A 44,789-nucleotide genomic window follows, 5' to 3' on the forward strand; every position below is an offset into this window, starting at 1 on the left:
CGTGATGATCGCCGCAAGCTCCGCCTTGCGGGCATTCAACAGCTCGCGGAACGCGAAGAGCACGTTCTGGCGCTTGGCCATGGAGTAGCCACTCCACTGCAGGAACCCGCGCTGAGCCGAGGCGATCGCGGCCTCGATGTCGGTGCCCTCGGCCAGCGCGACGCGCGCGGTGATCCGGCCCGTCGCCGGGTTGAAGACGGGTGCGGTGCGACCACCGGCGGATGCTCGGGCGATGCCGTCGATCCAGTGGCCGACCGTGGGGACGTCGGTGGCGTTGATCATGACTGTCCTTCCGGATGCGAGGATGGTCCGTCGAGCGATCCCGGATGCACCAGGGACGCAGCGACATCGATGGCGGACGCCACGTCGATGTCGGAGGAGTACAGTAGCGTCCGGCCGACCGTGAGGCCTCGGACGCCGGGGAGCGACAGCGCATCCTCCCAGGAGGAGAAGGTGTCATCGGGATCCGCGCCCGCATCGCCGCCCAGCAACAGCACCGGCAGCGTCGTGGCGGCGAGCACGCGTTCCATCTCGTCGACGACCGGCAGCTTCAGCCACGTGCGAGCGCTGCTCGTACCGAGACCACTGGCGATCGCGATCGACAGCATCACCGCTTCCGGGGACAGGTCGTTGACGATGCGGCCGTCGACGCGCCTGCTGAGGAAGGGCTCCAACATGATCGGCAGCTCTGCACGGGCTGCTGCCGTCACCGCTTGCGCCGTCGAGGCGAGTGTCGGCGCCGTCGCCTCATCTTCGAGGTTGATCCGTACGAGGGCCTTGGCGAAGTCGATGCCGGAGTCTCCCAGCCCCGGCACGTCATACCCGGTGTATCGGTCGTCCATCTCGAACGACGCTCCGCGGAGGCCGCCACGGTTCATCGAGCCGACGACGATCTTGTCGTCGAGCAGGCCGAGGACGGCGAGGTCATCGATGATGTCGGGCGTGCCGAGCACTCCATCCACACCCGGATGGCGCAGCGCGGTCGCCAATCGATCCAGCAGCACATAGCGGTCTGCCATCGCATACGGCGACCCGCCCACGGCCAAGGCCCCTCTGGCGGGGTGGTCGGCCGCGATGATGAACAGCCGGCCATCTCCGCGGATGATCTCGCGGCGGCGCCTGCCGGCGAGGGCATCACGGATCGTGCGCGGCGACTCCGCGCGAACCGTCCGCAGTCGGCGGAAGTCGTCCTCGGTCAGAGCGTTCATGTCATGCATCTCCGTTCACGACCTCCGCGACCTCGCGTTCCGTGGGCATCGCCGTGGAGCATTCCCGGCGACCCGCGACGATGCCGCCGGCCGCGTTCGCATATGCGAGAGTCTTCTGGAGTTCCCATCCCTCCAGCAGTCCGTGGCACAGAGCACCACCGAACGCGTCGCCCGCACCGAGCCCGTTGACGACCTCGACGGGCGTCGCGGCGATCTCCACCTCACCGGACCGCGTCTTGGCGAGCACTCCGCGGGGTCCCTGCTTGACGATCGCCAGCTCGATCCCGCGTTCGATCAGTGCGGCCGCGGCGCGGTGCGGATCGGTCTCTCCGACCGCCACTTCGCACTCCTCGAGATTGCCCACGGCGACAGTGGCGAACGCGAGGGCTCGCTGGACCTGGGCGCGTGCATCCTCCGGCGACTTCCAGAACATGGGCCGGTAGTCCAAATCGAACACCGTGTGCGCACGTCGCTCGCGGGACGCGAGAAGCTCGAGATGCGTCTGCCTGCTGGGGGCCTCACTCAGACCCGTCGCCGTGAACCACACCAGCGACGCATCGCGGACGACGTCCTCGTCGACGTCTCCCGGGCGGATCTGCAGGTCGGGCGCGGAGGGCTCGCGATAGAAGTACAGCGGGAAGTGGTCCGGCGGGAAGATCTCGCAGAACGTGATGGGGGTCTTGAAGGTTGGATCCGTCGCCACGAAGCGGTTCTGCACCCCGAGCCTCTCGAGCTCGGCCTGCAGATATTCACCGAGCGGGTCGTCTCCCACGCGCGAGAGCAACGCTGTCGGGTGCCCATACCGTGCTGCGGCGACCGCGACGTTGGCGGCACTTCCGCCGAGGAATTTCCCGAAGCTGCTGACTTCTCCGAGGCCCACCCCGTCCTGCAGCGGGTAGAGGTCGACGCCCAGGCGACCGATGGTCAGGATCTCGGGCAGGGTTCGATCACCGCTCATGGACCCTCCTCTCGCTTTCCTATATGTATTGACATTAGCACTTTGTGATACAACCTCGTCTACACATCCATCGTGCGTCGGAGGGTGAGGATGTCCCCGCCCGCCAGCGAGGCGTCCCCCGTGCGCACCCCGCGCTCCAGGACCTGCCCGGTGAGGTCGACACGGTTCCACTCTCCGGCAGACACGAGCCGGAGGTCGCGCTCATCCTCCAGGTAGTTGACGAATCGCAACTCCGCCTCAGAGGCGACGCGCCGCGCCGACTCCAGAACGGTGTCGCCGGTGAGGTCAAAAGACAGCGTCGGCTGCGGCAGCGTCCCGAAGGCGCCACCCGTCCCCCGCATCACGAGCGGATCGTGCCGGAACAGATCAGCACTTCGGACGACGGCCGCATCGTCCGCGCCGACCATGATCGCGAGGTCCGTGTGCACCGCGACGCCCAGGTATTGGGCGCCCGGTACCGGGACCTCAGACCCTGCGGGTTCGTCGCGCAGCGGATGGACGTTCACGCTCATCATGCCCACCGAGCGCGAGAGCGTCACCGCGAGAGCGTCGGGCGCGCCTGCGGTCGAGACGACCTCGTACTCTGACAGTTTCTGGACCAGGACGGCGGTCGAGCCTGCGCAGGCGAAGCGGTAGGCGGGATAGGTCGGAAGGGGGAACTCGCCCCATCCTCCCTCGGCTTCGCGGCCACGCACCGTCGTGCCGTATTGCCCCGCGCTCTGAGAGAACTCGAGGTCGGTACCGCCGGTGGGCACCAGCACTCGCAACCGGTGATCGGCAGCGGTGTTGACGTAGTCGATCGCAACCCGAAGGAAGCGTTCGCCCTCGCGAAGCTCGATCGTCGTCTCGGTCACCAGTGGCACCGTCGCCGGGCTACGGCGACGATCGCCGTCGAGTCGCTCGGGCAGGTCATAGACCCGGCGGATGCGGATACGACCGCGGAGCGGTCCGCGCTCCAGGACGGAGATCTCGACCGCAGACGGAGCCGTGATCGCGGACGCCGCATCGACGGGTCCGTAGTTGTAGGAGTCGCCGCAGTCGCCCTCATCGATCAGGGCGAGGGCACCGTCGATGGACGAGCCGTCCGCACCACTGATCCGTACCGTCCCATCTTCGTTCACCGTCGCCGTGAGAGCGGCGTTGAACAGCGTACGGTCGTGGACCTGAATCGGGTCGACGGGTGCCGGCGCATCGGCCTTGCCGACCGCGGTCGCGGCGAGCCCCGCGACGTCGACTGCGAGGAGCGCACCTCGGCGGGGGTCAGCGATGGTCTCCACACGCCAGATCATGTCTCCGGTGGCATCCGCCGCAACCCGCTCCTCCAGCTCTGCGACGAACGCAGTGAGATCCCAGACCCCCACGGGGCTCTCCGCCACCCGGAAGCGCAGCGACCGCTCGCCCCATTCGTACCCGTTGATCTGCTGACCGAACAGCTCGCGCCCGTGGATACGACGCAGGAGTCTTGGCAGATCCGCTGTGGACATCTGCTCGTCGCCGAGGACGGTCGGCATCGGGTCGAGCAGTTGCACGCCCGGCGAGAGCGCCTCGGCGTCGACGTCATGCAGGGTCACTTCCACCTGCGCCCGACGCGCGAAGCCGGAGGGGTTGAACACCACGTGTTGTTCAGGCGACACTGCCACCGAGAGATCACGGAGCACACTGTCGATGACGCCGCGCGCGATGTGCCCGGCGGTGTGGATGCGAGTACCGACCTGTTCAGCCGTCGCATCGACGCCGCAGCCGGTCACCGAATCGTGGGCCGTGCTCTCGACGAGCCGGTACCACGCCGTGTCGAAAAAGGCCCGGTGATCCCGCGTGCCGTAGACCAGGTCGAGCCGCTCCGCCACCGTCAGCGCCTGCTCCGATCGCGCCATCTCACGCTTGAGGTTGGTGCGGATGGAGAACACGCCAGGAAGCAGGTTCCCGCGTGCGTGCGAGCGCATCTCTCCGTGCACCTGCGGAAGGGCGGCGAGGGTCCTGTCGTCGGTCGCATACCGCGAGAGGTGCTCATCCAGTGTCGCGATCGACAGAAGGGGACCTTGTGCCGCCGAGCCGTAGGCGGTCACGACGTCGACGAGGTCCTCCGGCGGAGCGGAGTGATCGGTGCCGAGCATCGCGAGCACAGGATCTCCCTGATACCAGGACTCGCTACGGGATGCGTAGTCCGGCGCGAGGTGCGGCAGCTGGCCCGGCAGCGCGAACATGTCGAGTCCGTTGCCGTACCCGTCGAACAGATACTCGCACCGGACGGCATCGCCGTTGGGCGCGACCCAGGCGAAGGCGTGCGTGGACACGTCGGCCGGGACGCCGCGCCAGAGGGCGCTGTGGCGGATGCCGAAACCGGCCAGGATCTGTGGCATCTGCGCCGCATGCCCGAACATGTCCGGGAGGTACCCGACCGGCATGATCCGCCCGAGCTGCGCGCTCGCCGCTCGCCCGAGTTCGAGGTTGCGGATGATGGTTTCCCCGTCGCATCCGAACTCGTCGAGCAGGATGAGGAAGGGCCCGATGCTGAGCTGTCCCCGCTCGACGAGCGCGACGACGCGATCGCGATTCTCCTGGCGCATCTCGAGATAGTCCTCGATCGCCGCCGCCTGTCCGTCGAGCGTGAACCGATACGCGGGATGGGACTCGAGAGTCTCGATCAGCCGATCCAGCATGTGCACCAGCCGCAGCCGGAAGACATCATGCGGCTCGTACCACTCGCGGTCCCAATGGGTGTGGGGAACGACGACGATCTCGGTGCTCACGTGCGGGGACTCCTGTATCTCGGGGGCATCGGTGGTCATGCGCACAACGCGGCGATCCGCCTGTCGGGGTGCAGCAGGTAGTACGGGCCGGCAGCGGGATCGGCTTCGAAGACCGACAGGTCGTCGCGGACGGAACGCCGGCGCCCTTCGCCGTCGACGAGGATCGTCCCGTCGGCGTCGGTCGCGATCACATCGCCCTCGATGCGGACGAGCACGGGGGCGGTGAAGACATCCGGCACCGTGAGACCGTCTTCCACCCTCACTCCGCCCATGATCGCGGTACGCCCCGCGGCGACGCCGGCGAGGATCGCATCGGGGGACGCGTCCTCCGCCGCGACCCAGGTCGTCGGCGTTCCCGGGCCGACGCCCTGGTCGCGTATGTGGAAGTCGGCCCCGCCCAGCAGAACAGCGTCTCGGTCCCATCGGGCGTGGAACGCGAGCGGTGAGGTGGCGATGAGCTCGTGATACCACGTCGAGTGCCAGAGTTCGATCGCCCGGGGTGCCCGTGACAGAGGGTGCAGCCACGAGCAGTCCCCCGAGATCGGATGATTCACGCTGAGCACGCCACCGCGACTGTCGACTTCATCGACCCAGTCCTGCGCAGGGAGCCGGAAATCGATCCATCCGATGTCCCCGAACGCGTTCGCGTGACCGCGGTGGGTGGTGACCTCCTGCCCCGGGAGCAGCGTGATGTCCTGCTGTGCTCCGATCACGGGCAGGTGCGGGTGATGGCTGATGGTGTTGTGGTCGGTCACTGCGAGGAAGTCGAGCCCTGCGCGCGCGGCGAGCGCAGCCAGTCCTGAGATGCTCTCGCGGCCGTCGGAGTGGAGGGTGTGGGCATGGAAGTCCCCGGCAAACCAGCGCAGGCCCTCAGGAGCCGGCAGGTTCCTCGTACTGCCGCGCGCGCTCCCGGTCGTCGGCGACGCCGTCGGGCCGTGGTCGATCATCGACTCTGCGGGACGGAGGATCTCGACGATGACGTCGGCGCCGGCGTCGCTCAGGCGGTGGATCCCGAGGATCACGTTCCATTCGCCTTCCTCCGGACGTCCCGGCAGATATCCGGGCGTCGCATCGTCGGTCCGGATCACGAAGGCGCGCCGCGCACCACCCGACCATCCCCGCCATCCGGCAGCGCCTTCGCAACCGAGATCGATCACCGCCTTCTCGGTGTCGTACGAGATGCGCACCTCCAGCGTGTCCGTGCCGGACGGCACATCGAACGGCACCCGGACGTAGCGGTCCTCGTTCTGGAGCTCGTGAGTCAGGCGGACGGTGGTGCGGATGATGCTCATCAGCCGATGCGCTCGGTCGTCTCTGCGTCGAACAGCAGACTGCGATTGAGCTGCGGCACGATCCATCCACGATCGCCGGGAGTGGGTTCGTGCTCCTCGGGGACGACGACCTGAAGTTTGTGCTCGCCGGCGCTCACCAGCAGAAGGGTCGTGGCACCGAGGGTCTCGGTGACCACCACCTCGGCGGGGATGCCTTCGTCGACCGGCTCGGTCGACCAACGGAGATACTCGGGACGGATGCCCCAGCTGACGGCCTGCCCCTCGCGCACCGATGCTTCGGCCTCGACCGGGACCGGGACCTCGGTTTCGCCGATCCGGATGCGCCCGGCGGTGACCACGGTCTCGACCAGATTCATGGGAACTGATCCGATGAAGCCCGCGACGAACATGTTGTTCGGGCGATGGAAGATCTCTCGCGGAGTGCCGAGCTGCTGCAGCTTCCCCGCCTTCATCACGGCGATGCGATCGGCGAGCGCGAGCGCCTCCGCCTGGTCGTGGGTGACGAACACCGTCGTCACACCGAGGTCGCGCTGCAACTCTTTGAGGAAGGTCCGCGCCTCCAGCCGCAGCCGGGCGTCGAGGTTCGACAACGGCTCATCGAGCAGGAGCACATCGGGGCGCGTCGCGACAGCCCTGGCCAGAGCGACTCGCTGCTGCTGGCCACCGGAGAGCTGTCCTGGGCGCCGCTCGATGAGGCCGTCGAGCGACAGGCCGTTCGCCACGGATTCGGCTGTCGTGCGTCGCTCGGACTTTCCGACTCGCCGGATGCGCAGCGGGTAGGCGATGTTGTCACCCACGTCCATGTGCGGGAACAGCGCATAGTCCTGGAAGACCATCGCCACTCCGCGCTCTCCTGGTTCGGCGTTGGTGACATCCTTCTCGCCGATGATGAGCCTGCCCGAGGTGATGCTCTCAAGCCCCGCGATGGAGCGCAGCAGGGTGGTCTTTCCGCACCCGGAGGGACCGAGCAGCGCGAAGAACTCACCGTCCGCGATCTCGACGTCGATGCTGTCGACGCCTCTCACTCCCCCGGGGTACTCCTTGACGAGCTCTGTTGCGATGATGGTGGCCATCAGGACTTGATCCCTCCGTGGAAGCGGAAGCCGTAGCGGCGGTTGACGAAGAAGTAGATGAGCAGGACCGGGACCGAGAAGACCAGCGAGAACGCGGAGATCAGGCGGAGATCGGCTTGACCGCTCTCGGTGTAGAAGGTGTACATGAGCACAGCGGCCGGCTGCATGTCCGGGGTGCGCAGGAGCAGGAAGGGCACGAGGAAGTTGCCCCACACCTGAACGATCGTCCAGATCGCGATGAAGGCGAGACCGGGTCGCGCGATCGGGGCCACGATGTCCTTCAGGATCCGGAAGGGCCCGGCACCGTACAGCCGGGCCGATTCCTCATACGACTTGGGGATCGAATCCATGAAGTCCTTGAGGATGAAGATCACCGTCGGCAGAATGCCGCCGGCGAGCACCAGGATGACCCCGACGTGCGTGTTGATCAGCTGCAGTTGATTGATCAACTGGAATGTCGGCACCATCGCCGCCGTCCCGGTCACGATCGACGACAGCAGCAACAGGGCGTACAGGATGCCGTCGCGACCGGGGATGTTGATCCTGCTCATCGCATACGAGGCGAGGGCTCCGAGCACGATGACGAGTGCCATCGTGCCGAGGCCCAGGATCAGCGAGTTGACGATCGAACCCATCGCGTAGGGGTTCTCGATCAGCCGCGCGAAATTCTCCAGCGTCCACTCCGGCCACGACAGCGTGAGCGACGGCGTCGCGTCGAACGGGGCGAGGATGAGCCACACCATGGGAAGGGCGAAGAAGAGCGACACGATGACGAGCGCGAGGGTGAAGAGCACCCGGGAGACGAAATGGATCACCGCCCGGTCACGAGCCACTGTCTTGACCGTCGCCATCATGAGCGCACCTTCTTTCCGCTCTTGCCTCTCGAGACGCGCGTGTACATCAGCGCGATCACCAGGTTGATCAGGAGCATGATCAGCGAGATCGCAGCTCCAAGGCCCAATTGCCCGCCGGGGATGGCGGTCTGGTAGATGTACACCGACAGGATGTCCGTCGCCCCGTTCGGTCCACCGGCGGTGAGCAGGTACGGGGTGAACGTGTTGAAGGTCCACAGCGTGATGAGCAGCGTGTTGGTGAGCAGGTGCCCCCTGATATTGGGCAGGATGACGTCGCGCAGCTGCTGCCAGGTGTTGGCACCGACCATCCGGGCGCTCTCGAGCTGTGAGGGCGGCACGGCGCTGATCGCCGAGGAGAACAGCTGCATCGAGAATGCCGTCCCGACCCAGATGTTGAAGATGATGATGCACTCCATGGGGTGCTCGATCAGCCAGGCGGCGCCTTCGGTTCCGAGCAGGGCGTTCAGTGTGCCGGTGCGCCGGTCCAACAACGCCAGCCACAGGAACGAGGCGACGGATGCCGGGATCACCCATGCCGCGAGCACGAGGGTCTCGATGAACGTCTTGACGCCCGGGCGCACGTTGCGCACCATCCACGCGAGCGCGAACCCGAGCACGGTCTGGCCGATGATGCCCGAGACCAGCACGAACACGAGCGTGAGCCACAGCGAGTTCCAGAACCGGGGGTCGTTCAGAGCCGCCGAGAAGTTGGCCAGACCGACGAACTCGGGATTCGCGGCCGCGAAGCCGGTGAGCCGATAGTTGGTCATCCCGAGGTAGACGGTCCAGATCGCCGGGAAGAGGAGGAACAGGCCGATCAGGAGGAGACCGGGCGCCGCGAACAGGGTCGCCCTCGCACGTCCGAGACCGGCGACATCGTCCGCCCGGCGCCGGCGGGGGGCGTGGACGCTCCCCGCCGGCATCGTCGCTTGCGTCATGGTCACTTCGAGATCGCGTCCGGACCCACGACGCCTTCGAGACCGCGGACGTACGTCTTCATGGCGTCCTCCACCGACGTACCGGTCGCGACGTCGAGCGTGGCCTGCTGCAGGAGCACCGAGACCTGCGGGTAGGCCGCGAGGCCGGGGCGGTATGCCGTGATCGGCAGCACCTCCTCACTGACGAACATCAGCATCGGGTCGGTGGAGAGCAGCTTCTCGTTCACGTCATCGCGCGGCGAGATCGACAGGGTGCCCGCGGCACGTGCCTCGAAAGCCTCAGGGGAGTTCATGAACGCGAGCAGCTCCCACGCGAGCTCCGGATGCTTCGAGTTCGGGTTGAGCACGCGTCCCGTGCCGCCCGACATCGAGACGAAGTCCTGACCGTCGATCCCCTCACCCGGTTCCATCGCGGGGATCTTCGCGTAGCCGACCACGTTGTCGCGGTCCGCCATCGGCGCAGTACCGACTCCCTCTGCCGGGTTGATCACAGAACGCCAGAAGTAGTCGCCCTCGAGCAGGATGCCGATCTTGCCCTCGGCGAAGAGCTGGAATGAGGTGTCGCGCCCCGACGCTTCCTGCTGAAGCACGGGGTCACCGAGTCCCTCATCGACGTAGATGGTCTCGTAGAGCCCGAGTGCCTTCTCGAGACCGTCGCTGGCACCGATCCACTTCTCGTCCTCGTAGACCTGCTCGCCGGTGCCCACGAGTACCGGCAGCAGACCCTGCATCGTCGTCGCCTCGCCCATCGCCGTGCCGGCGTTGAGCTGGATCGGCGTCACGCCGTCGAGCTTCTTGAGTGCCCGAGACGCGTCGAGGATGTCCTCCCAGCTCTCCGGCGCCCATTCCTCATCCAGACCGGCCTGAGCGAACAGCTCCTTGTTGTAGTAGAGCACCCGGCCGTCTGCGCCCTGAGGGACGCCATAGCGCTCGCCGTCGAATGAGAGGGCGTTCTGCACGGCATCCGGGATCTGGGCCCAGCCGTCCCAGTCGTCGACCGCGTCGCCGCCGACGGTCGCGAGAGGCTCGATGTAACCGGCCTCAGCGAACTCGCCGACCCAGATGCCGTCCATGCCGATGATGTCGGCGCCCTTGCCGGACTGCAGGTCCAGCGCGATCTTCGTCTTGTAGTCCTCGTCGTCCACGCCCTGCGGCTCGAACTCGACGGTGACATCCTTGCCGTCATCGGCCATGGCCTCCTCGAACCCGGGGATGACGTAGTCGGCGATCCAATCAGCCTCGGCACTGTTCTTGCCGCCTGTGATGGAGTTGGTGGTGAGGGTGAGAGTGACGGGGCCCGACTCCTCTTCCTGCTCGGGCTCCGACCCTGCGGAGCATCCAGCCAGGACGACCGCACCGGCAGTGGTGAGGGCGAACGCCGCGATCGCGCGGCGCTTTGCGTACGTGAGCATTTCTGACCTTTCTGTGTGGCTGACCGCCGAGCGGATGCCGCTCGGTCGGGGACTGCTGCTGGCGACTGCTTCTGACTACTGGGCGGCTTCGGCGCTCGATTCGAGCGTGAAGCCCTTCGAGTGCGCGAGCGAACGAATCATCCGCTGCCCGACCTGTACGTCGGCGATCGACTCCGCGACGCTCGCCCCCTCGGGGCTCTCGCCCCGGACGAGGGCCGCCAACGCATACAGTTCGTTCTCGAAAGCCTCTTGCTGCATCCACCGCGATTCGCTCACACGGATGCCCAGTACGGGATGGTTCTCGGTCACCCTCAGAACCGTCGGAAGGTTCGTGACGTACGGCACGCCGAAGATCAGTTCGATGGTTCCGCCCTCGTGGTGGAAGGTGACGCTCTCCTGATAGTCCGGGTAGGCATCGATGTAATGCCAGTCCACGGTCCACGGGGTCTGTTCACGGGCAAGCGTTCCGCGAAGATGCACCGATCCGGGCATCGTGGGCCCCCAGTGCTGCGCGAAGGACACCTCTCCGAGACCCCCCACCAGGAAGCGGAGCAGACCGATGTCGTGCACGACCGACCCCAGCACGACGTTGGTGTAGAGCGTGCGCAGATCGGGATGAAGCCCGGCACCGACCGCACCGTCGACCGTCTTCGACGTCGACGCCTGGAGCGACCGGATCGTCTCGGCGGAGATGTCGTGCGTCCGTGCCGCCAGGCGGGCGAACTCCAGTTGAGAACCGTCGAGCGGATGCATCACCACGACGCTGACCGCCCTCAGGGTGACACCGGCGAGCAGCTCTTTCGCGCGCTGCGAGGCCGCGTCGTACTCCTTCATATAGCCCACCCGCACCCAGTCGCGAAGGTCGATGCCGGACTCCACCTCATGGGCGGCGAGCGCATTCAACTCGGCGAGTGAGTAGGCAAGGGGCTTCTCCGCAAGCACGCGAACGCCGGCCCGCACCAGACTCAGCGTGTCGCCGGCGTGTGAGCCGGTGGTGGCGAGGATGGCGGCGTCGATCTCGAGGCCTTCCTCGATCGCGGCGATCAGCGACTCGATCGAGGAGAACAGTCTGGTCTGGTCCACGCCGTATCGAGCCGCCATGTCTGCCGCCCGCTCGCGCGAGAGGTCGACGAGGGCCGTGATCTCGAATGCCTCGGCATTCCGGCGGAGCAGCGGGAGATGCACGCTCTGGCTGATCGCCCCGAGACCGATGACAGCGACGCGGACGACACTCACGCGAACCACTTCCGAAGGGCTTCGCGGTTCGCGATCTGGTCGCGCTTGGCTCGTTCGACATCCTCCGTCGACCGCGGCACCACGTCCTGCTCGATGATGAGCCACCCGCTGTATCCGCTGCCGACGATCTCGTCGACCAGTTCGTCGACGACGAGATCGCCCTGACCGAGCGGCACGAAGACGCGCTTCTCCCACACCGACCGCATCGGATCGTCGGCACGCAGCGCCTCTTGAAGGATGTTCGTGCGCGCGTCCTTCAGGTGGAGGTGGTTGATCCGGTCACGCCAGCGACGAAAGTCCGGCAGCGGATCGCCGCCACCGATGAGGAGGTGCCCGGAGTCGAAGGTGAGACCCACGTCCGTCGACGCGATCAGCGCGTCGATCTCCTCCGGAGTCTCGACATGCGTGCAGGCGTGGTGATGGAAAGTGGGTTCGAGATCCCTCGCGCGCACCCTGGCGGTCGCGACATTGATGCGGTCGGCGAAGCGGGCCCAGTCATCTCCGACGAGCGTCAGTTCGGGAGCACCGCCCGGGCGCGCTTTGCGCTCTGCACTGCCCGAGTCGGCCAGGGTCGGCAACGGCGCGAGGGCGGGACCCGTCTCCGCAGCGGTGACGAACACATCGAGGATGTCATCGAGGCCAGCCAGGGCGCTCTCGAAGTCTTCCTGCGTGCCCGCGAACGGGAGATCGACCCATCCGCCTGCGAGTTCCAGGTGGTGCCGCTGCATCCGGTCGACGAGCTCATCACCACGGCCGAGAAGACCGACCGGACCGAGATCGATCCCCTGGTAACCTGCTTCGCTGATCCAGCGGGCGAGTTCCTCCCCCTCGGGCAGAGCGACCAGATCCGGCCGCGCCAACTCGAAGACGCCATAACTCACGGGTGCATTCGCGATGCGGATCACTCGGCTTCCCTTCCTCGTCGAACGGGGTGGACCACGGTCCGCTGGGAATGTTAGCAGGTAACGACATATGCATCAATGGTGTCGCCGCCTATGTACGTACAAACGGACTTGTTCCGCGATCCGCCGCATCGCCGGGGTCCGCAGACGGTATGTCTCTTCGCCGGGCAGCGCGGAATCACAGCGCCGGACCTCCATCGCGAGGGCTCGTATGATTGTCGCTACAATGTGACTCCCTCAGAGAAAGCGGAGCAGCAGATGGCCGACGTCGTCACCCCGTGGCCGAACGATCTCTTCGCAGACATCGACCGCACCGGGCCCGTGCCGCTCTATTTTCAGGTCTCGACGAGGCTTCAGAGCGCGATCCAGTCCGGCGCGATCCCGGCGGGCGCACGTCTTGAGAATGAGATATCGATCGCCGAGCAACTCGGACTTTCGAGGCCGACCATTCGCCGGGCGATCCAGGAGCTGGTCGATAAAGGCCTTCTGGTGCGGCGCCGGGGTATCGGCACCCAGGTGGTGCAGGGTTCTGTCACGCGCCAGGTCGAGTTGACCAGCCTTTACGAGGACCTTCAAAGCGCACACCACGAGCCCGGCACGCAGGTTCTCTCGCTGGAAGTCGTCGAGGCGTCGGATGAGGTGGCGGCGGCCCTGGGCCTGGACGCGGGCACCGAAGTGCTGCACCTGCGGCGGCGGCGCAGCACGGACGGCGTTCCGGTCGCGGTACTCGGGAACTATCTGCCTCGGGCCTTCGCGGACATCTCCTCGGAGCAGCTCGAGTCCCGTGGTCTCTATCAGATCCTCCGCGCCCGTGGTGTCGCCATCCGGGTGGCCAAGCAGAAGATCGGTGCGCGCCGCGCGGAAGGCGATGAACCCGAGCTGCTGGAGATCGAGGCCGGTGGTCCGGTCCTGACGATGGAGCGGGTGTCATTCGATCAGTCCGGAGCGGCCATCGAGTTCGGTCTTCACTGCTACCGCCCCGACCTCTACCGATTCGAGACGACTCTCGTCGCGAAATGACATCTCTCACTCGGCTCGACATCGAACCGCTGCGGTAACGGATGGGAAGCCCCTGGGCTGAGGCTCGCCCTGTCCATAGACTGAGCCGATGGAGATCATCTGGCTCATCGGGATCGTCGTCGGCCTGATCGCCGTCGTCGCGATCCTCGCCGCCGCGCTCCGAGGAATGCGACCGAAGATCCCCGAGGCGCAGACGTTCACGCCGACCCCCGTGATGAGCTCGTCACCCACCGCGACGTCGAACGCATCCCCCGCCGGGATGTCACCGCAGGTCATCGCGGAGATCGACCGAATGATCGCCTCCGGCCAGCGGCTGGCAGCCATCAAGTTGTTCCGGGCGCACTCGAAGGTCGGCCTGAAAGAGGCGAAGGACAGGATCGACCACTGGTCCATCAGCACCACCGCCCGGCACGCGGCAGCCACCTCGCACACGTCGCCGGCGTACTCTCCCTCTCCCACGACGCGTTCGACGAGCTCGACGAGCTCGATCCGCTCGACCCTCCCCGCACCGATCGTCGGCGAGATCGACAGGCTCATGGCCGGCGGTTCCCCGATCGCGGCGATCAAGCTCGTGCGCGAGCACACCGGGCTCGGCCTCAAGGAATCGAAGGAGATCATCGACTCCTGGCCCGCCGGTCGTTCGCGGTGACGCCCGCGCCCGAGACGAGCAGCGCTCAGTCGAGGAAGATGTCAGGGAAGAGCCGGTCATCCGGCGTGCCGGGCACGGCGGCGTAACCCGAGAAGTCGGTGACTCCGGATGCCTCCAGCACGTCCTCGACGATGAGGCTCTGCCCGGTGTACTCCGTCGCCCTCTCGAGCAGCACCGCGTACGCGGCATCGGCGTAGATGTCGGGTGTGCGACTCGCGGCCATCACCCTGTCGCCGCCGAGCAGGTTCTGCACCGCAGCCGTAGCTATGGTCGTTCGGGGCCACAGTGTGTTCGCCGCGATCCCGTCGCTCGCGAACTCGGCGGCGAGCCCGAGCGTCGCCATCGTCATGCCGAACTTCGCCAGCGTGTAGCCGGTGTGCGCCCCCAGCCACTTCGGTGTGGGGTTCAACGGCGGCGAGAGCGAGAGGATGTGCGGGTTCTCGGCCTCGCGCAACATGGGCACCGCCGCCCGCGACAGCATGAAGGTTCCGCGCACGTTGACGTCTTGCATGAGGTCGTACTTCTTGGCTCCGAGGTCGAGGGAGCGCGACAGATCGATCACGCTGGCGTTGTTGATCACGATGTCGATGCCGCCGAACTCGCCCTGCGTCTTCAGCACCGCCTCGGTGATGTCGTCGTCATCGCGCACGTCGCCGACGATCGGCAGGGCGTTCCCTCCCGCCGAGCGGACCCGCTCTGCCGCCGAGTGCACCGTGCCTTCGAGCTTGGGATGCGGGGTGTCGGTCTTGGCGAGCATGGCGATGTTGGCGCCATCCGCCGCCGCCCGCAGGGCGATCGCGAGGCCGATCCCGCGGCTGCCGCCCGACATCAGGATCGTCTTGCCTGCCAGAGTGCTCATCGGTCTCCTTCGTCGTGGCTCATCATCTCGCGGGTCATTTCGGGGCCATCCGGATCGCGCCGTCGAGGCGGATCGTCTCTGCGTTGAGGTAGTCGTTCTCGACGATGTGCTCGACGAGCGCGGCATATTCGTCGGGGCGTCCGAGGCGCGACGGGTGCGGCACCTGCTGGCCGAGCGATTCCTGAGCGGCCTGCGGCAGGCCCATGAGCATCGGGGTCTCCATGATGCCCGGGGCGATGGTGCACACACGGATGCCGTGCCGGGCGAGCTCACGCGCGATCGGCAGTGTCATCGCATGCACGCCGCCCTTCGACGCGGAATACGCGGGCTGACCGATCTGCCCGTCGAATGCGGCCACGGAGGCGGTGTTGACGATGACGCCCCTGCCGCCGTCGACCGGCTCGTTCTTCGCGATCACGGCGGACGCCTGCGAGGTCACGTTGAACGTCCCGACGAGATTGATCCGGATGATGCGCTCGAAATCGGCGAGCACCGCGGGGTTGCCGTCACGGTCGAGCACCTTCGCCGGCGGCGCGATGCCGGCGCAGTTGACGACGAACCGCAGCGGGGCGGCGGCGTTCGCCTGGGCGACCGCTTCGCGCACCTCTTCGACGCTGGTGACATCCGCGGGGGCGAACACGCCGTCGATCTCCGCTGCGAGCGCGGCGCCGTCGGAGGAGACGAGATCGACGATGGTGACGTGCGCGCCGGCTGCGGCGAGCCGTCGCGCCGTCGCAAGGCCGAGTCCGGATGCTCCGCCGGTGATGAGCGCGCCCTGCCCCGTGATCTGCATGCTGTTCTCCTTCGAACGTTGTCGTGCGACTGCGTCTCAGCCTACGTGGTTCTCCGTTCCACCACGATGTCCGCCGCATTCGACAGCGAGCCTACGACACACCTCTCTCAGGCCCACTCCCTCCGACGGTCGGCGCCCGCCCGCTCCAGACACGGCAGGATGGAGAGCATGACGATCCCCGCCGAGCCGATCACCGTTCCCGACAAGGTCGTCGATCTGGCCCGCGGTGCCGATCTCGTCTGCGTCTGGCGCAACGACTACGGCGGTCTCACGTTCCGAGCCACCGGGTCGGGCGAGCCGTTCTACATCAAATGGGGACCGCGGAATGCGGAATCCGCGTTCCGCGACGAGGCGGAGCGGATGCGGTGGGCCGGGCGCTGGCTGAACGTCCCGCGCGTGCTCGACAGCGGGGAGAACGACACGCACGAGTGGATCGTCACGGCCGCGATCGACGGTCTCAGCGCCGTCGACTCGCGCTGGGAGGCGGAGCCGGCGACGGCCGTCCGCGCGGTCGGCGAAGCGCTGCGGGCGATGCACGACACCCTTCCGGTCGCGGAGTGCCCGTGGGACTGGAGCGTGCCGTCGCGCATCGCCAACGCCGCGCAGCGCGGCATCGAGGTGCCAGCTGCCCTGCGTGACTCTCCGAGCGTCGACCGGCTGGTCGTCTGCCACGCCGACGCCTGCATGCCGAACACCCTGATCGGTCCGGACGGTCGCTGGGTCGCGCACGTCGACCTCGCCCTGCTGGGCACCGCCGACCGCTGGGCCGACATCGCCGTCGCCTCGATGAGCACCGAGTGGAACTACGGCCCGGGGTGGGAGGATGCTCTCATCGAGGCATACGGAGTCGAACCCGACCGGGAACGGCTCGCCTACTACCGCGACCTCTGGAACGCGACCTGAGGTCAGGGCAGGTGCCGTGCCGACACAGGGTCAGCGCTCCTTCCTGTCTGCGGCGTGAGGTCACGCCCGCTCGTCGACGAACCTGCTGAAGAGCGTGTCCAGATCGGGATCGACGCGCTGCAGTTCCGGGTGGGTGTCGTGCCACTCGATGATCTCGTCCGCCGCGCGGTGCAGCGCGACGGTCGGGTTGAACTCAGGGACCACGCGGCGGATCTTCGTGTTGTCGAAGACGACCGAGTGTGCCATGTCGCCGGTGAGCTGTCCCGAGCGTTCCGGTGCAGCCGATTCGATCGCGGCGCTGGTGGCGTAGCGGAGCCGGGGTTCCGCGCCAGCCGCTCGGCCGAGGATCGAATAGATCTCGTTCCACGTGTAGACGAAGTCGCTCGTGATCTGGAACGTGTCGCCGTAGGCGAGCGGATTGCCGAGAAGCCCGACGAACCCGACAGCGAAGTCACTGGCATGCGTAAGGGTCCACAGCGACGTCCCGTCACCGTGCACGATGATCTCCTCGTTTCTGCGGATTCGGTCGATAGCGGTCCAACCCCCGAATGCGGGGATCGTCCATTTGTCGTACGTATGGGATGGGCGCAGCACCGTCACCGGGAACGCCCGGTCGCGATAAACCTCGGCGAGGAGCTCCTCACACGCGATCTTGTCCCTCGAGTACTGCCAGAACGGGTTGCGCAACGGCGTGGATTCGGTGATCGGCAGGCGGGCGACCGGCTTCTGATAGGCAGACGCCGAGCTGATGAAGACGTACTGTCCCGTGCGCCCCTCGAAACGATCGATGTCGCGCTGCACCTGGTCGGGCGTGAATGCCACCATGTCTGCGACGACGTCGAACTCACGACCGGCGAGAGCAGCATCCACTGCAGCGGCATCTGCGATGTCGGCCGTCAGCACCTCGACGCCGTCCGCGGGCGCACGGCGAGACCGCCCGCGGTTCAGCAGAGTCACCTCCATGCCGCGCTCGGCTGCAAGCGCGCTCGCTGCCGAGGAGATGATCCCCGTCCCGCCGATGAACAACACCCTCGTCGCACTCATGCAAGCACCTTATCCAGGTATCCGCGAACCCGAGGCTCGCGCGGCGACACTGCGTTCTCTCATGCGTTCGTGGGCCCGACCGAACCGACGACGCCGGTGACCGCTCGAGGCGATCACCGGCGTCCGGCTGTTGCGGTATCGAGGCGCGGTCAGCTGGGTCGAACCACGCGATGCGCGGCGTAGGCGCCGGCACCCAGAACCAGCAGGGCAAGGCCGACCAGCGGCATCCATCCTGCGTCGTAGCCTGTCAGCGCCAGCGCATCCGCCACGCCTCCGGATGCCGACGGCTTCGCCGGAGCAGCCGGACTCGCCGGATTCTCCGGGTCCGCAGGAGCGGACGGGGTGTCGGGGTTCGCCGGGTCCGTCGGGTCCGTGGGGTCGGTGGGGTCCGTCGGGCCCGTCGGGTCCGTCGGGTCCGTCGGGTCCGTCGGGTCCGTCGGGTCCGTCGGGTCCGTCGGGTCCGTCGGGTCGACGACCCGGTAGCGGAGGACGACCATACGGTGGTTTCCTGCCTTGTCGAACGCATCGATCGTGAACGTCCAGTCCCCGAGCGCACCGGTGGGGAGCGGGCGTCCCGACGTGAAGCCCGACACGCAGGTGTCCACACCCGACAACGTGTCAGAACAGGAGAACGCGAACGGCAGGTGAGAATCCTGGGGCACCTCGATCACGGCCAGGGCATCGGGCTGGACGATCGAGTCGACCGCGATGGTGGGCTTGACGTCATCGAAGCTCACCTCGATCGACTGCGGCTCGCTCTGGTTTCCCGCCTCATCGACAGCCCAGAACTCGAGAGTCTGCGTGCCCGGTTCGAGATCGTAGCTCCCGGCATCCCCCGGCAGTTCAGTGACGACGCCGTCGCGCCTGATGCTGATGGACTGCACTCCCGAGAGATCGTCGGTCGCTGAGAAGGCGACGCTCCCGCGGTTGGTCCAGCCGCCGGTCGGCGCGCTCCAGTCGCTGATGACCTCGGGGGCGGTGGTGTCCTTCGGCTCCGTCGGCTCGGAGGCGACGACGGTGTAGGTGATCGTCTTCGTGGTCGTGTTCCCGGCGATGTCCTTGGCCTCGACGCTCACGGTGTGCTCACCCAGCGTCGAGGTGTCGACCGACCAGCCGCTCGACCGAGCCGAGAGGCACTTCTCCACGCCGGAGTGGGCGTCCGTGCAGGAGTAGACGAATGGAACGATGGTGTTCTGCAGCACCTCGATGCGCCCGGCGTCGTCGACCACGCCGAATGGTTCTGTGGCGATCTCCGGCTTGAGGTTGTCGAAGCCGGCGACGATCGTCTGATGCTCACTCTCATTGCCGGCGTTGTCGACCGCCCAGAACTCGAGAGTCTGGCGACCGAGATCGAGGTCGAATGCGCCGTGCGGTCCGTACCACGTCGTGGTGACGTTGCCTCGCTGGATCCGTACGGACTTGACGCCCGAGAGGTCGTCAACAGCCGTGAACTGCACCCTCGCCTGGGTCGACCACCCGTGAGGTGCCGGATTCCAGTTGCTCGTGATGTCGGGAGCCGTCGTGTCCGCGATGTCAGCGGAGGAGGTCTCGGCGGGTGCATCGATTGCGGCCGGAGCCTCGGCGGCAGCGGGGGCCCGGTCGACAGGTGGTGTCGCCGGCTCGATGGGAGCGGCGGGTGCCGGCGGCGCCGCGGTCGCTGCCGCGGGCTCCGCGGGTGCGACAGGAACGGGCGGCTCCGTCGGCGCTGGGGCCGGCTCGACGCTTGCGACGGGTGCGGGCGGCTCCGCGGGCTGCGTGGCCACATCGACGGGAGCCTGTGCCAGGGTCTCCTCGTTCGTCGGCGGTGCGGTATCCGCACTGGCGGCCGAGGCGGCGGCCAGCGGGATGGCCATCAGCACGGCGACGGCGCCGGCAGCCAGTCCGGCGTTCAGACGTTTTCTCATGTTGTTTCCTTCTGGGACGTGGGCGACTCAGGAAACGTTATGAGCGCAGGGAGATGCTCAGGGCCCGCTTTCGCGGGGTGCAATGTTGCGTTAACGTCCGTCCCTGCGAGGGATCGCAGCCGCGGCCCGATCAGGTCCAGACGAATCGGAATGCGCCCGTTGCGACGGCGGCGGCGATCGCGACCGCCATGATCACGACGCCGGCGGCGAGCGCGACCGCGTCGCGCGCATGCAGCCGTGACGGTCGCGCCCAGGTGCGTGGGATGCCGGAGCCGAACCCGCGTGCCTCCATCGCCATCGCCAGCTTCGTGCCGCGCCGCACCGCGAACACGAGCAGGACGAACGCCATGGAGAAGAACCGTCGGATGACACCACGATCTCCGACGCCACGCGCACGACGAGCCAGCGCCATCGTGCGCCAGTCGTCGAGGAAGAGTCCCAGCATCCGCGTGCCGGCAAGCACGCCCAAGACGAAGCGGCTCGGCAGGCGCGCGACCTGAGCGAGTGCATCGCCGAGTTCGGTTGGGTCGGTGCGGCCGAACAGGATCACTGTGGGCAGCCCGAGCGCGATGACGCGGATGCCGACAGCGATCGCGAGCGCGATGGAGCCGTCGCTGATGGTGGCGAAACCGAGCGTCCAGTGCACGGTGCCTTCAGGCTCGGCATAGAGCAGCATGCTCAGGCCCGCGATCGGCGCGAAGAACACCAGGGGCAACAGGCGGCGGGCCACCGTGATCGGGCTCAGGCCAGTGAGGGGGATGCAGAGCAGCTGCAGGGCGATGGCGACGACCGCGCTGACCGGATCGATCGACGCGAAGAGCGGGACCGAGAGCAGCACGGCGAGCACGATCTTCGTCACCGGGTTCACCCCGTCGAGCCAGGCGGGCGGCGGTTCGGCGGAGTCGCGCACGCCTGCGGTGGTGTCGAGCGCGCCGGTCACCGTCGATCCGCCTTCCCGTTCGACGCCGCACCCGCAGCGAGCGGCGCCTCGAGCACGATCTGCTGACCGCCGAGATGGCGGACGACTCCCTCATCGTGCGTGACCGCGATCACGGTGCGGCCGGCTGCGATCTCGGCCTGCAGCAGTCCCACCAGCCCGATCCAGCCGCGACGGTCCTGTCCGAAGGTGGGCTCGTCCAGCACGATGACCTCGGGGGCTGCCGCGAGCACGGTGGCCACCGACAGTCGCCGCTTCTGGCCACCGCTGAGCGTGAACGGATTCGCGAGCGCCAGCGACGTCAGCTGCAGACGCTCCAGGAGTGCGTCGACGACCTCATCGATGCGCGCTTCCGACCACCGCAGCGCCCGCGGGCCGATCGCGAGTTCTTCGCGCACTGTTCGTGCGAGGAACTGGTGCTCCGGCTCCTGGAACACCGTGCCGATGCGGGTCAGCAGCTCCTTCGAACTCCATCTGTAGGGCCGTCGTCCCGACCGGCCGACGAGATCGGAGGCCGCGGCCACCTCGCCGCGGAGCTCCGGAATGAGACCTGCGAGCGTCAGCGCGAGGGTCGACTTGCCCGCCCCATTCGGTCCGGTGACGAGCGTGGCCGCGCCGCGGGGTATGCGCACCTCGAGCGAGTCCTGCACGGGGGTGCGTCCATCGCGCGAGATCGACAGTCCGTCGGCAGCCAGCGCCGCGGGCACGGCGGTCGCATCAACGGTCCCGAGTGCGGGAAGGTCGATCCGATGGTGCGGCACCCACACCCCGGCCTCCGCCAGGGCGTCGCCGAGGCGGCCGAACACCTCGTCCGGAGTGCCGTCGGCGAGCACGCCGCCTCCCGCGGCGAGCACGATCACCCGGGTGAGCAGGTCCGTCCACACCTCGGTGCGATGCTCCACGACGACGAGCGTCGCCCCGGTGGCATCCAGCACACGCTCGACGCTGTCTCGCACCTCCTGCACGCCGGCAGGGTCGAGGTTCGCGGTCGGCTCGTCGAGCAGCAGCAGACCGGGACGCATCGCCAGCACGCCGGCCAGTGCCAGCCGCTGCTTCTGTCCCCCGGAGAGGGCTTTGGTGGGCCGGGACTGCGGAACATCGAGCCCGACCGCCCGGAGCGCGTCGGAGACCCGGGCGGGGATGTCTGCGGCCGGCACGCCGAGGTTCTCGCACCCGAACGCGACATCGTCGCCGACTTTCGACAGCACGACGCCCGCCTCCGGATCCTGCAGGACGAGCCCGACCCGACCACGCTGGGACTCGGGCGCGGCGCCGTCGACGAACAGCGACCCCGTGCGCACGCCCTCGTCGGCGTCACCGAGGACGCCGGCGAGGCCCGCCAACAGCGTCGACTTCCCGGCGCCCGACGCCCCGAGCAGAAGCACACGCTCGCCGGGCTCGATCGTGAACGTCAGGTCACTGACAGCGGGCAGCCGCCGCCCGGCATAGCGCCATCCCCACCCGGTCGCGGTCACGCGAACAGGAGCGGGCACGGTCAGACCTCCCGGCGTGCTTCCCTGCCGGCGGCGAACCGGCTCAGCGCCCCAGTCGCGGCGAGTGCACGAACGAGCAACCAGCCGACGACGCCGGCGAGAATCGCGCCGGAGATGACCACCGCGATGAGGTAGATCGTGTTGAACTCCATCGACTTCAGGATGTTCGGCGAAGACCCGTAGAAGAGCTCGAACACCCAGGCCGCGACGGCAGCGCCGATGCCGGCGAGCGCGGCGACCACGACGCCGAACCGACGGTACAGGAACATCGCGAAGATCAGCTCGGCGCCGAGCCCTTGCACGAGACCGGAGAGGACGGTCGACACGCCCCAGACATTGCCGATCAGCATCGAGATGATCGCGGCGACCAGCTCGACGACGAGGGCAGCGCCGGGCTTTCGGATTACGAGCCCGCCGATGACTCCGCCGATGAGCCAGATGCCGACGGCGATCCCGCCGAAACCGGGGGTGACGCCATCCGCCGCGGCGAACCAGGCGCCGCCGACGACATTCCAGCCCCAGAAGAGGAGACCGATCGCGACGCCGAGCACGGCGGCGACGACGATGTCGACGACTCGCCAGCGCATGGTGCGCGACGGCGCGACAGTGCTGTCGCCGATCGATGCGGATGCAGACGTGGTTGTATTCATCAGAACTCCTCCCTGCGCTGGCATGACCCAGATCAGGTTCGACGGTCGAAGCGCGATTCGCTCCCTCTCAGCCCGGCTCGCCGGACTCCCGTGGTTGTACTGACGATCATACCGATCCCGGTCGGAGCGCGGGCGGACCGCTGCGGCTGAGCCCGCATCGCCCACGCACGCGGGCGACACTCGGGATCGCACAGTGCCGGGCGACGCCGATCCTTCGGTGGATTCGGTAGCGTATGCGGGGTGACCCCTCGAGACGCGAGCCCGGATGCGGGCGCGGATGCGGCGCCTGCTTCGGCATCGCACGACGCCTCCGCAGCGACCGCTGTCACGGGAGCCACGGCGCCGACACTCACGACCGGGCCGCGCGTTCGCGATGACCTGAGCACGATAGGCCTCGTATCGGGAGATCCGGGCGAGGTTCACACGCGCGAGGAAGCCAGGTGGGCCGACGAGACCATCGGTGCCACGGCGCTCACCTGGATCGACGTGCCCGGCGTCGCGAGTCGCACCGGAGTCGCAACGTTCGAGGGACGACGTGACGACGAAGACGGGGCGAGCCTGCTGAAGGGGGCACGGCTTCGCAGTGGCTTCACCCGCCCCGGAGTGCTGGTGCCGCTCGGCATCCTCGTGGGCTTCGCCGGCGCCTACAGCGGTGCCACACTGCTCTGGCCCCTTCACGAGGTCGCGCCGACCATCGAGGCGATCGCCTTCGAGACGATCCCGGCACCGGCCGCTGTTGTCACCTGGCCGGCTTCCGGTAGCGCGGCCATCGGCGTCCAGGGATTCGGCAGCATCGCATCCACGACGGAGGCCGCCGGGATCGCCAGCATCACCAAGGTGGTCTCGGTGCTGATGGTGCTCGACCGGCTCCCGCTCGCCGTCGGAGAGCAGGGACCGGAGTACTCGTTCACGCGCCAGGACAGCCAGGACTATTGGGCATATCGCCGCGCGAACCAGTCATCTCTGGATGTGCCGGTCGGTGGCACGCTGACCGAGTACCAGATGCTGCAGGGAACGCTCCTGGGTTCCGCGAACAACTACATCGATCGCCTCGTCAGGGAGATCTGGGGGTCCGAGCGGGCATTCGCCGCCGCAGCGGAGATCTGGTTGCGTGATCGCGGCCTCGAGGGGATCACGGTCGCCACTCCCTCGGGATTCGACGAACGCAACCGGGCCACCCCGGAGGCTTTGGTGATGCTCGCCGAACGCGCGATGCAGAATCCGGTCTTCGCAGAGATCGTCGGCACGGCATCCGTCGACCTCCCCGGCGCCGGCACCGTGAACAACACCAACGGGATGATGGCGGATGCCGGGGTGGTCGGCATCAAGACGGGCACGCTGGAGTTCTGGAACCTGCTCACAGCGAAAGACGTCACCGTCGGCGACACCACCGTCCATCTGTATGCGGCCGTGCTGGGCCAGGATGGCGATGAGGAGCGCCTCGCCGCCACCCGTTCGCTGTTCGCCGAGACCGAGGCCGCCCTTCAGGCGCAACCGCCCGTCGTTCCTGCGGGGACCGTCGTGGGCGAGGTGGAGACGGTCTGGGGCACCAGCGTCGAGATCGTGACGGATGCCGATGCGGATGTCGTGCTCTGGAATTCCAGCAGCGCCGAGGCGACGACCGTGTTCGACCTCGGTGACAGGCGAGAGTCCGGCGACACCGTCGGCACGCTCACGACCGTGGGTCCGCTCAATACCGTCGAGACGGAGCTCACGCTCGCCGATGACGTGCACGGGCCGAGCCCCTGGTGGCGCCTCACGCATCCGCTGGAGCTGTTCGGAATCAGCGAAGACGAAGACTGACACACACGAAGACGCCCCACCCCGCGCGAGCGGGGTGGGCGTCTTCGTGATGGCGCTCAGGCGCGGGGCGCCGCGTCCGGACCCTTGTGAGCAGCGATCGAGGCATCGACCGATTCCGCGGAATCGGCCTGGGTCTCGTCGTCCGCGTCGCCCGTCACGACGACGGGGACGGCTGCGGTGAGGGCCTCCTCGGCGTCGATGTCGGTCGCCGCCTGCTCGAACTGCGACTGGTACAGGCGCCAGTAAGCGCCCTGCGCCGCAATCAGCTCGTCGTGCGTGCCCTTCTCCACGATGTCGCCGTGCTCCATCACCAGGATGAGGTCAGCGTCGCGGATGGTCGACAGACGATGAGCGATGACGAAGGACGTCCGCCCCTGGCGGAGCGCCGCCATCGCGTGCTGCAGCAGCAGCTCGGTACGCGTGTCGACGGCCGACGTCGCCTCATCGAGGATGAGGATCGACGGCTGTGCGACGAACGCGCGCGCGATCGTGATGAGCTGACGTTCACCGGCCGAAACGTTGGACGCATCCTCGTCGAGGACCGTGTCGTAGCCCTCGGGGAGGGCGTGCACGAACCGGTCGACGTAGGTCGCCTTCGCGGCCTCGAGGACTTCGTCATCCGACGCCGTGGAGCGACCGTACCGGATGTTCTCGCGGATGCTGCCGGCGAAGAGCCACGGGTCCTGAAGCACCATGCCGGTGCGGGAGCGCAGCTCATCCCGGGTGATCTCGGCGATGTCCTGACCGTCGAGCAGGATCCGGCCGCCGCTGAGCTCGTAGAAGCGCATGATCAGGTTGACCAGCGTGGTCTTGCCCGCCCCGGTCGGACCGACGATGGCGACGGTCTGCCCCGGCTCGACGCGGAAGGACAGGTCCTGGATGAGCGGTCGCTCCGGCGTGTACGAGAACGTGACGTTCTCGAACTCGATGACGCCCTTGCCGTCGGGAAGTCCTGGAGAGCCGTCGTCATCCGCCTCCTGCTCGTCCTCGTCCAGCAACTGGAAGACACGCTCTGCCGATGCGGTGCCGGACTGGACGACAGCAGCCATTCCACCGAGCTCCGACAGCGGTTGCGTGAACTGCTGCGAGTACTGGATGAACGCCTGCACGTCGCCCAGACGCAGCTGACCGCTCGCGACCATGAGGCCGCCGAGCACCGCGATGCCGACATAGCTGAGACTTCCGACGAACATCATCGCCGGCATGATGATGCCGGAGAGGAACTGCGCCTTGAAGCTCGCCTGGAACAGTTCCTCGTTCTCGACCTGGAACCTCTCCAGCGCATCCTGCTCGCGCCCGAACACCTTCACCAGCGCGTGACCGGAGAACGCCTCTTCGACGCGGGCGTTCAGTCGGCCCACCTTGCGCCACTGGGTGCCGAACGCCTTCTGCGAACGCGGGCCGATGATGCCGAAGATCACACCCATGAGGGGCAGCGTGACCAGAGCCACGAGCGCGAGCTGCCACGAGATCGAGAACATCATGAACAGCACGCCGATCACGGTGAGCACTGCGGTGAGTGCTCCCGAGAGGGACTGCTGCATCGTCTGGGTGATGTTGTCGATGTCGTTGGTGACGCGTGAGATCAGCTCGCCGCGCTGCACCTTGTCGAAGTACGACAGGGGCAGGCGGTTGATCTTCGCCTCGACCGACTCACGCAGGCGCCACATCGTGCGCACCATGATGACGTTGATGACGTATCCCTGGATCCACGTCAGGAAGGCGGCCGCGACGTAGATCGCGAGCACGGCGGCGATGATCCACCGGAGTGCGTCGAAGTCGACGCCGTCACCGACCCGGAAGTCTCCGAGCGCCCCGACCTGGTTGGCGAAGTCGGCCTGACCGGCATCGTCGAGCGCTTCGACCACGACGTCCTGCGGCGTGCCGGCAGGGAAACCGGGGAAGTCACCGTTGGGCTGTCCGAGCTGGACGGAGATGAATCCGCGGTAGACGATGTTCGTCGCCTCGGCGAGCACCTTGGGAGCCGCGACCGTGAGGACGACACCGAGCGCACCGAGCACCGACACGAAGATGAACCACGCCGCCGACGGCTTCAGCAGCCCGATCATGCGCGAGAAGCTCGCACCGAAATTGTCGGCCTTGCCCGGCGCGACGCTGTCCCAGTCGCCGGAGTTCTGGCGGGCCTGCTCGGCGAGCTCGGCCTCGTACTTCTCTTCCTCGGTCAGCTCCGGCTCGACGGTCTCCACCGGCTTCCGGCTTCGACGCGAGCGGGTCTTCGTGTCATCCGAAGGGTTCTTCTCGTTGGCGCTCATGCGTCCACCCCCAGCTGCGATTCGACGATCTCTCGGTAGGTCTCATTCGTCTCGAGCAGCTCCTCATGGGTGCCGACGCCGACCATCGTCCCGCCGTCGAGGACGACGATGCGATCGGCATCCGTGATCGAGGAGACGCGCTGCGCCACGACGATCTTCGTCACGTTCGGTAGCTCGCGCCACAGCGCCTGCCTCAATCTGGCGTCCGTCGTGAGGTCGAGGGCAGAGAACGAGTCGTCGAAGACAAGGACCTGCGGCTGATGCACGATCGCGCGGGCGATCGCCAGCCGCTGGCGTTGCCCGCCCGACACGTTCGTGCCGCCCTGCGCGATGCGCGACTCGAGGCCGTTGGGCATCTCCTCGACGAAGTCGCGCCCCTGCGCGATCTCGAGGGCGTGCCAGAGCTCTTCGTCGGTGGCCTCCTCGCGACCGTAGCGAAGGTTCGACGCCACCGTGCCGGTGAAGAGGAACGGACGCTGCGGCACGAGGCCGATGCTGTCCCAGAGCGCCTCGACGTCGGCGTCGCGGACGTCGACGCCGCCGACGCGGACCGAACCGCCGGAGACGTCGAACAGGCGCGGGATGAGCGAGACGAGCGTCGTCTTGCCGGAACCTGTGGAGCCGACGATCGCGACCGTCTCGCCCGGCTGCGCGGCGAAGCTGATTCCCGTGAGCACCGGAGCGTCAGCACCCGGGTAGGTGAACTCGACGTCATCGAGCGCCACGGCTCCCGGCGTCGGGAACGAGGTGACGCCGTTCTCGGGGCGGATCATCGTGGACTGCGAGTCGAGCACCTCGCCGATGCGCTCGGCCGAGACCGCGGCGCGCGGGATCATCATCGCCATGAAGCTGGCCATGATGACGCCGCCCATGATCTGGCCGATGTACTGCATGAACGCGAACAGGGTGCCGACCTGCACCGTGCCGTTGTTGACCTCGATGCCGCCGAACCAGATCACCGAGACGACGGTGACGTTGAGGATCAGCATGAACAACGGGAACAGCAGCACGAACAGCGAGCCGACCTTGCGGCCCACGATCATGATGTCGGTGTTGGCGCCACGGAACCGCTCTTCTTCGATGCGCTCACGCACGAACGCCCGCACCACGCGCACGCCGGTGAGCTGCTCGCGCATGATGCGGTTCACCGCGTCGAGCTTGCCCTGGTAGCTGCGGAACAGCGGCACCATGCGACCGATGACGAGCGCGGCGAGGATGAGCAGCGCCGGCACCGAGACGGCGATGAGCCAGCTCAGCCCGACGTTCGTCTGCACGGCGAAAATGATGCCGCCGATGGCCAGCAGCGGTGCGGTGACGAGCATGGTGGCGCCCATCATGGCGAGCATCTGCACCTGCTGCACGTCGTTCGTGTTGCGGGTGATCAGCGAGCCTGCACCGAACTGCGACACCTCGCGCTCGGAGAAGCCGCTCACCTTGCTGAACACGTCGCCGCGGATGTCGCGGCCCGCACCCATCGCGGCTCTGGCGGCGAAGTAGGTCGCGATGACGGATGCTGCGATCTGCCCGAGCGACACGGCGAGCATGAACAGACCGGTGTTCCAGATGTAGCCGGTGTCGCCCTGGGCGACGCCCTTGTCGATGATGTCGGCGTTCAGCCGGGGGAGGTAGAGGGCGGCGGCAACGCTGGCGAGCTGGAAGACCAGCACGCCGACCAGCAGCCATCGGTAGCGAGAGAGATAACGGACGAGGATTTTTCCCAGCACAGGCGGACTTCCTTGAGGGGGGGTGGAAGGGCGGATTTCCCGGTGAATGGTTGCCAGGCGGCAATCAGCCACATCACAGGGTGCCACGAAGCGCCGACATTCGTACCGACGATTTATGAACCTTCGCTGACAGCGAACTTTTCCCGCCTCGGCCTGCGGTTTCTGCACTCGGGTGAAGAACTCCGGCGCTTTTCGGCGCGTGGTCGTCCTGAGGGGCCGACGACCGATGTCAGTCAGACAAAGGGTGCTCCCGGCGGAACAGCACGCGGCGACCGGCGTTCGCGAGGGCGTCCTGCTTGCCTCGGCCGTTGAGGTCTGCGGCGAGGAAATGCGATCCGATCGCCAGCGTGAAGGCGAGGATGCTACGAGCCTCGACCTCGTCGGGGTCGCTCACGAACGAGCCGAACTGCTCGCGGAGGAACTCCATCCTGGCGTTGTCGACACGACGCAGACGCGCTCTGACCTCCGCGTCGCGTCGCGCCCAGCCGCGGACGGCGAGGTCGAGGGGCACGAGCTCCTGCGAGAAGGTGAGGGCGCCGGCGTCGTTGATCCTGTCGACGACATCAGCGTCGGGCGATCCGACCTGCGCCAGGACGTCATCCGTGCTCCGCCGCTCCCAGTCGTCGAGCACTTCGGTCAGCAGCTGCTCGCGAGTGCGGAAATGCGCATAGAAGCTCCCCTTGGTCACACCGATGCTCGCCGAGAGGGATTCGACGCGGACGGCTTCGACGCCACCCGCGGCGAGCGCCTCCGCAGCGGCGGACACCCACTGCGATCTCGGAGTTCTCAGCACTGCCGGCATCGTGCCTCCTTCGCCCGGACTTCCGCTTCCATCAAGCATACGCTACCGTATTCATCGAAGCATCCGCTTCCGTATCTTCAATGAGGGAGATCGACGTGAGTCCTACGAGCCCGGTGCTGCGCGCAGTCGCCCTCGCGCAGGGAATGTGGGTCCGGCGTCGCATCGAGCTGCTTCCGGCGGCGGCGGGGCCGATGACCGGCATCGAAGGGAGCGGTCTCGCCTCCCGCGCCCTTGAGATCGGCATTCTGGGCGAATCGACGGCGGCCGGATGCGGTGTCGCCGCGCACCGCGAGGGTTTCGCGGGGGCACTCGCCCGGTCACTGTCGGCGACAGCGGCCGCGCCGGTGCGTTGGCAGGTGGTGGGCCGTCACGGCGCGACGGCCAGCCGCATCCGCCATCGCCTCCTCCCCCGGCTCGACGGCGCGTTCGACCTGGTGGTCGTCCTCGCGGGTGCCAACGACGTACTCTCGCGCCGCAGCGACGAAGAGTGGCGCGACGATCTGACCGCGATCGTCGAGGACTTGCGCGAGCGGAGTCGACATGTGGTCGTCGCCGGAACGCCTCCCTTCGCCACGTTCCCGACGCTGCCGCGGACGCTGGGCCGATACCTCGCCGCTCGCGGTGCCGAACTCGATGAGGTCTCCCGGCAGATCTGCGACGCGACGCCGGGTGCTCGTTTCGCCGAGACCGATGCCGGCCTCGTTGATGCGTCGTTCTTCGCTACGGACGGCTTCCACCCCGGCGCTCACGGCTACGAGCGCTGGGCGGATGCCGTCGCGGACGTCGTGCCCGCGCTGGTGTGACGCGCCGGGCCGTGCCGCATCTCCGCTGCCGTCAGAACAACGGCTGCGCGGGTACGTAGGAGCGTGCCCCCGCCCCCGCATCGGCGTCGAGCTCCGTGATCGTGGCCGGCTGCCAGCGGGGGGCCCGGTCTTTGTCGATCAGCTGCGCGCGGATCCCCTCCGCGAGATCGGGGTGCTTCTCGGCGAACCAGAGCACCCGGCGGTACTCGCCTTCGAGTGCTGCGCGCAATCCCGACATCTCCCGCGCCTCGCGGACCGCGTCGAGGGTGACTGCGAGCCCTGTCGGCGAGAGCTCCTCGAGCAGGTCGGCAGTGCTCGAGGCATCCGTTTCCTCCCGTGCCCTCAGCCGCTCGACGATCTCGCCCACGCTCGGGGCCGAGAAGGCGTCATCGATCCATTCGCGCCCGGCCGGCAGCGTCGACGGCTCCGGAGTCTCGTCGAACAGCAGCACGATCTCGCTCGGTCCGGTCGGATCGGCGCGGAACGCCAGCGCCTCACGGAGCGCGTCGAGTCGATCCGACGGTACGACATGATCGGCGAAGCCCAGGTAGACGGCATCCGCTGCATTCATCGTGCTGCCGGTGAGGCCGAAATACTCCCCCAACCGGCCGGGGGCTCGCCCGAGCAGCCAGGTGCCGCCGACATCGGGCGTGAAACCGATGCGGGTCTCGGGCATGGCGAGCTTCGAACGCTCCGTGACGATGCGGATGGCGGCGTGCCCGGCGAGCCCGATGCCGCCGCCCATCGTGATGCCGTCGGCGAGGGCGACCACCGGTTTCGGGTACTCCGCGATCATCGCATTGAGGGCGTATTCGGCGCGGAAGAACTCCGCGGTGCGCTCCGGGTGCCCCGCCACGATCTGCGCGTGGAGCGTGCGCACATCGCCACCGGCGCACATGCCGCGCTCCCCCGCCCCATCGATGACGACGATCTGGACGTCGGAGTCGTCTCGCCAGGCGTCGAGTGCGCGGGTGAGCATCTCGATCATTCCGAGATCGAGCGCGTTGATCGCCTCCGGGCGGTTGAGCGTGAGGCGTCCGAGGGCTCCTTCGGTACGAGCGAGGACACGGGCAGCGGCGGTCGGATCGGTCACGGGTGCCAGGCTACCCCGATCATCCCGGGCTCCGATCGGGAGCGCGCGGACCGCGAAATGCACGATCCTGGGGCTTTTCCGGCAGGATAGGGAGGAACTGCCCGCTTGCAAGGAGAGGTCGCGGATGCCCGAAGGACAGGTGCTCGAGTTCACGCACGTGACGAAGCGCTTCAGCGAAGTGACCGCAGTTTCCGACTTCTCCGCTCGCATCGAGCCCGGCGTGGTCACCGCCTTCCTCGGGCCGAACGGCGCGGGCAAGACGACGACTCTGCGCATGCTGCTCGGCCAGGTACGGCCCACATCCGGCACCGCGACGATCGGCGGTACCGCATACGCCGAACTCCGCCAGCCGCTGCGGACCATCGGTGCTGTGCTCGAGGAGACGCCGTATCGCCCCCGTCGCACCGCGAACCGTCAACTCACGATCGCCGCGAAAGCGAACGGCATCCCGCTCTCCCGCATCGATGAGGTGCTCACCCTGGTCGGTCTCGACGGCGAAGGCGACACCCGCATCGGCGGGTACTCGCTGGGCATGAGGCAGCGTCTCAGCGTCGCGACGGCGCTGCTGGGCGATCCCGGTGCCCTCGTGTTCGACGAGCCGGCGAACGGGCTCGACCCGGAGGGCATCCGCTGGATGCGCCTGCTCATGCGCCGCCTGGCCGACGAGGGCCGCACGGTGCTGGTCTCATCGCACGTCCTGAGCGAGGTCGAGCAGGTCGCCGATCGGGTCTTGGTGCTGTCGAAGGGGCAGCTGGTGCTTTCCAGCGGCATCGAGGAGCTCGCCGATCCGGCCGCCGGTTCCGTCGTCGTGGACGCCGATGATCGCGCCGCTCTCACGGCCGCTCTGTCTGCCGCCGGCTTCGAGGTGGAAGTGCTGCGTTCGGGCCTCACGGTGCGCGGCGGGGCGGCTCCCACGGTGGGCGCGGTCGCCGCCGCCGCCGGAATCGCCCTGAGCACGCTCGTGCAGCGCGGTCCGACCCTGGAAGACGTCTTCATCGAACTCGTGCGGGGCGGAAAACTCGAAGCCCGGGCGCAGGTGGCAGCCTCCCAGCTCACGCCCGCGCGGTCTGCTGCGCCTCAGGACTCTCAGTCCGAGACCGACGCGACTCCCGGTGCGGCGGCGGTCGCCGCTGCTCCTGCTGTCGCGACCACCGGCATCGCCGACCCGGTGGCTGCGGCCGGTGTCGCTGCCGCGAGCGCGGCAGCGTTGCTCGCGGAGGCCGCTGCAGCCGACGCGGCGCATGCGGACGCCGTCGCTGAGGCGGATGCCGCGGGCGAGGCGGACGCCGGCGCCGAGGCGGATGCCGCGGCTGAGGCGGATGCCGGTGGCGAGGCGGATGCCTTCGCTGAGCCGCATGCCGGTGCCGAGGCGGAAGCTGCGGACGCAGGCTTCGCCGATGCCCAAGGTGCTCACGATGATGTCGTCGGTCCGAGCGATGGCGACGTGTCGGCGAATACCGCCGATGTCGATGCCGATGCCGATGCCGAAGCCGAGTTCGGACTCGCCGAGGGCGACGCACCGGCCGAGGCTGAGGCGCTTGACGACGACGAAGAGGCGCCCGGCGCCGCGGCCCCGTCGTTCGATGACATCCTGTTCGGCGCGTCTCCGGCGGCCGCGACAGCGGCGACGGCGGCATTCTCGCCCGTCGTCGACGCCGAGCCTTCCGACGCCGAGCCTTCCGACGCCGAGCCTTCCGATGCCGAGTCCGACGCAGAGTCCTCCGGCATCGAGATCTTCGCCGAGCTCGGTGAGGGCGAGGGGCCGGAGCAGGCCGGCGATCCCAGTGAGGTCGGCGCGGCCGCGGGTGAGGCCGACTCCCCCGAGGGCGGAACGCCGAGCAGCACGGATGTCGTCGCGTCCGAAGAAGACCCGCGCTCGGCCGGCGTCTCGTCGATGCTCGCAGCCGCGGCTCGCGCGTATTTCGACGAAGAACCCAAGGAATACCCGCTCAACGGAGGTGCGGTCGGCGACGACTCCGCCGGCCGGGATGCCGATCACGCCTCGTCTGGTGCGCACTGGGCGGTGGCGAGCACCGGAGTCATCGACACGGTTCCGGTCGCGTCTGCAGCGCCCGAGACGGGTGCAGCGACCGACGAGCTCAACCACGACGGTGGGGAGCACCACCACCACGAGGGCGAGGCCCACCACGACGGTGGCGAGCACCACGATGGCGGGGAGCACCAGCACCACCAGGGCGAGCCGCACCACGACGGTGGGGAACACCACCACGACGGTGGAGAGCACCAGCACCACGACGGCGAGCATCAGCACCACGACGGTGGAGAGCACCACGACGGTGGGGAGCACCACCACCACGACGGCGAGCACCACCACGGCTGACTGCCGTCCTCGACGTGACGACGCCCTCCCGCACTGTTCCGGTGCCGGAGGGCGTCTTCGTCTCAGGTCGCCGTCAGGCCGGCCGCGGGCGGATCACCGGCCGACGGCTTCCCTTGGTGACGGGAGTCGGTGAGGTGGCGACGATCTCTTCGACGTCAGCCGGTTCTGCCGACACGTCGAGGCGCAGCGCCTGCGTGAGGGACAGCCCATGGCGTGTGGTGAGGATGAGTCGGCCGTAGTCCGGATGGCCCTCGAGGTCGATCACGACACTCGGACGGCGCCGGCGGATCAGCACGAAATCGGCCGGGCCGGCCGTCTTCCAGCTGCCGGCCGCGAGCACGCCCGGGATGTGCGTGCCGGGGTTCGGAACTCCGCGCAGCCAGGTCCACGCGTCGTCGGTGAGCTGAACCTTGGCGATGGTGTCGCGCGCGATACGGAGATTCTGTCTGTGGAACGCGACCGCACGCTCGATCGGCGAGAGGACGATCTCCAGTTGCGACCGGTCCAGCAGCAGCGTCACCATGACACCAGTCTGCCAGCGCGGCCCCGACAGTTGTCCGGAACTTGTTCACAGGAAGGCAACGATCCCACTTCGGGTGTGAGATTCATCGGCCACGTCGTCCTCCCGGTCACTCCCGCGGTGCGGGACCGCTCGGGCTACCGGATCAGGTCGCAGTCGAGGCAGCGGCAGCGGCAGCGGGGAGCGCCGCCTCGATGCGCTGCAGCTCCTCCTCGCCGTGCGCGGCAGTGAGGAACCAGGCCTCGAAGACACTGGGCGGAAGAGCCACGCCCTGCTCACGCATCGAATGGAAGAACGGAGCGTAGCGGAACGAATCCTGGGCCTGAGCCTCGGCGTAGTCTCGCGGTGCGCTCGCGCGGAACGACGGGTTGAACAGGCTGCCGGCCGCGGCGACGGCGTGGGTCACCCCTTCGTCGGCGAGCGCCCGCGTCACCGCGGAAGCCACCCGCGCGGCCGCAGCGTCGACCCTGGCGTACACCTCTCCCGTCGCGAGGCGCAGCGTCGCGAGTCCTGCCGCGACCGACAGTGGGTTCCCCGACAGCGTGCCGGCCTGATAGACCGGTCCGACGGGCGCGAGCAGATCCATGACATCAGCGCGTCCGCCGAGCGCGGCAAGCGGCATCCCCCCGCCGACGACCTTGCCGAAGGTGATGATGTCGGGCATGTACTGCTCGCCACCCTCAGCCTGCAGACCCCAGTACCCCGCCGGATGCACGCGGAACCCCGTGAGCACCTCGTCGAGGATCATCAGGGCACCGTGCGCATGCGCGGTCTCGGCGATGACTTTGTTGAAACCGGGAAGCGGAGCGACGACACCCATGTTCGCGGCGGCGGCCTCGACGATGACGGCTGCGATGCGGTCACCGCGCTCGGCGAACACCGCCTCGAGCGCTGCCGGGTCGTTGTAGCCGATGACGAGCGTCTGCGCCGCGATCGCAGCGGGCACTCCGGCAGAGCCGGGCAGCGCGAGCGTCGCGATCCCCGAGCCGGCCTGGGCCAGCAGCCCGTCGGAGTGGCCGTGATAGTGGCCGGCGAACTTCACCAGCAGGTCCCGACCCGTGGCGCCGCGCGCCAACCGGATCGCCGTCATCGTGGCCTCGGTGCCTGTCGACACTAAGCGAACGCGCTCGACAGGCCGAGCATCGCCGACCCGTACCCGTGCGGCGATCACCTCCGCGAGTTCCACCTCGCCCTCGGTCGGCGCTCCGAAGGAGAGCCCGCGTGCCGCTGCTTCCTGCACGGCAGCGACGATCTCGGGGTGCGCATGGCCGAGAAGCGCCGGACCCCACGAAGCGACGAGATCGACGTACTCGGTGCCGGCGGCATCCGTCACCGTCGCCCCCTTCGCCGACGCGAGGAACCGTGGCGTCCCGCCGACCGAGCCGTATGCGCGCACCGGCGAGTTGACTCCGCCCGGGATCACCGCGCGCGCGGCGGAGAACAGGTCGTCGTTGCGGTCGTTCATGGATGCTCCTCCATCAGTGCCTTCGGCGCGATGATCTCCAGCGCGGCTGCTGACCGCGCGGTGGTCAATCGCGAAGCCAGCGCGCGGCCTCGGTCGCCCAGTACGTCAGCACCGCGTCGGCACCCGCGCGCCGGATCGACAGCAGCGACTCCTGCACCGCCGCACGGCGGTCGATCCAGCCGTTCGCCGCAGCCGCCTCCACCATCGCGTACTCGCCGGACACCTGGTACGCCCACACCGGGACGCTGACGGTGTCGCGCACCTCACGCAGCACGTCCAGGAACGCCATCGCCGGCTTCACCATCACGATGTCGGCGCCTTCCGCCTCGTCGACGACGGCCTCACGGATGCCCTCACGCCGGTTGCCGGGGTCGAGCTGGTACGTTCGGCGGTCACCCGTGAGCTGCGAATCGACTGCCTCGCGGAAGGGTCCGTAGAAGGCGCTGGCGTACTTCGCGGCGTACGCCAGCAGCAGGGTCTGCGTGAAGCCCTCGGCGTCGAGCGCTGCCCGGACCGCCGCCACCTGGCCGTCCATCATCCCGGAGAGCCCGAGCAGGTGCGAACCGGCGCGCGCCTGCGCGAGCGCCATCGACACGTATCGCTCCAGCGTGGCGTCGTTGTCGACCGAGCCGTCAGCACCGAGGACTCCGCAGTGGCCGTGGTCGGTGAACTCGTCCAGGCACAGGTCGGTCTGCACGACCAGTGCGTCGCCGGCCTCGGCCGCGACCACCGAGGTGGCGATGTTCAGGATGCCGGCGGGGTCATCCGCTCCCGAGCCGGTGGCATCGCGAACGGCCGGCACGCCGAAGAGCATCACGCCTCCGACGCCGGCCTCCGCCGCCTCCGCCACCGCACTGGGCAGCGAGTCCAGTGAGTGCTGGACGACGCCCGGCATCGAGCTGATCGGAAGCGGTTCGGTCAGCCCTTCGCGCACGAACAGCGGCAGCACGAGCTGCTGGGGAAGAATCGTCGTCTCGCGGACCATGCCGCGAACCGCCGGCGACTGGCGAAGGCGGCGCATCCGCACGTCGGGGAATCCGCTCACGGCGCGAACTCGTCGGCTGCGTGCGGAAGGGTGAACTGTGAGACCGCGTCGATGAGTGCATCCACGGTCTGCCGGTCGGCGACGACCGAGATGGGCAGCCCCGCCTTGCGGGCGTCGCTCGCGGTGCGCGGGCCGATCGCCGCGAGCAGTGTCGTGTCCGGGATGTCGGGGAACTGCTCCCGCACCTGTTCGGCGACCGATCCGCTGGTGATGAGGATGGCGTTGATGCGACCGTTCTCGACATCGCGCTTGATGCGCTCGGTGACAGGGACCCCGACGGTCCGGTAGGCGACGACGCTCTGGACGTCGTGGCCGGCGGCGATCAGCGACTCCGTCAGCACCGGCTTCGCGATCTCGCTGCGAAGCGTCAGGATCCGGCGGGGCTCTGCCTCGAGGGCGATGAGCTGCTCTGCCATCCCCTCGGCCGAGTTGTCCTTCTCGGGCATCAGGTCGACCTCGTAGCCGACGGCCTGGAGGGCCGCGGCCGTCGTCTCCCCCACTGCGGCGACACGGGTCGTCTTCGGCACCACCGCGCGGTGCGCGAAGAGCACGTCGACCGTGGTCGCGCTGGTGATCGTGAGCCAGTCGAACGCTCCGGCGGCGAGCTGCTCGAGCGCGTGATCGAGGGCGGCCTGATCCGTCGTCGGCGCGAAGTTGATCAGCGGTGCAACGACCGGAGTCGCACCCTGGGCTCGAAGACTGGCGGCGACGCCGTCGCCCCACGGCCCGCCGCGGGGCACGAGTACGCGCCAGCCGTCCAGCGGTCGATCTTGCTTCGAATCGGGTGTGGTCATGAAGAAGGCTCTCGGGAGACGAGGCCGGCCGCCCCTTGTTCGAGCAGCCGACGGGCAACAGTCAACCCGAACAGGCGAGCTGCCTGCATCGGGTCTGCACCATCGGCAGCATCCGCTCCATTGCCACTGCCGTTCCGACGAATATACTCCCCGTTCAGGTCGTCCGTGACGTCGAGCCCGATCCTGCGCCCTCCATCCGGTGAATACACCACCGTCCTGACGCGGACGGAAGCGCCGTCGACCACGGCATGCGCGGCCATCGGAGCCTCGCATCCGGCATCCAGCCCTTCGAGGATCGCGCGCTCGACGGTGATCGCCAGCCGGGTCTGCTCGTCATCAAGCGCGGCGAGCGCGGCCAGCAGCTCGGACGGAGCGTTCGTCGTGGTCTCCACGGCGAGCGAGCCCTGGCCGGGCGCGGTCGGCCATTCGGCGAGACCGAGCTCTTCCCGCCGCAGAGTCGTGTCCGACCCGAGGCGCGACAGCCCGGCGGCCGCGAGGATGACGGCATCCAGTTCGCCGTCCGCGACCCTGGCGAGGCGTGAGTCGACATTCCCGCGGATGTCGACGACAGCGGCGTGCGGGGCTCTGCGGTTCACCTGGGCGATGCGCCGTGGTGATCCGGTGCCCACGGTGCTGCCGCGCCGCAGATCGTGCAGCGGCGTGCCGTCACGGGTGAGCACCACGTCACGGGCATCCTCCCTGACAGGCGTCGCCGCGATCATCAGTCCGTCCGGTATCGCCGTCGGCAGGTCCTTGAGAGAGTGCACGAGGATGTCGCATTCGCCGGCGACGAGGGCTTCGCGCAATCGGGTCGCGAAGATTCCCTGCCCGCCGATCTCGGAGAGCGAGGCACGATTCGTGTCGCCCTCAGAGACGATCGGGACGAGTTCGACCGGGTGGCCCGCGACCTTCTCGAGTGCCGCGGCGACGTGGCCGGACTGCGCCTGCGCGAGCGCGCTGCGACGCGTACCGAGGCGGATGGGTCGCTCTCCTGTGAAGGTGTCCATCACGTCTACTGGAGCACGTCCGCGATCTCGTCGAAGCGAAGGCGGCGGCCGGTGTAGAACGGCACCTCTTCCTTCACGAAGAGCCGGGCATCGGTGTAGCGCAGGTCGCGCATCAGATCGACGAGCTCGGTGACGTCATCGGCCTCCAGCGGGAGGAGCCATTCATAGTCGCCGAGGGCGAACGCCGCGACGGTGTTGGCGATGACGCCGGTGAAGGCGGCGCCCTTGCGACCGTGGTCGGCGAGCATCTTCCGGCGGTCCTCCTCCGGAGCGAGGTACCACTCGGGCGTGCGCACGAACGGATAGAGGCAGAGCCACTGCTTCGGCTCGACTCCGCGGAGGAACCCGGGAACGTGCGCCCTGTTGAACTCCGCATCGCGGTGCACGCCCATGACGTTCCACACCGGCAGCAGGGACCGCAGCAGTTCCGTGCGGCGCAGACGGCGAAGCGCCTGCTGGAGCTCCTCGGCGGTATCGCCGTGCAGCCAGACCATCAGGTCGGCGTCGGCCTTCAGCCCGGAAACGTCGTAGAAGCCGCGGACGGTGACGCCCGAATCCTCGATGTGGGAGACGATCGTCTCGAGCTCGGTCGCGTCAGTCTCGGTGACCGGGGTGTCCGGGTGGCGTCGCCACACGGCCCAGAGTGCGAAGCCGGACGGGTTCTCTTGACGCTCTTCGGACATGCTTCCAGTCTGCCTTCTTTACGAGAGGCCGGCGAACGACTGCCGTGGCCGGCGCGCAGCGGGCTGCCGCGAGGCCGGAATCGCGTCGGTCAGCGCGCCACGGCCCGGGCGATCGCCCAGACGGCCGCGCCGATGAGGGCGGCGATGCCCGTGGCTGCGGCGATGGCGCCCGCCGGGTTCCGGTCGGCGAACCGACGTGCCTTCGCTGCGCCACGCTGAGACGCCTGCTCGATGCGCCGAGGCAGGTTGCCCTTGACCTCGATGGCTGCCAGAGCTGCCTTGAGCTCGGCACGCGCCGAAGCGACAGGGTCGACGATTCCGGCAGGGACGACAGTGCGGGGGAGGTTGTCAGAGTCGGTCATCGCCAGCGTCCTTCACGAGTCGGATGTCTTCTGCCACGGCCTGCGCCGGGTTCCGCCGAGCGAGCACCTTGCGGAATTTCAGGATGCCGAACACCGCGAACAGGAGCACCGCGAGGAGGAGGATGCCGAGCACCGCGAGTGCGGAGAGCCACACCGGCCACCATGACGACAGGCCCGCGATCGCGAAGACGAGGATCACGGGGACCGCCCAGAACAGGAAGAACAGGGCGATCAGGAACCAGACGGAGCCGATGCCGGCATCCTTCGCGGTGCGCGATACCCACTTCTTCGCGGCATCGACCTCCGCCTTGACGAGGTTGGTGACGAGCTCAGGCAGATCGCCGAGCAGCGTCAGGAGACTGTCGTCAGCCCTGTCGCGTTTTCCCCACTGCATCTCAGCTGCCGCTCTTCGCGGACCCTGAGCCTGTCGAGGAGTTGTTCTGGGTCGCGGAGGTCGACGAGGAACCCGATGACGTGTTCGACGAGGAGTTCTTCGCGTCGGACTTCTTCTTGCCCTCGTCGGCGATGTCCTCGACGGCGTCGCCGACGTCAGCTGCCGCCTTCTTGCCGCTGGCGAGGGCCGAGTCGACCTTCTGGCCGGGAGTGCCGGAGCCACTCACCGACTGCACGACCTTGACCGCGCCGTTCCAGAGCGCGCCGGGAACGGCGCCGGCCTGCGACTTCGCGAAGTCCTTGACCTTGTCGACCTGGTCCTGCACTTCGTCGCGCTCCCAGACCTTGAGCCACTGCGACCTGATCTGCTCGAAGCGCTCGCGTCCGGCACGGGTGCCGAGGACGTAGCCTGCGCCGAGTCCGACGATGAGCCCGATCTTTCCCTTCATGGGGATCTCCTCACGTATTGTTCCGGTCGAGCCGCGGGCGAAGAACCCGTCGGCCAGGTACCCAGCGTAGCCCTGTATGCCGAAATCGGCATTGATTACCCCGAGGGGTTGACAGGCGCGCGAAGACTACTCCCAGATCAGCGTCCGCCGCAGCCGGTCGGCCTCGTCTCTGGCGTCAGGAATGACCTGCGCGAGGCCCGTCCCGGACAGCCACGCCCCGACGGCGGCGAGCCCGGCGACCGCCTGCACCGCGGCGCGCGCCGAGGTCCTCCGCTCGCCCGCTCCGATGATCGACGCGGGCTGCGACTGCACGTAGCGGGAGCGGTGCGACGCGAGCAGAGCCGAACCCGGAAGAGGCACCCCGAGCAGAGCGGATGCCTCCGCCAGCGCCAGTTGCGCTGCGGCTTCGTCATCGAGTGCGGCGGTGGCGGGAGCTTCGCCCTGCGCGCCGAAGGAGACCCGCACCAGGTGACGGTCTCCCGCGGCTTCACGCAGCCACCGCCACTTCGCCGTGGAATGCGTGAGCGCCTTGGCGGTGTGGGACCCGGGCACGGTGAGGACTCCGGTGCCACGCGGTGCGGTGTCGAGTACGCGGGCGTCGAGCAACAGCGTGACGATCTCGATCTCGGGAGCGTCCGCTTCGGCCGCCGATTCCCGAAGCTTCGGAACCGCCGCGTCGAGCAGCCGCCGCGCCGCGGCCTCGTCCGTCGCGACGATGAGAGCGTCGGCGACCAGCTCATCGACCGGCGGCGTGGCGTCAGGGGGCGCCGGGTCGTTCGCCTCCGGGTCCGCGCCGGGCACGGCATCCCGTGCCGTCTCCGTCTCAAGCCGCCATGATCCACCGGTGTCCGACACGGAAAGCGCGCGCGTGCGCGTGCGCACCACCGCCCCGAGACGGACCAGGTCGGCCTCGAGCGCGTCGACGAGCACGGTCATGCCGCCGACGATGCCCTCGACGGCCGCACCCGGAGCCTTCGCGGCAGTGCCGGGATTCTGCGACGCACGGGCCGCGCTTTCGTCACGCAGCGCCTGCACCGCCCCGGTCAGAGATCCGACCCGCGTGAGGGCGGCGTTGAGACCGGGAGCGGCGATGTCGACGTCGACGTCTTCGGGCGATGCCGAGTAGACGCCTGTGGTCACCGGTGCGACGAGGCGGTCTCGCACCTTCCTTCCCATCCGCGATGCGACAAGGCGGCCGAGGCTGTGCTGGTGGCCGATGGTGAGAGGCGGGCGGACGCGGTCGAGGTAGGCGCGCCATGCACCGGACCACCCGATGACGCGGCGAACGTCTTCCTGAAACGGGTTGGCGGGGATTCCGAGGATGCCGCCGACAGGAAGGGGGGCCGCCCCCACCCCGGGGATGCCGGCAAGCCAGGCGCCACCGGCGGCGGGTGCCTCGACGCGGTCCGAGAGTCCGAGCTCGTCGAGGAGTGCGCGCACGTGCCCTCCCCTCGTCGCGAAACTCTCCGCGCCGGCATCCACTCTCACGCCATCGAGCTCGGCTGCTCTGATGGATCCCCCCAGCGCGTCCGATCCTTCGAGGAGGGTGACCTGCATGCCGACCTTCGCGCACTCCCGTGCCGCGATGAGCCCGCCGATCCCTCCGCCGATGACGACGACGTGGGTGGCGGCCGCACGAGCGGCGAGTTCGGCGTGCTCTGCGGTCATACCGTCGATTCTTCCACCGGCGAGGTCAGGCCTCGACCGACGGGGCGTCCTCCCGAGCAGAACCGCGTTTGCGGACTTCGCGGAGGATGATCTGCTCGGGGCAGACCGTGGAGAGGAAGTCCCCCACCGACAGCGCGAGGCGGTCCCCCACCAGGGAATACAGAATGCGGTTGGCGTCGCGTCGCTCGGTGACGAGCCCGGCGTGCCGCAGCACGCTCAGGTGCCGGGAGATTGTGGGCCCCGTCGCCTGGAATCGCGAGGCGATCTCTCCGGCCGCGAGTTCGCCGTCTTTCAGATCCTGCAGGATCTGCCGTCTGGTCGGGTGAGCCAGCGCGGTGAAGACGTCGGTTGCACTGTCTGCCATGGTTGCAATATAGCATTCTTGCTAGATAGTGTTTAGCTGCAGCGCTAAGAAGCGAAGGAGCGGAACATGAGAATCGCCATCACGGGCGGCACCGGGTTCGTCGGGAGGCACCTCGCCGAACGCCTGGGCCCCGGTCGAGCGGTGCCTGTCTCGCGCAGTACGGGAGTGTCCATCACCGACGTCGACGCGCTCACGGTCGCATTCGAGGGGTGCGATGCCGTCGCGCACTGCGCTGGCATCAACCGCGAGATCGGCGATCAGACGTTCCAGCGCGTGCATGTCGAAGGCACGCGCGCGGTCGTCGAGGCCGCCCGCCGAGCCGGTGTGACACGGATCGTCATGGTGAGCTTTCTTCGCGCCCGCCCCGACTGCGGATCCGGGTACCACGAGTCGAAATGGGCCGCCGAGGAGCTCGTGCGTCATTCCGGGATCGAGCATACGATCCTGAAGTCCGGCATGATCTACGGACCTGGCGACCACATGGTCGACCACGTCACCAAGGCGGTGCGCACGCTCCCGGTGTTCGCAACAGTGGGGTACCGCGAGCGCACAGCGCGACCGGTACCCGTCGATGATGCCGTCGACGTGCTGATCGCCGCCCTCGAGGGCCGGATCCCGGATCCGACGGTCGCTGTGATGGGCGCCGATGAGGTGACTCTCGGCGAAGCGATCCGGCGCATCGCGCGCGTCGCCGGACGACGGCCCGCGTTCATCCCGGTGCCCACGTGGACCATTCGAGTTCTCGCCCAGTTGACCGAGTGGACGATGGTGGTGCCCCTCGTGGCCAAGGCGCAGGCGAGGATGCTGGCCGAGGGCGTGAGCGAGCCGGCACCATACGCCCCGGAGCCTCCCGCAGACATCCGGCCTTCACGGTCGTTCAGCGACGAGCGCATCCGCGCAGCTCTTCCGGCGGGCGGCTTCGGACTCGACGATCTGCGGCTCGTGCGGTGGTTGCGCGGCAGGAGGTCGGCGCGCTCCTGACCCTCAGCCTGCGTGCACCAGCTCGACGATGCGGGTGAGCTGGTCGGGGTCGGTCTCCGGCGGCACGCCGTGGCCGAGGTTGACGATGTGCGCGCGGGCGGCGCGGCCGCGAGCGAGCACGTCCTGCACATGTGCCTCCAGCACCGGCCACGGCGCCGCCAGCAGCGCCGGGTCGATGTTGCCCTGCAGCGTCACATCAGGGCCGAGGATCGCCGCTGCCTCGTCGAGCGTCTGGCGCCAGTCGACACCGACGCCGTCGGCGATGCCGCCCAGGCGCATATCCGACAGGAACGGACCGGTGCCGACGCCGAAGTGGATCGTCGGGATGCCGATGCCTTCGAGCGCGGCGCGGGAGTGCGGGGCGACGAACGCGCGATAGTCGGCGGGGCTGAGGGACCCTGCCCACGAGTCGAAGAGCTGAACGACGGAGGCGCCGGCATCGCGCTGAGCCTCGAGGAAGCGGCGCGAGATCCGCGCGAGCCACCCCGCCAGGCGGTTCCAGGAATCGGGGTCGGCATGCATCATCGCCCTGGCGCGCATGTGCTCCTTCGAGGGGCCGCCCTCGACCAGGTAGGCGGCGAGGGTGAACGGAGCGCCGGCGAAGCCGATCAGCGGGGTGTCGCCGAGCTCGGCCGTCACCAGACGCACGGCCTCCGCGATCGCCGTCGCGTCAAGCCCTTCCGGGTCGATGGCGGTGATCCTGTCGACGTCTGCCGCGGTGCGCACCGGATTCGCGAAGACCGGACCGCGGCCCGGTTCGATCTCCACCTCGACACCGGCCAGACGCAGCGGGATGACGATGTCACTGAAGAACACGGCCGCGTCCACGCCGTGACGACGCACCGGCTGCAGCGTGATCTCGGCGGCGAGGTCGGGCGTCAGGCAGGCATCCAGCATCCGCGTACCCACTCGCAGCTCGCGGTACTCGGGAAGCGAGCGACCCGCCTGGCGCATGAACCAGACCGGGGTGCGGGAGGGGCGGTCGCCGGCGAGGGCGAGCAGCAGCGGAGCGTCGGAGAGGGGCATGGGTCCATCTTTCCACCCCGGTGCTATGCGCCCGCTGCGCTCCGACCGACCACACCGGCGGCTCCGGTACAATCGAGATGTGCTGCTCTGCGTGACGGCGAGTCACAAGACCGCCCCCTTCGATCTGCTCGAACGCCTGAGCCGCACCCCCGACGACGTCGCTCCGACCCTGGTGAGCATGGCGTCCTGCGTCCAGGGTGCGGTCGTCTTGGCGACCTGCAACCGTTTCGAGGCGTACCTCGAGATGGACGAGCCGGTCACCGCCGCGGGCGCCATCGGCGTCGAGGCCGTGCTCGAGGCCGTCGAGGCCGCCACCGG

41 protein-coding genes, 1 pseudogene and 1 riboswitch (1 of these 43 running past the window's edge) are annotated in these 44,789 nt (G+C 68.3%); of the genes and pseudogenes, 8 read left to right on the top strand and 34 right to left on the bottom strand.

Annotated features, from left to right (window positions below; genetic code table 11):
• The 11 genes from RIN18_RS09115 to RIN18_RS09165 form a co-directional block, all read right to left on the bottom strand.
• Positions 1-282 carry the 5' end (the start) of a CoA-acylating methylmalonate-semialdehyde dehydrogenase gene (locus tag RIN18_RS09115; RefSeq protein ID WP_309103652.1) on the bottom strand. 1,242 nt of this gene lie to the left of the window's left edge, so 282 of the gene's 1,524 nt are visible here — the first part of the coding sequence; it begins with the start codon at positions 280-282; its stop codon lies off the left edge, out of view.
• Positions 279-1,208 (bottom strand): deoxyribose-phosphate aldolase, encoded by a 930-nt coding sequence (locus RIN18_RS09120; protein WP_309103653.1) that lies wholly within the window; start codon positions 1,206-1,208, stop codon positions 279-281. The genes RIN18_RS09115 and RIN18_RS09120 overlap by 4 nt, the downstream gene beginning before the upstream one ends.
• 1 nt (position 1,209) lies before the next feature.
• Entirely contained in the window at positions 1,210-2,166 is a 957-nt protein-coding gene (gene iolC, locus RIN18_RS09125; RefSeq protein ID WP_309103654.1) for a 5-dehydro-2-deoxygluconokinase, read from the bottom strand.
• A gap of 59 nt (positions 2,167-2,225) precedes the next feature.
• A complete protein-coding gene (locus RIN18_RS09130) occupies positions 2,226-4,916 on the bottom strand; it encodes a hypothetical protein (protein ID WP_309103655.1) in 2,691 nt (896 codons plus the stop codon).
• Positions 4,917-4,951: 35 nt separating this feature from the next.
• Positions 4,952-6,208 carry a CehA/McbA family metallohydrolase gene (locus tag RIN18_RS09135; RefSeq protein WP_309103656.1) on the bottom strand — a complete coding sequence of 419 codons (1,257 nt, stop codon included), beginning with the start codon at positions 6,206-6,208 and terminating at the stop codon, positions 4,952-4,954.
• Positions 6,208-7,281, bottom strand: coding sequence for an ABC transporter ATP-binding protein (locus tag RIN18_RS09140; RefSeq protein ID WP_309103657.1), 1,074 nt, complete (start codon positions 7,279-7,281; stop codon positions 6,208-6,210). Before RIN18_RS09140 ends, RIN18_RS09135 begins: the two co-directional genes overlap by 1 nt.
• Positions 7,281-8,135, bottom strand: coding sequence for a carbohydrate ABC transporter permease (locus RIN18_RS09145; RefSeq protein ID WP_309103658.1), 855 nt, complete (start codon positions 8,133-8,135; stop codon positions 7,281-7,283). The genes RIN18_RS09140 and RIN18_RS09145 overlap by 1 nt, the downstream gene beginning before the upstream one ends.
• Complete coding sequence (locus RIN18_RS09150; protein ID WP_309103659.1) at positions 8,132-9,073, bottom strand: sugar ABC transporter permease; 942 nt, start codon at positions 9,071-9,073, stop codon at positions 8,132-8,134. The genes RIN18_RS09145 and RIN18_RS09150 overlap by 4 nt, the downstream gene beginning before the upstream one ends.
• A gap of 2 nt (positions 9,074-9,075) precedes the next feature.
• Positions 9,076-10,485 carry an extracellular solute-binding protein gene (locus tag RIN18_RS09155; RefSeq protein WP_309103660.1) on the bottom strand — a complete coding sequence of 470 codons (1,410 nt, stop codon included), beginning with the start codon at positions 10,483-10,485 and terminating at the stop codon, positions 9,076-9,078.
• A gap of 75 nt (positions 10,486-10,560) precedes the next feature.
• Positions 10,561-11,721, bottom strand: coding sequence for a Gfo/Idh/MocA family oxidoreductase (locus tag RIN18_RS09160; RefSeq protein ID WP_309103661.1), 1,161 nt, complete (start codon positions 11,719-11,721; stop codon positions 10,561-10,563).
• Positions 11,718-12,626 carry a sugar phosphate isomerase/epimerase gene (locus tag RIN18_RS09165; RefSeq protein WP_309103662.1) on the bottom strand — a complete coding sequence of 303 codons (909 nt, stop codon included), beginning with the start codon at positions 12,624-12,626 and terminating at the stop codon, positions 11,718-11,720. The genes RIN18_RS09160 and RIN18_RS09165 overlap by 4 nt, the downstream gene beginning before the upstream one ends.
• A 255-nt stretch (positions 12,627-12,881) precedes the next feature.
• On the opposite strand from RIN18_RS09165, the gene RIN18_RS09170 reads away from it, so the two are divergent.
• Positions 12,882-13,643: a GntR family transcriptional regulator gene (locus RIN18_RS09170; RefSeq protein ID WP_309103691.1), complete on the top strand. Its 762-nt coding sequence runs from the start codon at positions 12,882-12,884 to the stop codon at positions 13,641-13,643.
• 88 nt (positions 13,644-13,731) lie between these two features.
• Positions 13,732-14,292, top strand: coding sequence for a ribosomal protein L7/L12 (locus RIN18_RS09175; RefSeq protein ID WP_309103663.1), 561 nt, complete (start codon positions 13,732-13,734; stop codon positions 14,290-14,292).
• A gap of 25 nt (positions 14,293-14,317) precedes the next feature.
• Here the strand turns inward: RIN18_RS09175 and RIN18_RS09180 are convergent, their stop codons facing one another.
• Together RIN18_RS09180 and RIN18_RS09185 are read right to left on the bottom strand one after the other, a co-directional pair.
• Complete coding sequence (locus tag RIN18_RS09180; RefSeq protein WP_309103664.1) at positions 14,318-15,151, bottom strand: NAD(P)-dependent oxidoreductase; 834 nt, start codon at positions 15,149-15,151, stop codon at positions 14,318-14,320.
• Positions 15,152-15,185: 34 nt separating this feature from the next.
• Positions 15,186-15,944, bottom strand: coding sequence for an SDR family NAD(P)-dependent oxidoreductase (locus RIN18_RS09185; RefSeq protein ID WP_309103665.1), 759 nt, complete (start codon positions 15,942-15,944; stop codon positions 15,186-15,188).
• 168 nt (positions 15,945-16,112) lie between these two features.
• Between RIN18_RS09185 and RIN18_RS09190 the strand changes: the two genes are divergently transcribed.
• Positions 16,113-16,847, top strand: a complete 735-nt coding sequence (locus RIN18_RS09190) for an aminoglycoside 3'-phosphotransferase (protein ID WP_309103666.1) — start codon at positions 16,113-16,115, stop codon at positions 16,845-16,847.
• 60 nt (positions 16,848-16,907) lie between these two features.
• Here the strand turns inward: RIN18_RS09190 and RIN18_RS09195 are convergent, their stop codons facing one another.
• From RIN18_RS09195 to RIN18_RS09215, 5 genes are all read right to left on the bottom strand, one after another.
• Complete coding sequence (locus RIN18_RS09195) at positions 16,908-17,891, bottom strand: NAD-dependent epimerase/dehydratase family protein (protein ID WP_309103667.1); 984 nt, start codon at positions 17,889-17,891, stop codon at positions 16,908-16,910.
• Between the two features lie 149 nt (positions 17,892-18,040).
• A complete protein-coding gene (locus RIN18_RS09200; RefSeq protein WP_309103668.1) occupies positions 18,041-19,795 on the bottom strand; it encodes an OmpL47-type beta-barrel domain-containing protein in 1,755 nt (584 codons plus the stop codon).
• 130 nt (positions 19,796-19,925) lie between these two features.
• Positions 19,926-20,735 carry an energy-coupling factor transporter transmembrane component T gene (locus RIN18_RS09205; RefSeq protein ID WP_309103669.1) on the bottom strand — a complete coding sequence of 270 codons (810 nt, stop codon included), beginning with the start codon at positions 20,733-20,735 and terminating at the stop codon, positions 19,926-19,928.
• Complete coding sequence (locus tag RIN18_RS09210; RefSeq protein ID WP_309103670.1) at positions 20,732-22,225, bottom strand: ABC transporter ATP-binding protein; 1,494 nt, start codon at positions 22,223-22,225, stop codon at positions 20,732-20,734. The genes RIN18_RS09205 and RIN18_RS09210 overlap by 4 nt, the downstream gene beginning before the upstream one ends.
• Positions 22,226-22,227: 2 nt before the next feature.
• A complete protein-coding gene (locus RIN18_RS09215; protein ID WP_309103671.1) occupies positions 22,228-22,875 on the bottom strand; it encodes an ECF transporter S component in 648 nt (215 codons plus the stop codon).
• A riboswitch (TPP riboswitch) is annotated at positions 22,866-22,977 on the bottom strand. Its footprint overlaps the gene before it by 10 nt.
• 138 nt (positions 22,978-23,115) lie before the next feature.
• Here RIN18_RS09215 and RIN18_RS09220 point away from each other — a divergent pair.
• Positions 23,116-24,678 carry a D-alanyl-D-alanine carboxypeptidase gene (locus RIN18_RS09220; protein WP_309103672.1) on the top strand — a complete coding sequence of 521 codons (1,563 nt, stop codon included), beginning with the start codon at positions 23,116-23,118 and terminating at the stop codon, positions 24,676-24,678.
• 56 nt (positions 24,679-24,734) lie between these two features.
• Here the strand turns inward: RIN18_RS09220 and RIN18_RS09225 are convergent, their stop codons facing one another.
• The 3 genes from RIN18_RS09225 to RIN18_RS09235 form a co-directional block, all read right to left on the bottom strand.
• A complete protein-coding gene (locus RIN18_RS09225) occupies positions 24,735-26,951 on the bottom strand; it encodes an ABC transporter ATP-binding protein (RefSeq protein ID WP_309103673.1) in 2,217 nt (738 codons plus the stop codon).
• Positions 26,948-28,675: an ABC transporter ATP-binding protein gene (locus RIN18_RS09230; protein WP_309103674.1), complete on the bottom strand. Its 1,728-nt coding sequence runs from the start codon at positions 28,673-28,675 to the stop codon at positions 26,948-26,950. Before RIN18_RS09230 ends, RIN18_RS09225 begins: the two co-directional genes overlap by 4 nt.
• Before the next feature lie 229 nt (positions 28,676-28,904).
• A complete protein-coding gene (locus RIN18_RS09235) occupies positions 28,905-29,477 on the bottom strand; it encodes a TetR/AcrR family transcriptional regulator (RefSeq protein WP_309103675.1) in 573 nt (190 codons plus the stop codon).
• 95 nt (positions 29,478-29,572) lie between these two features.
• Between RIN18_RS09235 and RIN18_RS09240 the strand changes: the two genes are divergently transcribed.
• Positions 29,573-30,280 (top strand): SGNH/GDSL hydrolase family protein, encoded by a 708-nt coding sequence (locus tag RIN18_RS09240; protein WP_309103676.1) that lies wholly within the window; start codon positions 29,573-29,575, stop codon positions 30,278-30,280.
• A 31-nt stretch (positions 30,281-30,311) separates the two neighbouring features.
• On the opposite strand, the gene RIN18_RS09245 is transcribed toward RIN18_RS09240, so the two are convergent.
• Complete coding sequence (locus tag RIN18_RS09245; RefSeq protein WP_309103677.1) at positions 30,312-31,373, bottom strand: enoyl-CoA hydratase/isomerase family protein; 1,062 nt, start codon at positions 31,371-31,373, stop codon at positions 30,312-30,314.
• A 124-nt stretch (positions 31,374-31,497) separates the two neighbouring features.
• Between RIN18_RS09245 and RIN18_RS09250 the strand changes: the two genes are divergently transcribed.
• On the top strand, positions 31,498-33,714 hold the full coding sequence (locus tag RIN18_RS09250) for an ATP-binding cassette domain-containing protein (protein ID WP_309103678.1): 2,217 nt from the start codon (positions 31,498-31,500) through the stop codon (positions 33,712-33,714).
• A 73-nt stretch (positions 33,715-33,787) separates the two neighbouring features.
• Here the strand turns inward: RIN18_RS09250 and RIN18_RS09255 are convergent, their stop codons facing one another.
• From RIN18_RS09255 to RIN18_RS09305, 11 genes are all read right to left on the bottom strand, one after another.
• Positions 33,788-34,237, bottom strand: a complete 450-nt coding sequence (locus RIN18_RS09255; protein ID WP_309103679.1) for a hypothetical protein — start codon at positions 34,235-34,237, stop codon at positions 33,788-33,790.
• 142 nt (positions 34,238-34,379) lie between these two features.
• Complete coding sequence (locus RIN18_RS09260; protein WP_309103680.1) at positions 34,380-35,699, bottom strand: glutamate-1-semialdehyde 2,1-aminomutase; 1,320 nt, start codon at positions 35,697-35,699, stop codon at positions 34,380-34,382.
• 64 nt (positions 35,700-35,763) lie between these two features.
• Complete coding sequence (gene hemB, locus RIN18_RS09265) at positions 35,764-36,720, bottom strand: porphobilinogen synthase (protein WP_309103692.1); 957 nt, start codon at positions 36,718-36,720, stop codon at positions 35,764-35,766.
• Positions 36,721-36,740: 20 nt separating this feature from the next.
• Entirely contained in the window at positions 36,741-37,538 is a 798-nt protein-coding gene (locus tag RIN18_RS09270) for a uroporphyrinogen-III synthase (RefSeq protein ID WP_309103681.1), read from the bottom strand.
• Positions 37,535-38,545 (bottom strand): hydroxymethylbilane synthase, encoded by a 1,011-nt coding sequence (gene hemC, locus RIN18_RS09275; RefSeq protein WP_309103682.1) that lies wholly within the window; start codon positions 38,543-38,545, stop codon positions 37,535-37,537. Before hemC ends, RIN18_RS09270 begins: the two co-directional genes overlap by 4 nt.
• A 5-nt stretch (positions 38,546-38,550) precedes the next feature.
• The gene (gene hemQ, locus RIN18_RS09280; RefSeq protein WP_309103683.1) at positions 38,551-39,228 is read right to left on the bottom strand and encodes a hydrogen peroxide-dependent heme synthase; all 678 of its coding nucleotides are present in this window, start codon (positions 39,226-39,228) and stop codon (positions 38,551-38,553) included.
• A gap of 89 nt (positions 39,229-39,317) precedes the next feature.
• Positions 39,318-39,590, bottom strand: a complete 273-nt coding sequence (locus RIN18_RS09285; RefSeq protein WP_309103684.1) for a hypothetical protein — start codon at positions 39,588-39,590, stop codon at positions 39,318-39,320.
• Positions 39,577-39,984: a phage holin family protein gene (locus tag RIN18_RS09290; protein ID WP_309103685.1), complete on the bottom strand. Its 408-nt coding sequence runs from the start codon at positions 39,982-39,984 to the stop codon at positions 39,577-39,579. The genes RIN18_RS09285 and RIN18_RS09290 overlap by 14 nt, the downstream gene beginning before the upstream one ends.
• Before the next feature lies 1 nt (position 39,985).
• Complete coding sequence (locus RIN18_RS09295) at positions 39,986-40,432, bottom strand: hypothetical protein (RefSeq protein WP_309103686.1); 447 nt, start codon at positions 40,430-40,432, stop codon at positions 39,986-39,988.
• Positions 40,433-40,558: 126 nt separating this feature from the next.
• Positions 40,559-42,100 carry an FAD-dependent oxidoreductase gene (locus tag RIN18_RS09300; protein ID WP_309103687.1) on the bottom strand — a complete coding sequence of 514 codons (1,542 nt, stop codon included), beginning with the start codon at positions 42,098-42,100 and terminating at the stop codon, positions 40,559-40,561.
• Between the two features lie 25 nt (positions 42,101-42,125).
• On the bottom strand, positions 42,126-42,464 hold the full coding sequence (locus tag RIN18_RS09305; protein ID WP_309103688.1) for a metalloregulator ArsR/SmtB family transcription factor: 339 nt from the start codon (positions 42,462-42,464) through the stop codon (positions 42,126-42,128).
• A 66-nt stretch (positions 42,465-42,530) separates the two neighbouring features.
• On the opposite strand from RIN18_RS09305, the gene RIN18_RS09310 reads away from it, so the two are divergent.
• Entirely contained in the window at positions 42,531-43,445 is a 915-nt protein-coding gene (locus RIN18_RS09310) for an NAD(P)H-binding protein (RefSeq protein WP_309103689.1), read from the top strand.
• Between the two features lie 3 nt (positions 43,446-43,448).
• On the opposite strand, the gene hemE is transcribed toward RIN18_RS09310, so the two are convergent.
• A complete protein-coding gene (gene hemE / locus RIN18_RS09315) occupies positions 43,449-44,471 on the bottom strand; it encodes a uroporphyrinogen decarboxylase (protein WP_309103690.1) in 1,023 nt (340 codons plus the stop codon).
• Positions 44,472-44,550: 79 nt separating this feature from the next.
• On the opposite strand from hemE, the pseudogene RIN18_RS09320 reads away from it, so the two are divergent.
• Positions 44,551-44,789, top strand: a pseudogene (locus RIN18_RS09320) (glutamyl-tRNA reductase); the annotation flags it as partial.

Origin of the sequence: Microbacterium sp. (assembly GCF_031179285.1) — a bacterium.
Lineage (GTDB): Bacteria > Actinomycetota > Actinomycetes > Actinomycetales > Microbacteriaceae > Microbacterium.

Coding starts and splice junctions, on each gene's coding strand:
- RIN18_RS09175 (WP_309103663.1), top strand. CDS start 13,732: ATGGAGATCATCTGGCTCATCGGGATCGTCGTCGGCCTGATCGCCGTC.
- RIN18_RS09270 (WP_309103681.1), bottom strand. CDS start 37,538: ATGACCACACCCGATTCGAAGCAAGATCGACCGCTGGACGGCTGGCGC.
- RIN18_RS09235 (WP_309103675.1), bottom strand. CDS start 29,477: ATGCCGGCAGTGCTGAGAACTCCGAGATCGCAGTGGGTGTCCGCCGCT.
- RIN18_RS09120 (WP_309103653.1), bottom strand. CDS start 1,208: ATGAACGCTCTGACCGAGGACGACTTCCGCCGACTGCGGACGGTTCGC.
- RIN18_RS09305 (WP_309103688.1), bottom strand. CDS start 42,464: ATGGCAGACAGTGCAACCGACGTCTTCACCGCGCTGGCTCACCCGACC.
- hemQ (WP_309103683.1), bottom strand. CDS start 39,228: ATGTCCGAAGAGCGTCAAGAGAACCCGTCCGGCTTCGCACTCTGGGCC.
- RIN18_RS09215 (WP_309103671.1), bottom strand. CDS start 22,875: ATGAATACAACCACGTCTGCATCCGCATCGATCGGCGACAGCACTGTC.
- hemB (WP_309103692.1), bottom strand. CDS start 36,720: ATGCGCCGCCTTCGCCAGTCGCCGGCGGTTCGCGGCATGGTCCGCGAG.
- RIN18_RS09155 (WP_309103660.1), bottom strand. CDS start 10,485: ATGCTCACGTACGCAAAGCGCCGCGCGATCGCGGCGTTCGCCCTCACC.
- RIN18_RS09190 (WP_309103666.1), top strand. CDS start 16,113: ATGACGATCCCCGCCGAGCCGATCACCGTTCCCGACAAGGTCGTCGAT.
- hemC (WP_309103682.1), bottom strand. CDS start 38,545: ATGGACACCTTCACAGGAGAGCGACCCATCCGCCTCGGTACGCGTCGC.
- RIN18_RS09145 (WP_309103658.1), bottom strand. CDS start 8,135: ATGATGGCGACGGTCAAGACAGTGGCTCGTGACCGGGCGGTGATCCAT.
- RIN18_RS09310 (WP_309103689.1), top strand. CDS start 42,531: ATGAGAATCGCCATCACGGGCGGCACCGGGTTCGTCGGGAGGCACCTC.
- RIN18_RS09255 (WP_309103679.1), bottom strand. CDS start 34,237: ATGGTGACGCTGCTGCTGGACCGGTCGCAACTGGAGATCGTCCTCTCG.
- RIN18_RS09260 (WP_309103680.1), bottom strand. CDS start 35,699: ATGAACGACCGCAACGACGACCTGTTCTCCGCCGCGCGCGCGGTGATC.
- RIN18_RS09290 (WP_309103685.1), bottom strand. CDS start 39,984: ATGCAGTGGGGAAAACGCGACAGGGCTGACGACAGTCTCCTGACGCTG.
- RIN18_RS09225 (WP_309103673.1), bottom strand. CDS start 26,951: ATGAGCGCCAACGAGAAGAACCCTTCGGATGACACGAAGACCCGCTCG.
- hemE (WP_309103690.1), bottom strand. CDS start 44,471: ATGCCCCTCTCCGACGCTCCGCTGCTGCTCGCCCTCGCCGGCGACCGC.
- RIN18_RS09180 (WP_309103664.1), bottom strand. CDS start 15,151: ATGAGCACTCTGGCAGGCAAGACGATCCTGATGTCGGGCGGCAGCCGC.
- RIN18_RS09170 (WP_309103691.1), top strand. CDS start 12,882: ATGGCCGACGTCGTCACCCCGTGGCCGAACGATCTCTTCGCAGACATC.
- RIN18_RS09195 (WP_309103667.1), bottom strand. CDS start 17,891: ATGAGTGCGACGAGGGTGTTGTTCATCGGCGGGACGGGGATCATCTCC.
- RIN18_RS09200 (WP_309103668.1), bottom strand. CDS start 19,795: ATGAGAAAACGTCTGAACGCCGGACTGGCTGCCGGCGCCGTCGCCGTG.
- RIN18_RS09185 (WP_309103665.1), bottom strand. CDS start 15,944: ATGCAGATCACGGGGCAGGGCGCGCTCATCACCGGCGGAGCATCCGGA.
- RIN18_RS09150 (WP_309103659.1), bottom strand. CDS start 9,073: ATGACGCAAGCGACGATGCCGGCGGGGAGCGTCCACGCCCCCCGCCGG.
- RIN18_RS09295 (WP_309103686.1), bottom strand. CDS start 40,432: ATGAAGGGAAAGATCGGGCTCATCGTCGGACTCGGCGCAGGCTACGTC.
- RIN18_RS09135 (WP_309103656.1), bottom strand. CDS start 6,208: ATGAGCATCATCCGCACCACCGTCCGCCTGACTCACGAGCTCCAGAAC.
- RIN18_RS09285 (WP_309103684.1), bottom strand. CDS start 39,590: ATGACCGACTCTGACAACCTCCCCCGCACTGTCGTCCCTGCCGGAATC.
- RIN18_RS09300 (WP_309103687.1), bottom strand. CDS start 42,100: ATGACCGCAGAGCACGCCGAACTCGCCGCTCGTGCGGCCGCCACCCAC.
- RIN18_RS09250 (WP_309103678.1), top strand. CDS start 31,498: ATGCCCGAAGGACAGGTGCTCGAGTTCACGCACGTGACGAAGCGCTTC.
- RIN18_RS09140 (WP_309103657.1), bottom strand. CDS start 7,281: ATGGCCACCATCATCGCAACAGAGCTCGTCAAGGAGTACCCCGGGGGA.
- iolC (WP_309103654.1), bottom strand. CDS start 2,166: ATGAGCGGTGATCGAACCCTGCCCGAGATCCTGACCATCGGTCGCCTG.